51 protein-coding genes (2 of these 51 cut by a window edge) are annotated in these 57671 nt (G+C 57.6%); 40 read left to right on the top strand and 11 right to left on the bottom strand.

Annotated elements, in window-relative coordinates; genetic code table 11:
* The 3 genes in view from recO to acpS are tightly spaced (at most 33 nt apart) and all read left to right on the top strand, a layout consistent with a single transcriptional unit that may run on beyond the window.
* Positions 1–6, top strand: partial view of a DNA repair protein RecO gene (recO, locus tag AC0TN7_RS10945; protein ID WP_048991368.1) — the end only. It extends 702 nt beyond the left edge of the window; the window shows 6 of its 708 coding nt (coding positions 703–708); its start codon lies beyond the left edge, outside the window; it ends in the stop codon at positions 4–6.
* Between the two features lie 33 nt (positions 7–39).
* The gene (gene pdxJ, locus AC0TN7_RS10940) at positions 40–771 is read left to right on the top strand and encodes a pyridoxine 5'-phosphate synthase (RefSeq protein ID WP_148769302.1); all 732 of its coding nucleotides are present in this window, start codon (positions 40–42) and stop codon (positions 769–771) included.
* Positions 771–1151, top strand: coding sequence for a holo-ACP synthase (gene acpS / locus AC0TN7_RS10935; RefSeq protein ID WP_023294331.1), 381 nt, complete (start codon positions 771–773; stop codon positions 1149–1151). The genes pdxJ and acpS overlap by 1 nt, the downstream gene beginning before the upstream one ends.
* On the opposite strand, the gene AC0TN7_RS10930 is transcribed toward acpS, so the two are convergent.
* Both AC0TN7_RS10930 and AC0TN7_RS10925 read right to left on the bottom strand, forming a co-directional pair.
* The gene (locus AC0TN7_RS10930; RefSeq protein ID WP_008502177.1) at positions 1148–1408 is read right to left on the bottom strand and encodes a YfhL family 4Fe-4S dicluster ferredoxin; all 261 of its coding nucleotides are present in this window, start codon (positions 1406–1408) and stop codon (positions 1148–1150) included. The genes acpS and AC0TN7_RS10930 overlap by 4 nt on opposite strands.
* 46 nt (positions 1409–1454) lie before the next feature.
* On the bottom strand, positions 1455–2303 hold the full coding sequence (locus AC0TN7_RS10925; protein WP_023333056.1) for a MurR/RpiR family transcriptional regulator: 849 nt from the start codon (positions 2301–2303) through the stop codon (positions 1455–1457).
* A 117-nt stretch (positions 2304–2420) separates the two neighbouring features.
* On the opposite strand from AC0TN7_RS10925, the gene murQ reads away from it, so the two are divergent.
* Genes murQ through tadA form a run of 4 tightly spaced genes read left to right on the top strand, consistent with a single transcriptional unit; the run spans position 2421 to position 5890 of the window.
* Entirely contained in the window at positions 2421–3314 is an 894-nt protein-coding gene (murQ, locus tag AC0TN7_RS10920; protein WP_157189601.1) for an N-acetylmuramic acid 6-phosphate etherase, read from the top strand.
* Positions 3315–3325: 11 nt separating this feature from the next.
* Positions 3326–4687 (top strand): PTS transporter subunit EIIC, encoded by a 1362-nt coding sequence (locus AC0TN7_RS10915; protein WP_473702153.1) that lies wholly within the window; start codon positions 3326–3328, stop codon positions 4685–4687.
* A 3-nt stretch (positions 4688–4690) separates the two neighbouring features.
* Positions 4691–5326: a phosphatidylglycerophosphatase C gene (gene yfhb, locus AC0TN7_RS10910; protein ID WP_024908626.1), complete on the top strand. Its 636-nt coding sequence runs from the start codon at positions 4691–4693 to the stop codon at positions 5324–5326.
* A 24-nt stretch (positions 5327–5350) separates the two neighbouring features.
* Positions 5351–5890, top strand: coding sequence for a tRNA adenosine(34) deaminase TadA (gene tadA, locus AC0TN7_RS10905; RefSeq protein ID WP_032645359.1), 540 nt, complete (start codon positions 5351–5353; stop codon positions 5888–5890).
* On the opposite strand, the gene mltF is transcribed toward tadA, so the two are convergent.
* Positions 5778–7328, bottom strand: coding sequence for a membrane-bound lytic murein transglycosylase MltF (gene mltF, locus AC0TN7_RS10900; protein WP_473702152.1), 1551 nt, complete (start codon positions 7326–7328; stop codon positions 5778–5780). The genes tadA and mltF overlap by 113 nt on opposite strands.
* A gap of 267 nt (positions 7329–7595) precedes the next feature.
* On the opposite strand from mltF, the gene purL reads away from it, so the two are divergent.
* The 5 genes from purL to glnB all read left to right on the top strand — a co-directional run bounded on the left by purL (position 7596) and on the right by glnB (position 15909).
* Positions 7596–11483, top strand: coding sequence for a phosphoribosylformylglycinamidine synthase (purL, locus tag AC0TN7_RS10895; protein WP_024908629.1), 3888 nt, complete (start codon positions 7596–7598; stop codon positions 11481–11483).
* 531 nt (positions 11484–12014) lie between these two features.
* Entirely contained in the window at positions 12015–13442 is a 1428-nt protein-coding gene (gene qseE, locus AC0TN7_RS10890) for a two component system sensor histidine kinase QseE/GlrK (RefSeq protein ID WP_024908630.1), read from the top strand.
* A 1-nt stretch (position 13443) separates the two neighbouring features.
* Positions 13444–14181 (top strand): two-component system QseEF-associated lipoprotein QseG, encoded by a 738-nt coding sequence (gene qseG / locus AC0TN7_RS10885; protein ID WP_024908631.1) that lies wholly within the window; start codon positions 13444–13446, stop codon positions 14179–14181.
* Positions 14168–15505 (top strand): two-component system response regulator GlrR, encoded by a 1338-nt coding sequence (gene glrR, locus AC0TN7_RS10880; protein WP_024908632.1) that lies wholly within the window; start codon positions 14168–14170, stop codon positions 15503–15505. The genes qseG and glrR overlap by 14 nt, the downstream gene beginning before the upstream one ends.
* A 65-nt stretch (positions 15506–15570) precedes the next feature.
* A complete protein-coding gene (gene glnB / locus AC0TN7_RS10875; protein WP_003860685.1) occupies positions 15571–15909 on the top strand; it encodes a nitrogen regulatory protein P-II in 339 nt (112 codons plus the stop codon).
* 81 nt (positions 15910–15990) lie between these two features.
* On the opposite strand, the gene hmpA is transcribed toward glnB, so the two are convergent.
* Entirely contained in the window at positions 15991–17181 is a 1191-nt protein-coding gene (gene hmpA, locus AC0TN7_RS10870; RefSeq protein ID WP_473702151.1) for an NO-inducible flavohemoprotein, read from the bottom strand.
* Between the two features lie 304 nt (positions 17182–17485).
* On the opposite strand from hmpA, the gene glyA reads away from it, so the two are divergent.
* Positions 17486–18739, top strand: a complete 1254-nt coding sequence (glyA, locus tag AC0TN7_RS10865) for a serine hydroxymethyltransferase (RefSeq protein ID WP_008502165.1) — start codon at positions 17486–17488, stop codon at positions 18737–18739.
* A gap of 54 nt (positions 18740–18793) precedes the next feature.
* Here the strand turns inward: glyA and AC0TN7_RS10860 are convergent, their stop codons facing one another.
* Positions 18794–19216 (bottom strand): DoxX family protein, encoded by a 423-nt coding sequence (locus tag AC0TN7_RS10860; RefSeq protein WP_008502164.1) that lies wholly within the window; start codon positions 19214–19216, stop codon positions 18794–18796.
* Between the two features lie 172 nt (positions 19217–19388).
* Here AC0TN7_RS10860 and AC0TN7_RS10855 point away from each other — a divergent pair, with 172 nt between their 5' ends.
* Positions 19389–20534 (top strand): 3-phenylpropionate MFS transporter, encoded by a 1146-nt coding sequence (locus AC0TN7_RS10855; RefSeq protein ID WP_008502163.1) that lies wholly within the window; start codon positions 19389–19391, stop codon positions 20532–20534.
* On the opposite strand, the gene csiE is transcribed toward AC0TN7_RS10855, so the two are convergent.
* Positions 20529–21806 (bottom strand): stationary phase inducible protein CsiE, encoded by a 1278-nt coding sequence (gene csiE / locus AC0TN7_RS10850; RefSeq protein WP_024908636.1) that lies wholly within the window; start codon positions 21804–21806, stop codon positions 20529–20531. The two genes, AC0TN7_RS10855 and csiE, sit on opposite strands and share 6 nt — an antisense overlap.
* Positions 21807–21931: 125 nt before the next feature.
* Between csiE and AC0TN7_RS10845 the strand changes: the two genes are divergently transcribed.
* Together AC0TN7_RS10845 and AC0TN7_RS10840 are read left to right on the top strand one after the other, a co-directional pair.
* Entirely contained in the window at positions 21932–22570 is a 639-nt protein-coding gene (locus tag AC0TN7_RS10845) for a DUF1007 family protein (protein WP_024908637.1), read from the top strand.
* Positions 22561–23541 carry a nickel/cobalt transporter gene (locus tag AC0TN7_RS10840; RefSeq protein WP_061714627.1) on the top strand — a complete coding sequence of 327 codons (981 nt, stop codon included), beginning with the start codon at positions 22561–22563 and terminating at the stop codon, positions 23539–23541. The genes AC0TN7_RS10845 and AC0TN7_RS10840 overlap by 10 nt, the downstream gene beginning before the upstream one ends.
* 40 nt (positions 23542–23581) lie before the next feature.
* On the opposite strand, the gene suhB is transcribed toward AC0TN7_RS10840, so the two are convergent.
* Positions 23582–24385: an inositol-1-monophosphatase gene (gene suhB / locus AC0TN7_RS10835; protein ID WP_024908639.1), complete on the bottom strand. Its 804-nt coding sequence runs from the start codon at positions 24383–24385 to the stop codon at positions 23582–23584.
* Positions 24386–24516: 131 nt separating this feature from the next.
* Between suhB and trmJ the strand changes: the two genes are divergently transcribed.
* The 11 genes from trmJ to sseB all read left to right on the top strand — a co-directional run bounded on the left by trmJ (position 24517) and on the right by sseB (position 33298).
* A complete protein-coding gene (gene trmJ / locus AC0TN7_RS10830; RefSeq protein ID WP_024908640.1) occupies positions 24517–25242 on the top strand; it encodes a tRNA (cytosine(32)/uridine(32)-2'-O)-methyltransferase TrmJ in 726 nt (241 codons plus the stop codon).
* Between the two features lie 218 nt (positions 25243–25460).
* On the top strand, positions 25461–25952 hold the full coding sequence (iscR, locus tag AC0TN7_RS10825) for a Fe-S cluster assembly transcriptional regulator IscR (protein WP_024908641.1): 492 nt from the start codon (positions 25461–25463) through the stop codon (positions 25950–25952).
* Between the two features lie 119 nt (positions 25953–26071).
* Positions 26072–27286 (top strand): cysteine desulfurase, encoded by a 1215-nt coding sequence (gene iscS / locus AC0TN7_RS10820; RefSeq protein WP_473702150.1) that lies wholly within the window; start codon positions 26072–26074, stop codon positions 27284–27286.
* Positions 27287–27310: 24 nt separating this feature from the next.
* Entirely contained in the window at positions 27311–27697 is a 387-nt protein-coding gene (iscU, locus tag AC0TN7_RS10815) for a Fe-S cluster assembly scaffold IscU (RefSeq protein ID WP_003860661.1), read from the top strand.
* A gap of 13 nt (positions 27698–27710) precedes the next feature.
* Positions 27711–28034 carry an iron-sulfur cluster assembly protein IscA gene (gene iscA / locus AC0TN7_RS10810; RefSeq protein ID WP_003860659.1) on the top strand — a complete coding sequence of 108 codons (324 nt, stop codon included), beginning with the start codon at positions 27711–27713 and terminating at the stop codon, positions 28032–28034.
* A gap of 79 nt (positions 28035–28113) precedes the next feature.
* The gene (gene hscB, locus AC0TN7_RS10805) at positions 28114–28629 is read left to right on the top strand and encodes a co-chaperone HscB (RefSeq protein WP_223561220.1); all 516 of its coding nucleotides are present in this window, start codon (positions 28114–28116) and stop codon (positions 28627–28629) included.
* A 14-nt stretch (positions 28630–28643) separates the two neighbouring features.
* Positions 28644–30494 carry a Fe-S protein assembly chaperone HscA gene (gene hscA / locus AC0TN7_RS10800; protein WP_473702149.1) on the top strand — a complete coding sequence of 617 codons (1851 nt, stop codon included), beginning with the start codon at positions 28644–28646 and terminating at the stop codon, positions 30492–30494.
* 1 nt (position 30495) lies between these two features.
* Complete coding sequence (gene fdx, locus AC0TN7_RS10795) at positions 30496–30831, top strand: ISC system 2Fe-2S type ferredoxin (protein WP_003860652.1); 336 nt, start codon at positions 30496–30498, stop codon at positions 30829–30831.
* 1 nt (position 30832) lies between these two features.
* Positions 30833–31033, top strand: coding sequence for a Fe-S cluster assembly protein IscX (gene iscX, locus AC0TN7_RS10790; protein ID WP_003860650.1), 201 nt, complete (start codon positions 30833–30835; stop codon positions 31031–31033).
* A gap of 60 nt (positions 31034–31093) precedes the next feature.
* The gene (gene pepB, locus AC0TN7_RS10785) at positions 31094–32380 is read left to right on the top strand and encodes an aminopeptidase PepB (RefSeq protein ID WP_157189590.1); all 1287 of its coding nucleotides are present in this window, start codon (positions 31094–31096) and stop codon (positions 32378–32380) included.
* 141 nt (positions 32381–32521) lie between these two features.
* Positions 32522–33298, top strand: a complete 777-nt coding sequence (gene sseB / locus AC0TN7_RS10780) for an enhanced serine sensitivity protein SseB (protein ID WP_032648693.1) — start codon at positions 32522–32524, stop codon at positions 33296–33298.
* A 17-nt stretch (positions 33299–33315) separates the two neighbouring features.
* On the opposite strand, the gene AC0TN7_RS10775 is transcribed toward sseB, so the two are convergent.
* From AC0TN7_RS10775 to AC0TN7_RS10760, 4 genes are all read right to left on the bottom strand, one after another.
* Positions 33316–34086 carry a MurR/RpiR family transcriptional regulator gene (locus AC0TN7_RS10775; RefSeq protein WP_473702148.1) on the bottom strand — a complete coding sequence of 257 codons (771 nt, stop codon included), beginning with the start codon at positions 34084–34086 and terminating at the stop codon, positions 33316–33318.
* Positions 34086–34931 (bottom strand): 3-mercaptopyruvate sulfurtransferase, encoded by an 846-nt coding sequence (gene sseA / locus AC0TN7_RS10770; protein ID WP_473702147.1) that lies wholly within the window; start codon positions 34929–34931, stop codon positions 34086–34088. Before sseA ends, AC0TN7_RS10775 begins: the two co-directional genes overlap by 1 nt.
* Before the next feature lie 90 nt (positions 34932–35021).
* Positions 35022–36389 (bottom strand): 6-phospho-alpha-glucosidase, encoded by a 1368-nt coding sequence (locus tag AC0TN7_RS10765; protein ID WP_167211940.1) that lies wholly within the window; start codon positions 36387–36389, stop codon positions 35022–35024.
* Between the two features lie 12 nt (positions 36390–36401).
* The gene (locus tag AC0TN7_RS10760) at positions 36402–37946 is read right to left on the bottom strand and encodes a PTS transporter subunit EIIC (RefSeq protein ID WP_473702146.1); all 1545 of its coding nucleotides are present in this window, start codon (positions 37944–37946) and stop codon (positions 36402–36404) included.
* A 286-nt stretch (positions 37947–38232) separates the two neighbouring features.
* Here AC0TN7_RS10760 and AC0TN7_RS10755 point away from each other — a divergent pair, with 286 nt between their 5' ends.
* The 13 genes from AC0TN7_RS10755 to AC0TN7_RS10695 form a co-directional block, all read left to right on the top strand.
* Complete coding sequence (locus AC0TN7_RS10755) at positions 38233–43185, top strand: alpha-2-macroglobulin family protein (protein ID WP_473702145.1); 4953 nt, start codon at positions 38233–38235, stop codon at positions 43183–43185.
* 1 nt (position 43186) lies between these two features.
* Positions 43187–45511, top strand: a complete 2325-nt coding sequence (gene pbpC / locus AC0TN7_RS10750; protein ID WP_473702144.1) for a peptidoglycan glycosyltransferase PbpC — start codon at positions 43187–43189, stop codon at positions 45509–45511.
* A gap of 156 nt (positions 45512–45667) precedes the next feature.
* Positions 45668–46099, top strand: a complete 432-nt coding sequence (gene ndk / locus AC0TN7_RS10745; protein ID WP_003860625.1) for a nucleoside-diphosphate kinase — start codon at positions 45668–45670, stop codon at positions 46097–46099.
* Positions 46100–46268: 169 nt separating this feature from the next.
* Positions 46269–47435 (top strand): dual-specificity RNA methyltransferase RlmN, encoded by a 1167-nt coding sequence (gene rlmN / locus AC0TN7_RS10740; protein ID WP_014171168.1) that lies wholly within the window; start codon positions 46269–46271, stop codon positions 47433–47435.
* Positions 47436–47728: 293 nt separating this feature from the next.
* Positions 47729–48742, top strand: coding sequence for a cytoskeleton protein RodZ (gene rodZ, locus AC0TN7_RS10735; RefSeq protein WP_048991328.1), 1014 nt, complete (start codon positions 47729–47731; stop codon positions 48740–48742).
* 26 nt (positions 48743–48768) lie between these two features.
* Positions 48769–49887, top strand: a complete 1119-nt coding sequence (gene ispG / locus AC0TN7_RS10730) for a flavodoxin-dependent (E)-4-hydroxy-3-methylbut-2-enyl-diphosphate synthase (RefSeq protein ID WP_023308814.1) — start codon at positions 48769–48771, stop codon at positions 49885–49887.
* A gap of 80 nt (positions 49888–49967) precedes the next feature.
* Complete coding sequence (gene hisS, locus AC0TN7_RS10725; protein WP_023333028.1) at positions 49968–51242, top strand: histidine--tRNA ligase; 1275 nt, start codon at positions 49968–49970, stop codon at positions 51240–51242.
* Positions 51243–51255: 13 nt separating this feature from the next.
* Positions 51256–51876 carry a YfgM family protein gene (locus tag AC0TN7_RS10720; protein WP_024908653.1) on the top strand — a complete coding sequence of 207 codons (621 nt, stop codon included), beginning with the start codon at positions 51256–51258 and terminating at the stop codon, positions 51874–51876.
* Between the two features lie 10 nt (positions 51877–51886).
* Positions 51887–53065 (top strand): outer membrane protein assembly factor BamB, encoded by a 1179-nt coding sequence (bamB, locus tag AC0TN7_RS10715; protein WP_024908654.1) that lies wholly within the window; start codon positions 51887–51889, stop codon positions 53063–53065.
* Between the two features lie 112 nt (positions 53066–53177).
* Positions 53178–54653 carry a ribosome biogenesis GTPase Der gene (gene der, locus AC0TN7_RS10710; protein WP_024908655.1) on the top strand — a complete coding sequence of 492 codons (1476 nt, stop codon included), beginning with the start codon at positions 53178–53180 and terminating at the stop codon, positions 54651–54653.
* A gap of 300 nt (positions 54654–54953) precedes the next feature.
* A complete protein-coding gene (locus AC0TN7_RS10705) occupies positions 54954–56498 on the top strand; it encodes a peptide MFS transporter (RefSeq protein WP_024908656.1) in 1545 nt (514 codons plus the stop codon).
* Between the two features lie 58 nt (positions 56499–56556).
* On the top strand, positions 56557–57591 hold the full coding sequence (locus AC0TN7_RS10700) for a Gfo/Idh/MocA family oxidoreductase (RefSeq protein ID WP_148768816.1): 1035 nt from the start codon (positions 56557–56559) through the stop codon (positions 57589–57591).
* A 50-nt stretch (positions 57592–57641) separates the two neighbouring features.
* Positions 57642–57671, top strand: partial view of a zinc ribbon domain-containing protein gene (locus AC0TN7_RS10695; RefSeq protein ID WP_148768817.1) — the 5' end (the start) only. 192 nt of this gene lie beyond the right edge of the window; 30 of the gene's 222 nt are visible here — the first part of the coding sequence; it begins with the start codon at positions 57642–57644; the stop codon falls past the right edge of the window.

The raw sequence follows: 57671 nt of genomic DNA, 5'->3' as shown, positions 1-57671 counted from the left end.
CGTTAGACCACAGAATCGAAAAGAAAACCGAGGATTGTCATGGCTGAATTACTGTTAGGCGTCAATATCGATCACATCGCCACGCTGCGTAATGCGCGCGGCACGGCGTATCCCGATCCGGTTCAGGCGGCGTTCATCGCTGAACAGGCTGGCGCCGACGGCATTACCGTTCACCTGCGTGAAGACCGTCGCCACATTACTGACCGCGACGTGCGCATTCTGCGTCAGACGCTGGACACCCGTATGAATCTGGAGATGGCGGTCACCGAAGAGATGCTAAACATCGCCTGCGAGACCCAACCGCATTTCTGCTGCCTGGTGCCGGAAAAACGCCAGGAAGTCACCACCGAAGGCGGGCTGGATGTGGCCGGTCAGCTCGACAAAATGCGCGATGCCTGCAAGCGCCTGGCGGATGCCGGTATCCTGGTTTCTCTGTTTATTGACGCCGATTTCACCCAGATTAAAGCGGCAGCCGACGTGGGCGCGCCGTATATCGAAATCCACACCGGCTGCTATGCCGATGCCAAAAATGATGCCGAGCAGGCCAAAGAGCTGGAGCGTATTGCTAAAGCGGCCACCTACGCGGCGAGCCTGGGGCTGAAGGTTAACGCCGGTCACGGCCTGACCTACCACAACGTGAAGGCCATTGCCGCCTTGCCTGAAATGCACGAGCTGAACATCGGCCACGCCATCATTGGCCGCGCGGTGATGAGCGGCCTGAAAGAGGCGGTTTCAGAAATGAAACGCCTGATGCAGGAAGCGCGTCAGTAATGGCCATTCTGGGCTTAGGCACCGATATCGTTGAAATAGCCCGCATAGAAGCGGTGATCGCCCGCAGCGGCGATCGCCTGGCGAGACGCGTGCTGAGCGATAACGAATGGGCCATCTGGGAAGCGCATCAGCAGCCGGTGCGCTTTCTGGCAAAGCGCTTTGCGGTAAAAGAGGCGGCCGCTAAAGCCTTCGGAACCGGCATTCGTAACGGTCTGGCGTTCAACCAGTTTGAAGTGTTTAACGATGAGCTGGGTAAGCCAAGCCTGCGCTTATGGGGTGAGGCGCAAAAGCTGGCAGAAAAGCTGGGGGTGAATCACATGCACGTGACGATCGCCGATGAACGCCACTATGCCAGCGCGACGGTGATCATCGAAAGTTAAAGCTTGTCCGCGTGGTGCATCAGGACAAACTTATCCCACAGCTGTTCTTCGCTCTCGACGTGTGCCGGATCCTTCAGGATGGTATTCGGGATCGGGCACACTTTTTGACAGGTCGGCGTTTCATAGTGGCCGATGCACTCCGTGCAGCGGTCGCTGTTAATCTCATAAATGCTGTCGCCCATCGAAATCGCCTGGTTTGGGCATTCGGGCTCGCACATATCGCAATTAATGCATTTTTTGGTAATTAACAGCGCCATCAGGAAATTCTCAGAAACAACACAAACTGGGCGGGCATTATACGCGTCAAACCAGTTTCTTTACCAGTTCTTCGCTGTGACGAATGCGTTCGGGCGCACGCTCCAGATCCTGCTGCACCAGCGCCATAAACAGCAGGTCCGTCAGCATCATTTGTGCGCTGGTGGACGAGATAGCCGCGCTGCGCGTGGCCTGCTCCTCGGCAATGGTATATAAACAGCGCGTGGCCCGCTGCTGCAGGGCATTCGGCGTAAAACCGGTGATCGCCAGAATTTTACCGCCGACGCGCAGCGCTTCATCGGTGGCCATGTTGATCTCGCGGCGCTCGCCGGAATAGGAGATCGCCAGCAGCAGATCGTCAGGATCCATCGCCTGTACGGTCGCCAGCAGGGCGTGCATATCCTGCTCGACGATGGCGTTAAGCCCAATTTTTGTCAGCTTCCAGCCAAAGTTACGCGCCACAAGCCCGGACGCGCCGATGCCGGTCAGAATGATCCGCCGCGCGCCACGTAGCATCGCCACGCTCTCCAGCAGCTTCTCTTCCGTATTCACATCCAGCGTCGCATGCATGGCAGCCACGTTTTCTTTGATCAGCTTTTCGCCGACCAGCCGCATCGGGTCATCGCCGCGAATCTGATTATGCACCGGCATGGACTGCGGGTTAGGGTTACTGACCAGCGCTTCACTGATTGCCAGCTTGAGGGCAGGGAATCCCTTAAAGCCAATCTTCTGCGCAAATTTCACTACGCTGGACTGGCTCACGCCGGCCTCACTCGCCAGCTGCTGCGAGCTGAGATGGCGTGCGCGATCGGGTTGAGAAAGCAGAAAATCCGCCAGCTTCTTGTCGCTTTGGGCAAAGCCTGCGTAGCGCTGGCGAATGCGAATTAAACAGTTCATACGGTCTCCTGGCGAAAATGTGATTATCTGCGCAAATACGGATTTTGCTCGCCTGAATGAATTTTATATTCCATTATAGTGTGATTATTATGAATTAAAAATTCTTGAGGTACAAAAATGAATCTTGGCTCACTTGTTTCTGAAACGCGTAACCCGCAAACCATGGATCTGGATGCGCTCTCCACCCTGGAGCTGGTTCACCGCTTTAATCAACAGGATACGCTGGTCGCGCAGGCTGTGAAAGAGACATTACCCGAGGTGGCGAAAGCGGTCGATGCGGCGGCGAAATCCCTCAAGGCCGGTGGACGCATTATTTACATGGGCGCGGGCACCAGCGGGCGTCTTGGGGTCCTGGATGCGTCAGAATGCCCGCCAACCTTTGGGGTGCCGCATGGTCTGGTGGTTGGGCTGATTGCCGGTGGACCCGGTGCGCTGCTGAAAGCCGTTGAAGGGGCGGAAGATAACAAACAGCTCGGTGAAGATGATCTCAAAGCGCTGAACCTGACCGCGCAGGATCTGGTGGTTGGGCTGGCAGCATCCGGGCGCACGCCGTACGTCATTGGCGGGCTGGAATACGCTAACCAGACCGGTTGCACGACGGTCGCCATCTCCTGTAACCCAGGATCACCGATTGCACAGGTGGCCGCTATCGCTATCTCTCCGGTGGTTGGGCCGGAAGCGCTCACCGGCTCCACGCGCCTGAAATCCGGGACCGCGCAAAAGCTGGTGCTCAATATGATCTCCACCGGCGCGATGGTGAAGTTTGGGAAGGTGTATCAGAACCTGATGGTGGATATGCAGGCCACCAACGTCAAGCTGGTGGACAGAGCCTGCCGCATGGTGATGGAGGCGACGGGCGCAGGACGTGAAGAGGCAGAAGCGGTACTCAAGCAGACCGATCACGATGTTAAACCGGCCATTCTGATGATCTTAAGCGGGCTGGATGCGGCAAGCGCCAGAGCCAAACTCGATGCGCATAACGGCTTCTTACGGGCGGCATTAGAAAACTAACAGAGGCGTGTATGGACAAAACAGCAGCGCTCGCCAGCGATATACTGCAGGGGATCGGTGGGGAACAAAATATTCAGCGTCTCGAAAACTGCATGACGCGCGTGCGCGTCGAGGTGCATAACGACGACCAGCTTGACGTGCCGCGCCTGAAGCAACTGTCCGGCGTCAGCGGCTACGTGAAGCAGGGGCAGCAGCATCAGCTGATCGTCGGGCCGGGGAAAGCGGCGCAGGTTGTCGATGCCATGCGGGCGCTGATGGGCGTTAGCGCGAGCGTGTCGATTGACGATGCGGAGCGCACCAAAGCGCAGGCGAAAGCCAAATACAAAGCCCCGATGAGCGATGCGCTGCGTCAGCTGGCAAACGTCTTCATTCCGCTGATCCCGGCGTTTATTGCCTCAGGCCTAATCACCGGGATCATCAATATTCTCAAGCGGCCGGATATTGTGGGGGATTTCGCCACGCAGTATCCGAACCTGCTGGGGATTCTGGGGATCTTCGGCAGCGCTGTTTTCGCCATCATGAACATTCTGGTTGGGGTCAATACCGCGAAGGTGTTTGGCGGATCGCTGGCCATGGGCGGCGTGATGGCGGGCATCTTGTCCAGCCCGCAGCTGGCGCAGATCACGCTGTTTGGTGAGGCGCTCCAGCCGGGCCGCGGTGGGGTGATCGCCGTGCTGCTGGTGGTCATCCTGATGTGCTGGATCGAGAAAAGGCTGCGCGCGGTTCTGCCCGGCTCTATTGAGCTTATCCTCAACCCGCTGCTGACTACGCTGATTACCGGTAGCGTAGCGATTGTCGCCCTCCAGCCGTTAGGCGGGTGGATCTCTGAAGCCATCGCCCACGGTGCGTCGCTGGCGATTGATCGCGGCGGCCTGTTAGTGGGCGCGGTGCTGTCGGGTACCTTCCTGCCCCTGGTGCTGACGGGCCTGCACCAGGGGCTGGTGCCGATCCACGTTGAGCTGGTGCAGTCGCACGGCTATAACGCGCTGCTGCCTATCCTGTCGATGGCGGGCGTGGGGCAGGTCGGCGCGGCGATTGCCGTACTGATGAAAACCCGCAACGCGCGACTGAAGAAAGTGATTAAAGGCGCACTCCCGGTTGGACTGCTCGGCATTGGCGAGCCGCTGATTTTCGGCGTTACGCTGCCGCTGGGTAAACCGTTCCTCGCGGCGTGTCTGGGCGGTGCGGTAGGTGGGGCATTGATCAGCTACTGGAAGGTCGCCACCGTTATCACCTTTGGGCTTTCCGGTTTACCGCTGGCATTAACCATCGTGACCGGAAAAGTGATGTTCTATCTGTTAGGCTATTTAGTAGCGGTGATCGCCGGGTTCCTGTTTACCTGGCTGTTAGGTTTCAACGATCCAGAGGAGTAAGGTTTGGCAAATCACGCGCGTCGCGTTGTCTTTTTCGACCTGGATGGAACGCTGCATCAGCAGGATATGTTTGGTACGTTTATGCGTTACCTGCTGCGGCGTCAGCCCCTGAATGCGTTGCTCGTGCTACCGCTCTTACCGGTTATCGGTATCGCGCTGCTGGTGAAAGGTCGTGCGGCGCGATGGCCGATGAGTCTGCTGCTGTGGGGATGTACCTTTGGGCACAGCGAAGCGCGCCTCAAACAGCTCGAAAAGGATTTTGCGCACTGGTTCCGCGGCCACGTCGCCGCCTTTCCGGTGGTGCAGGCGCGCCTGACTGGCTACCTCGACGCGAACGATGCCGACATCTGGCTGATTACCGGCTCCCCGCAGACGCTGGTGGAGCAGGTCTATTTTGATACCCCCTGGCTTCCGCGCGTGAATCTTATTGCCACGCAAGTTGCCCGCGGTTACGGCGGTTGGGTGCTGACCCTGCGCTGCCTGGGGCATGAAAAAGTGGTCCAGCTGGAGAAACGCATCGGTACGCCGCTGCGCCTGTACAGCGGCTACAGCGACAGTAAACAGGACAACCCGCTGCTCTATTTTTGCCAGCATCGCTGGCGCGTCACGCCATCAGGTGAACTCCAGCAACTCGAATAGTCTTATCCATAATGGGCGTGTATAATGCCGCCCGCTTTTCGACTGGAGTATCAACCGTTGTCCAACCCTGAACTCGACCATGAATACTGGATGCGCCATGCGCTGACGCTGGCTCAGCGTGCCTGGGACGAGGGCGAAGTGCCCGTAGGCGCCGTGCTGGTCCACAATAACCAGGTGATTGGTGAAGGGTGGAACCGTCCGATTGGCCGCCACGATCCTACTGCACATGCCGAAATCATGGCGCTTCGCCAGGGCGGTCTGGTGCTGCAAAATTATCGCCTGCTTGATACTACGTTGTATGTGACGCTGGAGCCGTGCGTGATGTGCTCCGGCGCGATGGTGCACAGCCGGATCGGGACTCTGGTCTTCGGTGCGCGGGATGAAAAAACCGGTGCGGCCGGTTCGCTGATGGACGTGCTGGGTCACCCGGGGATGAACCACCAGGTGAAGACTATCGGCGGGGTGCTTGCACCAGAGTGTTCGGGGCTATTAAGCGATTTCTTTCGAATGCGCCGTCAGCAGAAAAAGCAGCAAAAGGCAGAATTGAAGCTGTCGGACGATTAAGCTCGTCCGGCGCCACGACTGGGTAACTTTGAGCCAGCTGTTTGGCCTCTGTTGCCTCTTTCTCTTTCTCCAGCAGATACCCGACCAGGCTAATTTGATATTTACGGATATTTTCCACGTAGGCGTAGGCTTCATGTCCGCGCGCGTAGCCGTAAGTCAGCTTGTTATACCATGGCTTCTGGCTCAGCAGCGGCAGGCGCTGCTTAACGTCTGACCAGCTGTCCGGGTTACCTTTCGTTTTGGCCGTCAACGCCCGCGCATCCAGCATATGTGCGTAGCCCATATTGTAGGCCGCCAGCGCGAACCAGATCCGCTCCTCTTCCGGCACCGTTGCCGGGACTTTGGCCATCATATCCTGCAGGTAGCGCGCGCCGCCGCTGATGCTCTGTTCCGCATCGGTACGGTCATTGACGCCCAGGCTCAGCGCGGTATTTTTGGTTAACATCATCAAACCACGTACGCCCGTGGGAGACGTGGCCTGGGTATCCCAGTGGGATTCCTGATACGAAATAGCCGCCAGCAATTTCCAGTCAATCTCCTGGGCGTATTTTTCGAACAGCGGCTGCAGATCTGGCAGGACGCTGTCTACCGCGCGCAGGAAGCTGCGGGTGTCAACGTAGTCAAAGTCGTCACCGTGACCGAGGTACTTCTCCTCCAGGCGCGCCAGGGTACCGTCTTCATTGATGGTGTTGAAGAAATCAAGCATCGCGGCAGAGAAGGTCTGATCGTCATCAAGCTGGCTAAACCAGGTCACAGGCTGCTCGTCGGTGACGTCCAGCGCCACGGCGATTTCAGGATGCACCCGCTGGAACAGGCTGATCGCGACCGAATCGGCGATGGTGTAGGGCACTTTCTGGTCTTTTACCTGCTCCAGCAGCTCCGTCGTGCCGAGTTTCGGATCCACAGTCCAGCTCAGGTCGGGATATTTCTTCTCCTTGAGCTCACGCAGATCGTCAATCACCACGTGGCCAGGCGCAATCGTCAGTTGCCGATCGTCAATCGAGGCCAGCGAACGCGGGCGCAGGCCCCCGACGCGGTAAACCAGCTGCTGCGAAACGGAGTAGTAGGTCGGGCCTGGCTGGTAGTTTTTGCTGCGCTCGCTGTTATACACCAGCCCGGCGGCAAGCATATCGGCATCGTCGTTATCGAGGTCGTCAAACAGCTGGTTGATATTCTGGCGGACGGTGATTTTAAGCTTCACGCCAAGATAATCGGCGAACTGTTGTGCCAGCTCGTAATCCAGACCAATGATTTTACCGTTGATGTCGCTGTAAATCAGCGGAGAGTTGAGGGTACTGACGCGCAATTCCCCCCGCTCCTGAATGGCGGCGATACGGTTTTCGGCTTTGCCGAACCAGGGGATGGAAGGCCAGAGGGCCACTGCCAGCAGCAACGTTACAATGCCGATGAGCAGATAATTAATCTTTAATTTTTTCAATTAGTTAATTCTCTGCGACGCCGGTTGCCTCAGTCTGCTGTAGCCATGTTAATCATAAGGTTTGCCATTGAATGAGCGGCATTTTGCGTAAACTTGCGCCACTTGGCAACCAATTAGAGAGACTGGTCACATCTATTGTTAAATCTCTGTGCAAATTTTATTTCGACGCAAACGGTTTCGTCGGCGCTCAGGATTCTCTATAATGACGCCCGTTTTCCCCCCTTGCGCACACTGTAAGCGCCCCGGCGCTTCGAAGACGAGAGACTTATGATGGAAATTCTGCGTGGTTCGCCTGCACTGTCTGCCTTCCGTATCACTAAACTGCTGGCACGTTTTCAGGCGGCCGACCTTCCGGTAAGCAATATTTACGCTGAGTATGTCCATTTTGCTGACCTGAATGCCCCCCTGAATGCAGAGGAGCGCGTACAGCTGGAACGCCTGCTCAAGTATGGCCCAAGTCTGAGCAGCCATACGCCAACCGGCAAACTGATCCTTGCGACGCCTCGTCCGGGCACCATCTCCCCCTGGTCTTCCAAAGCCACCGACATCGCCCACAACTGTGGCCTGAGCCAGATTAACCGTCTGGAACGCGGCGTGGCGTACTACGTGGAAGCCTCTACCCTTAGCGAAGCACAGTGGCAGGCGGTTGCGGCTGAACTGCACGATCGCATGATGGAGAGCGTATTTGCCTCTCTCGATGACGCGCAGAAGCTTTTCTCTCACCATCAGCCTGCGCCGGTACAGAGCGTAGACCTGCTGGGGCAGGGCCGTCAGGCGCTGATTGACGCCAACCTGCGTCTCGGCCTGGCGCTGGCAGAAGACGAAATCGACTACCTGCAGGATGCGTTTGTTAAGCTCAACCGTAACCCGAACGACATCGAACTCTATATGTTCGCGCAGGCAAACTCTGAGCACTGCCGCCACAAGATTTTCAACGCCGACTGGATTATTGACGGCGAACAGCAGCCAAAGTCGCTGTTCAAAATGATCAAAAACACCATGGAGCAAACCCCTGACCACGTGCTGTCTGCCTATAAAGACAACGCCGCGGTGATGGAAGGTTCCGAGGTGGGCCGCTTCTTCGCCGATCGCGAAGCAGGGCGCTATGACTTCCATCAGGAGCCCGCGCATATCCTGATGAAGGTTGAAACCCACAACCACCCGACCGCGATCTCCCCGTGGCCGGGTGCGGCGACCGGCTCCGGCGGTGAAATCCGCGACGAAGGGGCGACCGGTCGTGGTGCAAAACCAAAAGCGGGTCTGGTCGGTTTCTCCGTCTCCAACCTGCGTATCCCGGGCTTTGAACAGCCGTGGGAAGAAGATTTCGGCAAGCCAGAGCGCATTGTGACCGCGCTGGATATCATGACCGAAGGCCCGCTGGGCGGCGCGGCGTTTAACAACGAATTTGGTCGTCCGGCGCTGAACGGTTACTTCCGTACCTATGAAGAGAAAGTGGACAGCCACAACGGCGAAGAGCTGCGCGGCTACCACAAACCGATCATGCTGGCGGGCGGGATCGGCAACATCCGTGCCGATCACGTGCAGAAAGGCGAGATCGTCGTCGGCGCGAAGCTGATCGTGCTCGGCGGCCCGGCGATGAATATCGGTCTGGGCGGCGGAGCGGCCTCTTCTATGGCCTCCGGCCAGTCTGACGCGGATCTCGATTTCGCCTCCGTGCAGCGTGACAACCCTGAGATGGAGCGTCGCTGCCAGGAAGTGATCGACCGCTGCTGGCAGTTGGGCGACGCTAACCCGATCCTCTTCATCCACGACGTGGGCGCGGGCGGTCTGTCTAACGCCATGCCGGAGCTGGTGAGCGACGGCGGCCGCGGTGGTCGTTTCAACCTGCGCGATATCCTGAGCGATGAGCCGGGCATGAGCCCGCTGGAAATCTGGTGTAACGAATCCCAGGAGCGCTACGTGCTGGCGGTTGCCGCGGACCAGCTTCCGCTGTTTGACGAGCTGTGCCGCCGCGAGCGCGCGCCGTATGCCGTCATCGGTGAAGCGACCGAAGAGCAGCACCTGACTCTGAGCGACACCCATTTCGACAACCAGCCTATCGATCTGCCGCTCGACGTTCTGCTCGGTAAAACGCCGAAGATGACCCGCGACGTAACAACCCGTAAAGCGGCGGGCAAAGCGCTGGATCGCCAGGGCATTACCGTAGCTGAAGCCGTTAATCGCGTGCTGCACCTGCCGGCAGTCGCTGAGAAAACCTTCCTGGTGACCATCGGCGACCGTACCGTGACCGGTATGGTATCGCGCGATCAGATGGTTGGCCCATGGCAGATCCCGGTGGCGAACTGCGCCGTGACCACCGCGAGCCTCGACAGCTACTACGGCGAAGCGATGGCGCTGGGCGAACGCACCCCGGTGGCGCTGCTGGACTTCGCGGCCTCTGCCCGTCTGGCGGTCGGTGAAGCGCTGACCAACATCGCCGCAACGCAGATTGGCGACATCAAACGTATCAAGCTTTCCGCAAACTGGATGGCCGCTGCCGGTCACCCTGGCGAAGATGCAGGCCTGTATGAAGCCGTGAAGGCGGTGGGCGAGGAGCTGTGTCCTGCTCTCGGCCTGACCATTCCGGTGGGTAAAGACTCCATGTCGATGAAAACCCGCTGGCAGGAAGGCAGCGAGCAGCGCGAGATGACCTCTCCGCTGTCGCTGGTGATTACCGCGTTTGCCCGCGTGGAAGACGTGCGTCATACCGTTACGCCGCAGCTTTCCACCGAAGACAACGCCCTGCTGCTGATTGACCTGGGTAAAGGCAACAACGCGCTGGGTGCCACCGCTCTGGCGCAGGTTTACCGTCAGCTCGGCGACAAGCCAGCCGACGTGCGCGATGTGGCGCAGCTGAAAGGCTTCTACGACGCCATCCAGGCGCTGGTAGCGCAGCGTAAGCTGCTGGCCTACCATGACCGTTCCGACGGCGGCCTGCTGGTGACGCTGGCAGAGATGGCCTTCACCGGCCACTGTGGGGTTGAAGCCAACATTGCAACGCTGGGCGAAGACCGTCTGGCGACGCTGTTTAACGAAGAGCTGGGCGCCGTGATTCAGGTGCGCGCGGCAGATCGCGACGCGGTTGAAGCCATTCTGGCGAAGCACGGTCTGGCAGACTGCGTGCACTATCTGGGTAAAGCCGTTCAGGGCGACCGCTTCGTCATTGAAGCAGACGGTCACGCCGTGTTCAGCGAAAGCCGCACCACGCTGCGTATGTGGTGGGCGGAAACCACCTGGCAGATGCAGCGCCTGCGTGATAACCCGGAATGTGCCGATCAGGAGCACAACGCGAAGGCCAATGACCAGGATCCAGGCCTGAACGTGAAGCTCTCCTTCGACATCAACGAAGACATTGCCGCGCCGTACATTGCGACCGGCGCGCGTCCGAAAGTGGCCGTGCTGCGCGAGCAGGGCGTTAACTCCCACGTTGAGATGGCGGCTGCCTTCCACCGCGCGGGCTTTGACGCTATCGACGTTCACATGAGCGACCTGCTGGCCGGACGTACCGGTCTGGAAGATTTCCAGGCGCTGGTGGCGTGCGGCGGCTTCTCCTACGGCGACGTGCTGGGCGCGGGCGAGGGCTGGGCGAAGTCCATCCTGTTCAACAGCCGCGTGCGTGACGAGTTCGAAACCTTCTTCCACCGTCCGCAGACCCTGGCGCTGGGCGTGTGTAACGGTTGTCAGATGATGTCCAACCTGCGCGAGCTGATCCCGGGCAGCGAAGCCTGGCCGCGCTTTGTGCGTAACCAGTCTGACCGCTTCGAAGCGCGCTTCAGCCTGGTGGAAGTGACCCAAAGCCCGTCTCTGCTGCTGCAGGGAATGGTCGGTTCACAGATGCCAATCGCGGTCTCCCACGGCGAAGGTCAGGTAGAAGTGCGTGATGCCGCGCATCTGGCTCAGCTGGAGAGCAAAGGTCTGGTGGCGCTGCGCTTTGTCGATAACTTCGGCAAGGTCACGGAAACCTACCCGGCCAACCCGAACGGCTCCGCCAACGGTATTACCGCGGTGACCAGCGAAAGCGGTCGTGCAACCATCATGATGCCGCACCCGGAACGTGTGTTCCGCACCGTGAGCAACTCCTGGCACCCTGAAAACTGGGGCGAGGACAGCCCGTGGATGCGTATCTTCCGCAACGCGCGTAAACAGCTGGGTTAAGTTTCAGGCAACACCTGCAGGCCCGGTAAGCGCGAGCGCTACCGGGCTTTTTTGTCTTTGTCGCAAAATCGCGACAACCCTCTGGTTTGAGTGTCTCCAAAAGGAGACATTTAACTTATTGATTTATATATGGCAGTAAAGGTTCCCATTAAGGTGTTGCTTAATAGCGACACTTAGCCTGGAAATCATTCAACCGATAATTAACAGGTTTAACAAGTAAAAATCATATATTTCAATGTGTTAATATTTTGTTTTGCGTTCTGGCACGGGTGTTGCATAATATTAACCAGTGGCTCATTCACCTTCTTATGTCAGCCCCTTCGGGACGCGCTACATAAACTTCGAATGACGCACAAAAAGGTGCCTGCCGTCCAACTACTGATCATAGCGATGCTTTATCAGGCCAGGGCGAAACGTCGAGTTAGGCACCGCCTCATTCCATGACAAAGCCGGGTTTTTACCCGGCTTTGTTGTATCTGAAGGGCAGACTCAGTTACGCTCTGCGTAAACCCCCATTAAGAGAGTAATGCGTTGAAACGCTGGCCCGTTTTTCCCCGCTCCCTGCGACAGCTTGTCATGATGGCCTTCCTGCTGATCCTGCTGCCGCTGCTGATCCTTGCCTGGCAGGCGTGGCAAAGTCTGAACGCGCTGAGCGCGCAGGCGGCTTTGACCAACCGCACGACGCTCATCGACGCCAGACGCAGTGAAGCGATGACCAACGCCGCGCTGGAGATGGAACGTAGCTATCGTCAGTATTGCGTGCTTGACGATCGGACGCTGGAAAAGGTGTATCAGAGTCAGCGCAAGCGCTATAGCGAAATGCTGGACGCCCACGCCGGCGTATTGCCTGACGACAAGCTCTATCAGGCGTTACGTCAGGATTTAAACGATCTTGCGCAGCTACAGTGCAGTAACAGCGGCCCGGATGCCGCCGCCGCCGCGCGTCTTGAAGCTTTTGCCAGCGCCAACACCGAGATGGTGCAGTCAACGCGCACGGTGATTTTCTCTCGCGGCCAGCAGCTCCAGCAGGAGATTGCCGAGCGCGGCCAGTTCTTCGGCTGGCAGGCGCTGGTGCTGTTCCTCGTGAGCCTCGGGCTGGTTCTGCTCTTTACCCGCATGATCATCGGCCCGGTGAAGGGCATTCAGCGGATGATCAACCGCCTGGGTGAAGGGAAATCGCTCGGAGATACGGTCGCCTTTAAAGGTCCGCGCGAGCTGCGATCCGTAGGCCAGCGCATTATCTGGCTGTCCGAGCGCCTGGCGTGGCTTGAATCACAGCGTCATCAGTTCCTGCGCCATATCTCCCATGAGCTTAAAACGCCGCTGGCCAGCATGCGCGAAGGGACGGAGCTGCTGGCGGACGAAGTGGCAGGACCCCTTACGCCAGAACAGAAAGAAATTGTCGAGATCCTGGATAACAGCAGCCGCAATCTGCAAAAGCTGATTGAGCAACTGCTGGATTACAACCGCAAGCTGGCTGACGGGGCGGTCGTTCTGGAAAACGTTGAGATTGAGCCGCTGGTGGATATGGTGATATCCGCCCATAGCTTGCCAGCAAGAGCTAAAATGATGCATACCGGTGTAGAACTGAATGCGCCGACCTGTCTCGCTGAACCCATGCTCTTAATGAGCGTGCTGGATAATCTTTATTCCAATGCGGTGCACTATGGTACTGAATCCGGTAACATTTATATCCGAAGTTATACGAAGGGTTCCCGGGTGTTTATAGACGTCGCTAACACCGGCACCCCGATCCCCGATGACGAAAAAACCATGATCTTCGAGCCCTTTTTCCAGGGGAGTCATCAGCGGAAAGGTGCGGTGAAAGGCAGTGGTCTGGGCTTGAGCATCGCCCGGGACTGCATACGACGCATGCAGGGTGAGCTAAACATTGCCACGGACGAACGTTCGGATGTTTGCTTCCGTATTGAACTGCCCCTGAGCCGGAAAAATCAATAAAATGAATCTATGTCTGGTGAGTATGTCACACGTCTTTTCCCGCGCCGTACGCGCGGTGTTTTCCCGCAACACGCTTCGCCTGAGCCTGCCCTGTTTATTTCTGGCAGGGTGTGTTTCCCATGCGCCACAAAGTGCAATTAGCGATAAACAAGAAGATAAATGGCCCGATAACCAGCTGGCCGATTTCCTCTCAACCCGCTGTGACGATATCTGGAACCTGTCAGGTCATGACGTTGAAAGCAACCCGCTGTTCTGGCTGCGTGGAATAGATTGCGCCCAGCGTCTGGCCCCGGTAGACGCTCGCTCGAAGGCGGCGATGCTGGATGACGACACCTGGCAGGACGCTTTCAAGCGCGGCATTTTGCTGGCTGATGCGAAAATCACCCCCGTCGAACGGCGCGCCAACGTGACCCGACTGGACACGTTCGTGGTCAATCTTCCCGTGCAGGTACGCCCGGTATACCAGCTCTGGCGCGATGGGCAGACATTACAGCTTCAGCTGTCTGAAGAGCGCTCCCGCTACAGCAAGCTGCAACAGTCAACCGACAGCGAGCTTGATACGCTGCGTCAGCAGCAGCAACATTTACGTACGCAGCTCGATACCACAACGCGTAAGCTGGAAAACCTGACCGATATCGAAAGGCAGCTCTCGTCGCGCAAATATCAGCCGGGGAGTTCATCTGCGGCACCGGACAGCGATACGCCGAAACAAGAGGATGTGAAGCATGACGAGCCGTAAACCAGCCCATCTGTTACTGGTGGATGACGATCCCGGGCTGTTAAAGCTGCTGGGCATGCGTCTGGTGAGTGAAGGTTACAGCGTCGTGACCGCGGAAAGCGGGCTCGAGGGGCTTAAGATCCTCAGCCGCGAGAAAATCGATCTGGTGATAAGCGACCTGCGGATGGACGAAATGGACGGCCTGCAGCTGTTCGCGGAGATCCAGAAGCAGCAGCCGGGTATGCCCGTGATTATCCTGACGGCGCACGGGTCGATCCCGGATGCGGTTGCCGCGACGCAGCAGGGAGTATTCAGCTTCCTGACCAAGCCGGTGGATAAAGACGCGCTGTATAAGGCAATCGACAGCGCGCTGGAACACGCCGTCCCGGCGGGGGATGAAGCGTGGCGGGAGCCTATCGTCACCCGCAGCCCCGTGATGCTGCGTCTGCTTGAACAGGCCCGGATGGTGGCGCAGTCCGACGTCAGCGTGCTCATCAACGGCCAGAGCGGCACCGGGAAAGAGATCCTGGCCCAGGCGATCCATAACGCCAGCCCTCGAAGTAAAAACGCCTTTATCGCCATTAACTGCGGCGCGCTCCCGGAGCAGCTGCTTGAATCTGAACTGTTTGGTCACGCCCGCGGCGCATTCACCGGGGCGGTAAGCAGCCGGGAAGGGCTGTTCCAGGCCGCGGAAGGCGGCACGCTGTTCCTGGACGAGATTGGCGATATGCCCGCGCCGCTGCAGGTCAAGCTGCTGCGCGTGTTGCAGGAGCGCAAAGTCCGTCCGCTGGGCAGCAACCGCGACATTGATATTAACGTGCGAATTATTTCCGCCACCCACCGCGATCTGCCGAAAGTGATGGCCCGCAACGAGTTTCGCGAAGATCTCTACTACCGCCTGAACGTGGTGAACCTGAAGATCCCGGCGCTGGCGGAACGGGCGGAAGACATTCCGCTGCTGGCGAACCATCTTTTGCGCCAGGCGGCCGATCGCCATAAACCGTTCGTGCGCGCGTTTTCCACCGATGCAATGAAGCGGCTGATGGCCGCAAGCTGGCCGGGCAACGTGCGTCAGCTGGTCAACGTGATTGAGCAGTGCGTGGCGTTGACCTCTTCACCGGTCATCAGCGATGCGCTGGTGGAGCAGGCGCTGGAAGGGGAAAACACGGCGCTGCCGACGTTTGCCGAAGCGCGGAATCAGTTTGAGCTCAACTATCTGCGCAAGCTATTGCAGATCACCAAAGGCAATGTGACCCACGCCGCGCGCATGGCCGGACGCAACCGCACCGAGTTCTACAAGCTGCTGTCGCGCCACGAGCTGGAAGCAAACGATTTTAAAGAGTAATGCCGTATGGTACTGTGAGCAATCGATTACGAGGCAGCTTACAGGCAAGAGTTTAAGGACCCACCATGAAAAAGATTGATGCGATTATTAAACCTTTCAAACTGGATGATGTGCGTGAAGCGCTGGCGGAAGTCGGCATCACCGGGATGACCGTGACGGAAGTGAAAGGTTTTGGTCGTCAGAAGGGCCACACCGAGCTTTACCGTGGCGCAGAGTACATGGTCGACTTTCTGCCGAAAGTAAAAATTGAAATCGTGGTCAGCGACGATATCGTCGATACCTGCGTGGACACCATTATCCGCACCGCGCAGACGGGCAAAATTGGCGACGGTAAAATCTTCGTCTTTGACGTGGCGCGCGTGATCCGTATCCGTACCGGCGAAGAAGACGACGCGGCGATTTAACATTGCCAACGGTTTTGTAGGCCGGGTAAGGCGCAGCCGCCACCCGGCGAAAAAAAGCCCCTCGAACGAGGGGCTTTTTCATTACAGCACCTTATGCGGGCCGAAGCACTCGTAATGAATGCTGTCTTTGTTCACGCCCAGCCCCACCAGCTGCTGCGCGGCATACTGCATAAACGCCACCGGCCCGCAGACGTAGAACTGCATGTCCGGCGCGCTAAACGCCCCTTCCATCTGGCTTAAATTCATCAGACCTTCGCTGTCAAAGCGTGCAGCTGCGCGGTCTGCCTCCGTCGGCAGGCGATACCAGGTGTGCGCGGTGAAGCGCGGCAGGGACGCCCCGAGCGTTTTCACCTCCTCCGCAAAGGCGTGTACGTCGCCGTTCTCGGCGGCATGGAACCAGTTAACCTGCGCGCCGTGGCGAGATTTTGCCAGCGTATCGAGCATCGCCAGCATTGGCGTTTGGCCGACGCCCGCAGAGATCAGCGTGACCGGTGTATTAGTGTCAACGTCCATAAAGAAGTCGCCCGCCGGCGCGGCCAGATGGACCACGTCGCCCACGTTCGCTTCGTTGTGCAGCCAGCTGGAAACCTGACCGCCGTCCTCACGCTTCACCGCAATGCGGTAGCCTTTGCCGTTTGGCTTGCGGGTAAGAGAATACTGACGGATCTCCTGATGCGGGAAGCCTTCAGGCTTCAGCCACACGCCCAGATACTGGCCAGGCTGGTAATCGACCACCGGCTGTCCGTCCACCGGCTCAAACTCAAAGCTGGTAATCAATGCGCTGCGCGGGGTTTTCTCGACGATGCGGAACGCCCGCGTGCCTTCCCAGCCGCCGTTCTTGCTGGCGTTTTCGCTGTAGATCTGTGCTTCACGGTTGATAAACACGTTTGCCAGCACGCCGTAAGCTTTACCCCACGCGTCCAGCACCTCCTGGCCCGGGCTGAACATCTCGTCCAGCGTCGCCAGCAGGTGGCCACCCACAATGTTGTACTGCTCGGGTTGGATCTGGAAGCTGGTATGTTTCTGCGCAATCTTTTCTACCGCAGGCAGCAGTGCAGCCAGGTTTTCAATATTGCTGGCATAGGCCGCGATGGCGTTGAACAGCGCTTCACGCTGATCGCCGTTACGCTGGTTGCTCATGTTGAATATCTCTTTGAGCTCCGGGTTGTGCGTGAACATGCGATCATAGAAATGGGCGGTGAGTTTAGGGCCGGTTTCCACCAGCAGAGGAATGGTGGCTTTTACGGTAGCGATGGTTTGAGCGTCGAGCATGAGCGCGTCCTTCTGATGTCACTTTAATGATGTATTTTAAATACATCTTATAAAAAATACCCCTGCGTTGTAAATGGTTCTTTGCAAGATGAAAAATATGCATCACAAACCTGAAAAGAAATCCGCTGGAAAGGGCGAGAGCTTTATTCCTCAAACCCTTGCGTGGCGGGTAGGAAAACGTTTGCGTAAAATCGTTTGTCAAGACCTGTTATCACAGAACTAATCAGTTATACTGTTGCCCGTCGTCCAACAGGACTGCCTTTTCAGGCCAAAATTTACTTGTTAGCTGAGTCAGGAGATGCGGATGTTAAAGCGTGAAATGAACATTGCCGATTATGATGCCGAACTGTGGCAGGCTATGGAGCAGGAAAAAGTACGTCAGGAAGAGCACATCGAACTGATCGCCTCCGAAAACTACACCAGCCCGCGCGTCATGCAGGCGCAGGGTTCTCAGCTGACCAACAAATATGCTGAAGGTTACCCGGGCAAACGCTATTACGGCGGTTGCGAGTACGTTGATATCGTTGAGCAGTTGGCTATCGATCGTGCGAAAGAACTTTTTGGCGCTGACTATGCAAACGTCCAGCCGCACTCTGGCTCTCAGGCTAACTTCGCGGTCTACACCGCGCTGCTGCAGCCGGGCGATACCGTTCTGGGTATGAACCTGGCGCAGGGCGGCCACCTGACTCACGGCTCCCCGGTTAACTTCTCCGGCAAACTGTACAACATCATCCCTTACGGTATCGATGAGTCCGGTAAAATTGACTACGAAGACATGGCGAAGCAGGCTAAAGAGCACAAACCGAAGATGATCATCGGTGGCTTCTCTGCTTACTCCGGTATCGTTGACTGGGCAAAAATGCGTGAAATTGCAGACAGCATCGGTGCTTACCTGTTCGTTGATATGGCGCACGTTGCGGGTCTGATCGCCGCAGGCGTTTACCCGAACCCGGTTCCACACGCTCACGTTGTGACCACCACCACCCACAAAACCCTGGCGGGTCCACGCGGTGGCCTGATCCTGGCGAAAGGCGGTGACGAAGAGCTGTACAAAAAACTGAACTCCGCGGTGTTCCCAAGCGCGCAGGGCGGCCCACTGATGCACGTTATCGCGGCAAAAGCGGTCGCGCTGAAAGAAGCGATGGAGCCTGAGTTCAAGGTTTATCAGCAGCAGGTTGCTAAGAACGCCAAAGCGATGGTGGAAGTGTTCCTGAACCGTGGCTACAAAGTGGTATCCGGCGGTACTGAAAACCACCTGTTCCTGCTGGATCTGGTTGATAAGAACCTGACCGGTAAAGAAGCTGATGCTGCCCTGGGCCGCGCCAACATCACCGTGAACAAAAACAGCGTGCCAAACGATCCGAAGAGCCCGTTCGTGACCTCCGGTATCCGTATCGGTTCTCCGGCCGTGACTCGCCGCGGCTTCAAAGAAGCAGAAGTGAAAGAGCTGGCTGGCTGGATGTGTGACGTTCTGGACAACATCAATGACGAAGCGGTTATCGAGCGCGTCAAAGGTAAAGTTCTGGATATCTGCGCACGCTTCCCGGTTTACGCATAATTCCTCTGCTTTGCAGAAATAAAAAAGGCCGCGCATGCGGCCTTTTTTTATGGCTTAACGCCGGTCCAGGGAGATGGCGCCAGGTCCGACAATCGCCAGCAAAATAAAGGCGCCAGCAATACTGACGTTCTTGTAGAAATTAATCATATTCGGTACGACCGCATCGCCGGTCATATCCCAGTAGTGATGCCCAATCACCGCCGTTCCGAGGGTATAGAACACAAACAGTACCGCGAGAGGACGGGTAAAAAAGCCCAGTACGATCAGAATGGCGGCAGGCACTTCCATCACCACCGCAATAATGGCCGCCAGCATGGGCATCGGCGTTCCCAGCGAGGTCATGTATTGTACGGTGCCGCTAAACCCCGTCAGTTTTGGATAACCAAAGATAATAAACAGCACGACAAGTGCGATGCGGCCGATCAACAGCAGCAGGTGACGCGACTGACCGAAATCGAGATAACGTAGTGAGTTCATGGCAGAAAACCTCTGCAAGTGGAGTAATTTAAACGTAATACATATTTCCATTCCCTGCCATAAGCCAGGCGACTGCACAAGATGTTAATTTTTCGTTAATTTATAGCAGGCTATCTACTTGCTTAATTTTTATATTCTCGCCAGACTATGGCCTCGATTTCGGGAGGGATTCATGGTCTTGCATTCCACGCGCTGGCTGGCGCTCAGTTATTTCACCTATTTCTTTAGCTACGGTATTTTTCTGCCCTTCTGGAGTGTCTGGCTCAAGGGTATCGGCCTGACGCCCGAGACCATCGGCGTCCTGCTGGGGGCCGGGCTGGTGGCGCGTTTCCTCGGCAGCCTGCTGATTGCCCCGCGCGTCAGCGATCCCTCCTTACTGATCAAGGCCGTGCGCATTCTTGCTCTGCTGACCCTGGTCTTTGTGGCCTGCTTCTGGGTCAGCCACCAGTTTGCCTGGCTGATGGTGGTGATGGTCGGCTTTAACCTGTTCTTCTCACCGCTGGTGCCGCTGACGGATGCCCTGGCGAACACCTGGCAAAAGCAGATCACCATGGATTACGGTCGCGTGCGCCTGTGGGGCTCTATCGCCTTTGTGATTGGCTCGGCGCTGGTGGGCAAACTGGTCAGCCTGTACGATTACCGCGCCATTCTTGCCCTGCTGAGCATCGGCATTGCCTCGATGCTGCTGGGCATGCTGCTGCGACCGTCGGTGATGCCGCAAGGTGAAAGCCGCCATCAGGAGAGCGCTGGCTGGCCCGCCTGGCGGAGCCTGGTCGCACAAAGCTGGCGTTTTCTGGCGTGTGTGTGTCTCCTTCAGGGGGCGCATGCGGCGTATTATGGCTTCAGCGCCATCTACTGGCAGGGGGCAGGGTATTCCGCTTCCGCCGTGGGCTATCTATGGTCGCTGGGCGTGGTGGCCGAAGTCATTATCTTTGCCCTGAGCAAAAAACTGTTCCGTCGCTTTGGCGCGCGTGACCTGCTGCTGCTTTCCGCCGTGTGTGGGGTGGCGCGCTGGGGGATTATGGGCTGGACGACCGATCTGCCGTGGCTGATTGTGGCGCAAATACTTCACTGCGGCACCTTTACCGTGTGCCATCTGGCAGCCATGCGCTATATCGCTGCGCGCGAGGGCGGGGACGTGATTCGCCTGCAGGCCGTCTATTCGGCAGTGGCAATGGGGGGCAGTATCGCGATCATGACGGTGTTTGCGGGATTCCTCTATCAGCATCTGGGGCACGGCGTCTTCTGGGTGATGGCGCTGGTCGCCTTGCCCGCCATCGTTGTTCGCCCTAAAGTGGCCGCCCGCGCGTCGCTATGATTCCAGCATGGCGCGAATATGTTCTTGCTGCTGCGCGTTCAGTGTCTCAACGGCATGAATCAACGGCGGCGAGAACAGCGGCAGGGCCGTAGGGTAGGGGGTGATAACCAGCGCGGCTTCGCGCGGCGCCCCCTCTTTCTGAAAGGCCTGCAGCGTCAGGTAGCGAATGTTGAGCGGCAGCAGCGTCAGCTCGCGAAGCTGCTGTTCAATCCGCTCCTCGCTGGCTTTATCGTCTCCCGTCAGCAGGATCACCTGTTTTTCATGCAGGTCAGTCTCCTGCATCAGCCAGGCACCAAAAATCACCGCCACGAGGCTCATCTCTTCATCGGAAAAACGTAGCCCAAATTCCGCTTCCAGCTCAAACAGCGCCTCTTTCGTGGTGCGTAACAGTCGGGGATAAAGGCGGTGGATCTCCTCCGGCAGGTTATTGTCGATGCCGATCTCAAACAGCGAACGGTCCAGCGCCTGAGCCAGATGGATATACAGCTGATCGGTCAGCCCTTGTTCATCGCTGAAGTTCATCCCGGTCTGGGAACGAAAGCGGGCCACCATGCGCACGATGGCCCGACGTAGACGCTGATCCTGCTGGTGCTTATCAAGCACCGGATCGGGCGTGCGGAGCATCATAAACAGCAGCGCCAGAAACAGCTGTTCATCCCCGTGGGCACCCTGCGGGACGCGCCGTCTCCAGTGGCGCACGATCTCCTGGGCCGTAAAATACTCCCCTCTCGACTGGGTCCAGCTGCGCTGAACGTGGGAAAACTGCGGCGTATTCCCGAGCTGGTGCTGAATAAGGCAGTATTGTAGATAGAGTTGTAAAAACTGGACGTCGCGGCATTCAAACTGGCGCTGGAGCTTGCGTGAGCAGAAGCCGATCAGCGCCCTCAGGTTCGCATCGTCGTAAAGCGGACGCGCAATGCCGTGTTGTTTAAGCGCGGTTTTTAATGCGGGGGTAAACTGGTGCGAGACGAACTGCGGGCAAAGCCGCAGCGCCCGGCGCAGCCAGTGCAGCAGGCATAAACGCTGATTCAGGGCTGTGCCTTCAATCCGGTAGCAGCCGTCGTGGTGCGTGACGATATCCAGCCGGTGATAGCGCTGGATTTCATCGCGCGTCTCGGCTATATCTTGCCGTGCCATCGCGTCATCCACGCCGTTGGCAGCGATTATGCTCTGTGCGGTGACGGCAGCATCGGGCAGGTAAAGCATCAAAAGCACCTGGCAGCGGCGCTGCGAACTGGAAAGCACAGATGGAATTTCAAGCGTCGTCATCATCTGTCGGGTATCCAGTGTGAATGTTTGATAAGAATAGCTAAAGGATGAGCGCTGAAAAGCGCGCCGGCAGGCCTTTCACTCAGGATTGCTGGGGAACATCACAGAATTTTTGACGTGAGGAATTGATGCAAACAGTTAAACAATGTGCGATGGCGTTATTTTTGGCGGTTATCAGCTTAACCGCCAGCGCACACCCTCACAGCTTTATCGACCTCAAAACCGAGCTGGTCACCGACGGCACGCAATTGAGCGGCCTGAAAATGCGCTGGACGATGGATGAAATCACCTCGGCCGATCTGCTCTACGATGCGGGAAATGCGAAGCCCGGCGATGAAATCTGGAAAAAGCTGGCGGCGGAAGTAATGGCCAACGTGCTCGGCCAGCACTACTTCACTGAATTCTGGCACAACGGGCAAAAGGTCAAATTTCTGAACCGACCCACGGAATACGGGATGACGCGTGAAGGGCACCAGGCGGTGCTGACGTTCGTGCTTCCGCTGGCGCATCCGCAGCCGCTGGCGGGGCAAACGTACCGCTTTTCCACCTTTGACCCTACCTACTATGTTGACATGCGCTATGACAAAGACAGCGACGTACGGCTGCCGGACGCGCTGCAAAAAAGCTGCAAAATTGGCGTGCACACCCCGAAACCCAGCGAAGAGACGCTGAACTTTGCGGTCTCGCTTGATAAAGAAGATGCACCGCCCGAGGATATGGAATTGGGTAAACAGTTTGCGCAGGAGGTGACGTTACAATGTCAGTGATCTCCTCTCCGGTTCGGAAACCGCGCCGCTGGCTGCACCTCTGGCCGCTGGCGCTCTTTTTACTGTTAGCAGCTGGCGGTGCGCTGTGGCTGTGGCAGGCCTGGCCGCAGGTCATGATGAAAAGCATTATCTGGCAGCGTGAGGTCAACCAGCAGATGAGCGGTCTGCTGAAGGCGGTGGCGGAGAACCCGACAAAAGCGGGTGGTTCCCTGCTGGCGTTCAGTTTTGTCTATGGCGTTCTGCACGCCCTGGGGCCGGGGCACGGCAAAATCGTCATCACGACCTGGCTCGCCACCCATCCGTCAAAGTTGAAATCGAGTATCGGCCTGACGCTGGCCTCCTCGCTGCTTCAGGGCGGCGTGGCGATTGCGCTCGTGGTGGTCGTGCTTTCGCTGTTACAGCTTCCCGCGCGCCAGCTGCACTTGAGCAGCTTCTGGCTTGAAAAAGGGAGCTACGCGCTGGTGGGTTTGCTGGGGCTGATCCTCTGCTGGCGGGCGCTGAAAAAGCTGCGCGTGCTGCTGCAAAAGCCGAAATTCAAAACCTTTACGCCGCACCACGTTCATGATGAAAACTGCGGCTGCGGGCATCAGCATTTGCCAACACAGGAACAATTACAGAACGGCGACGACTGGCGCGCGCGGCTGGTGATTGTTCTCTCTATGGGCATGCGCCCGTGTTCGGGTGCCATCATGGTGCTGCTGTTCAGTAAGGTGATAGGCGTGTTCGGCTGGGGCATGCTGTCCGCGCTGGCGATGGCGTCAGGAACCTCTCTCACCATTTCGTCTTTAGCGCTGCTGGTACACAGCTTCCGTCAGCTGGCGGTCAAACTCAGCGGCAATAAAACGCCGGTGCTGTGGCGACAGGTAGGATGGACAACGCTTGCGCTGGCGGGCGGGGTGATTCTGCTGGTAGCGGCGGTAACGATGTGGATGAGTGCGGTGCCGGTGGGAAGGGGATTGCGGCCTTTTTAGTTTCAATTCCCTCTCCCACAGGGAGAGGGAATTACCGGGATTAACGCTTCAGCGCATCGCTCAGTTCATCACGCATGTTTGCCAGCATGGCTTTAACAACGCGTGGGTTACCTGCAACGATGTTGCCGGTAGACAGATAGTTATGGCCGCCGGTGAAGTCGCAAACAATGGCGCCTGCTTCACGTGCGATCAGCTCGCCCGCTGCAAAATCCCATGGCTTCAGTGAGAGTTCGAAGTAACCGTCAACGCGGCCGGTGGCAACATAGGCCAGATCCAGCGCAGCAGAACCGGTGCGACGGAAGTCCGCGCATTCGGTGAACAGTTTGCCCAGGATATTCATATAGGTGGTCGCGTGCTGTTTTGCCTTGAACGGGAAACCGGTCGCCAGGATGGTGCCGTCCAGATCGCGTGCGTTGCTGCAGCGCAGACGGTAGCCGTTCAGCTGTGCGCCCTGACCGCGGGTCGCGGTGAACAGTTCGTTACGCATTGGATCGTACACAACGGCGACTTCAGTACGGCCTTTAATGCGTACTGCGATAGACACAGAGAAGTGTGGCAGGCGTTTGACGAAGTTGGTGGTGCCATCCAGTGGATCGATAACCCATTGAACATCCTGATCGGTACCTTCATGTTCACCGCTTTCTTCGGTGATGATGGTGTGCTGTGGGTAAGATTTGCGGATCGTTTCGATAATAATCGCTTCTGCGGCTTTATCGACGTTCGTCACGAAATCATTGCTGCCTTTCTGGCTGGTTTCTACGGAGTCTGGCGTTTCGTAGTGTTTGGCAATTACATTACCCGCCTTGCGCGCTGCGCGCACGGCGATGGTCAGCATCGGATGCATCGGTCTCTCTCACTGGATGTTAAAGAACAGGAAAATCGGCGCAGAGTATAGCAGCGGGATCGGATTATGTCTCCCGTTTATGATAATATGCCCGAATATTCTTCAGACGCTGAATTCAGACATTAAAAATTATGCTGCAAAACATTCGAATCGTGCTGGTCGAAACATCGCACACCGGCAACATGGGCTCCGTTGCCCGCGCTATGAAAACCATGGGCTTAACGAACCTGTGGCTGGTTAACCCGCTGGTGAAACCCGACTCACAGGCTATCGCGCTGGCGGCCGGGGCCAGCGACGTGATCGGCAATGCCCAGATCGTCGACACCCTTGACGAAGCGCTGGCCGGCTGCAGCCTCGTTGTGGGTACCAGCGCGCGTTCGCGCACGCTGCCGTGGCCAATGCTCGATCCGCGCGAATGCGGTCTGAAAAGTGTCTCGGAGGCTGAACAGGCGCCGGTTGCGCTGGTGTTTGGCCGCGAGCGCGTTGGCCTGACCAACGATGAGCTGCAGAAGTGTCATTATCACGTCGCGATTGCGGCAAACCCGGAGTACAGCTCGCTGAACCTGGCGATGGCGGTGCAGGTTATCGCTTACGAGGTCCGTATGGCGTGGCTGGCAACGCAGGAAAAAGAGGTCGAGCCGAAGGAAGAGACGGCTTACCCGCTGGTGGACGACCTTGAGCGTTTCTACGGTCACCTGGAGCAGACGCTGCTCTCAACCGGCTTTATCCGTGAGGGCCACCCGGGCCAGGTAATGAACAAGCTGCGCCGCATGTTTACCCGCGCGCGTCCGGAAAGCCAGGAGCTGAACATCCTGCGCGGGATTCTGGCGTCGATTGAGCAGAAGAATAAAGAGTAGTGCCGGTTTGTTTTCTCTCTCCCTGTGGGAGAGGGGCGGGGTGAGGGCATCAGGCCGCACCTGTATTATGAAGGCACAGAAGGTTAAATACCTGACTAAAACAGTCAAGTAAATAGTTGACCATTTTAGTCAGGAATGTCAGACTTGGCCCTGCTATGCAATACCCCATTTTACTATAAAAAACCCCGGGCAGGGGCGAGTTTGAGGTTAAGTAAGACATGAGACTGACATCTAAAGGGCGTTATGCCGTGACCGCGATGCTGGACGTTGCGCTCAACTCCGAAGCGGGCCCGGTTCCGTTGGCTGATATTTCTGAACGACAAGGGATCTCCCTCTCTTATCTGGAACAGCTGTTCTCCAGACTGCGTAAAAATGGACTGGTTTCCAGCGTTCGTGGCCCAGGCGGCGGTTATCTGCTGGGTAAAGACGCGGGCAGTATTGCAGTTGGTGAAGTGATTAGCGCAGTTGACGAATCCGTTGACGCGACCCGTTGCCAGGGTAAAGGCGGCTGCCAGGGCGGCGATAAGTGCCTGACCCACGCGCTGTGGCGCGATCTGAGCGACCGTCTCACCGGCTTCCTGAACAACATCACCCTGGGTGAACTGGTCAATAACCAGGAAGTTCTGGATGTCTCTGGTCGTCAGCACAGTCAGGATTCCCAACGCAGCACCCGCGCGCAGGACGCTATCGACGTCAAACTGCGCGCGTAATAAAACGATAAGTATTTCAGAATCAGGCCGGGGCGAAGACTCGCCCCGTGTACTCGGTCGTACATCCAGCCGGTTGCCTGATTCCTTGCATTGAAGCGATGTACGGAGTTTAAAGAGCAATGAAATTACCGATTTATCTCGATTACTCCGCAACCACGCCGGTGGACCCGCGTGTTGCCGAGAAAATGATGCAGTGTCTGACCCTGGACGGAAACTTTGGTAACCCAGCTTCCCGTTCACACCGTTTTGGCTGGCATGCTGAAGAGGCGGTTGATATCGCCCGTAATCAGATTGCTGACCTGGTTGGTGCCGACCCGCGTGAGATTGTTTTCACCTCTGGTGCGACCGAATCCGACAACCTGGCGATCAAAGGTGCAGCCAACTTTTATCAGAAAAAAGGCAAGCACATCATCACCAGCAAAACCGAACATAAAGCCGTGCTGGACACCTGCCGTCAGCTGGAGCGTGAAGGGTATGAAGTCACCTACCTGGCGCCACAGAGCAACGGCATCATCGACCTGAAAGAGCTCGACGCGGCCATGCGTGATGACACCATTCTGGTCTCCATCATGCACGTCAACAACGAAATCGGCGTGGTACAAGACATCGCGACCATCGGCGAAATGTGCCGCGCGCGCGGTATCATCTACCACGTGGACGCGACCCAGAGCGTGGGCAAACTGCCTATCGACCTGAGCCAGCTGAAAGTGGACCTGATGTCCTTCTCCGGCCACAAAATCTATGGCCCGAAAGGGATTGGCGCGCTGTACGTTCGTCGTAAGCCGCGTATCCGCATCGAAGCACAGATGCACGGTGGCGGTCACGAGCGCGGCATGCGTTCCGGTACGCTGCCTGTTCACCAGATCGTGGGCATGGGCGAAGCCTACCGCATTGCAAAAGAAGAGATGGAAACCGAGATGGCACGCCTGCGCACGCTGCGTAACCGTCTGTGGGACGGCGTGAAAGATATGGAAGAAGTGTATCTGAACGGCGATCTCGAGCAGGGCGCACCGAACATCCTCAACGTCAGCTTCAACTATGTTGAAGGCGAGTCGCTGATCATGGCGCTGAAAGACCTGGCGGTTTCTTCCGGTTCTGCCTGTACCTCTGCAAGCCTTGAGCCATCCTACGTGCTGCGCGCGCTGGGTATGACTGACGAGCTGGCACACAGCTCTATCCGTTTCTCTTTAGGTCGTTTCACTACCGAAGAAGAGATTGACTACACCATCAAGCTGGTTCGCAACTCCATTGGCCGTCTGCGCGACCTTTCTCCACTGTGGGAAATGTTCAAGCAGGGCGTGGATCTTAACAGCATTGAATGGTCACATCACTAATCGGTACATAAGGAGAATTCAATCATGGCATACAGCGAAAAAGTCATCGATCATTACGAAAATCCACGCAACGTTGGCTCTTTTGACAACAGTGACGAATCTGTCGGTAGCGGCATGGTCGGTGCGCCGGCGTGTGGCGACGTGATGAAGTTGCAGATTAAAGTCAACAATGAAGGTATCATTGAAGACGCGCGCTTCAAGACCTACGGCTGCGGTTCTGCTATCGCCTCCAGCTCCCTGGTCACCGAATGGGTGAAGGGCAAGTCTCTGGACGAAGCACAGGCAATCAAGAACACGGATATTGCTGAAGAACTCGAACTGCCACCGGTGAAAATTCACTGCTCAATTCTGGCAGAAGACGCGATCAAAGCCGCCATTGCGGATTACAAAAGCAAACGTGAAGCAAAATAATTGAGGTTTGAGTATGTCGATTACCCTTAGCGACAGCGCTGCCGCGCGAGTAAGCTCTTTTCTGGCGAACCGTGGTAAAGGCTTTGGCCTGCGACTGGGCGTACGTACCTCCGGCTGTTCTGGTATGGCTTACGTACTGGAGTTTGTTGACGAACCGGCGTCTGACGACACCGTGTTTGAAGACAAGGGCGTGAAGGTGGTGGTCGATGGCAAAAGCCTGCAATTCCTCAACGGCACTCAGCTGGACTTCGTTAAAGAAGGCCTGAACGAAGGGTTTAAATTCACGAACCCGAACGTCAAAGACGAGTGTGGTTGCGGCGAAAGCTTCCACGTTTAACCGCGCGTCATCCGAAACCCCACCGTGGCGTACCCGCTGCGCGTGGGGTTTGTTATAACAGGCTACCCCTGAGATTGTTATGGATTACTTCACTCTCTTCGGACTTCCCGCTCAATACCCGATTGATCTCCAGGTGCTGACGATCCGCTTTCAGGATCTTCAGCGTCAGTACCATCCGGACAAATTCGCGAGCGGTACTCAGGCAGAACAGCTGGCTGCGGTATCGCACTCTGCGACCATCAACCAGGCCTGGCAGACGCTGCGCCATCCGCTGGCGCGCGCTGAGTATCTGCTCTCGCTCCACGGTTTTGATCTGGCGAGCGAACAGCACACCGTGCGCGACACGGCATTTCTGATGGAGCAACTGGAGCTTCGTGAAGAGCTCGATGAGATTGAACAGGCCAAAGACGAAGCGCGTCTGGAAAGCTTTATTACGCGCGTGAAGGGCATGTTCGATACCCGCCATCAGCAGATGGTGGAGCAACTGAACAACGAGACCTGGGACGTGGCGGCAGATACTGTGCGCAAACTCCGTTTTCTCGATAAACTGCGAAGCAGTGCTGAACAACTCGAAGAAAAGCTGCTCGATTTTTAATTTCGGAAGCAATTATGGCCTTATTACAAATTAGTGAGCCTGGCTTAAGTGCCGCACCGCACCAGCGTCGTCTGGCGGTGGGTATTGACCTGGGCACCACCAATTCCCTCGTGGCGACCGTGCGCAGCGGCCAGGCGGAAACGCTGGCTGACGAGCAGGGCCGCCATCTGCTGCCTTCCGTGGTCCACTACCAGCAGCAGGGTCACGCGGTCGGCTATGACGCCCGCGCCAACGCCGCGCGCGATCCGGCCAACACCATCAGCTCCGTCAAGCGCATGATGGGCCGCTCGCTGGCCGATATTCAGACCCGCTACCCGCATCTGCCGTATCAGCTGCAGGCCAGTGAAAACGGCCTGCCGATGATCGCGACCGCGGCCGGTCTGCTGAACCCGATTCGTGTTTCTGCTGACATTCTCAAAGCGCTGGCGGAGCGCGCTACGGCAACGCTCGGCGGCGACCTGGACGGCGTGGTGATCACCGTTCCTGCGTACTTTGACGATGCACAGCGTCAGGGCACCAAAGACGCCGCGCGTCTGGCGGGCCTGCACGTGCTGCGTCTGCTGAACGAACCGACGGCGGCGGCGATTGCCTACGGCCTCGACTCCGGTCAGGAAGGGGTCATTGCGGTTTACGATCTCGGCGGCGGTACCTTTGATATCTCAATCCTGCGCCTGAGCCGTGGGGTATTTGAAGTGCTGGCAACCGGCGGGGATTCCGCGCTGGGTGGCGATGACTTCGACCATCTGCTGGCGGACTACATTCGCGAGCAGGCGGGCATCAGCGATCGCAGCGATGCCCGCGTACAGCGCGAGCTGCTGGATGCGGCTATTGACGCCAAAATCGCCCTGAGCGATGCGCAGACGGTTACCGTAAACGTTGCGGGCTGGCAGGGTGACATCACCCGCGACCAGTTCAGCGATCTGATTGCCCCGCTGGTGAAACGCACCCTGCTGGCCTGCCGTCGCGCATTGAAAGATGCGGGCGTTGAGGCGAACGAGGTGCTGGAAGTGGTCATGGTAGGCGGTTCGACCCGCGTGCCGCTGGTGCGCGAGCGCGTGGGCGAATTCTTTGGCCGCACGCCGCTGACTTCCATCGACCCGGACAAAGTGGTTGCCGTGGGCGCCGCAATCCAGGCCGATATTCTGGTCGGCAACAAGCCGGACAGCGAAATGCTGCTGCTGGACGTCATCCCGCTGTCGCTGGGGTTAGAAACCATGGGCGGCCTTGTGGAGAAAGTGATCCCGCGTAACACCACCATTCCGGTGGCGCGCGCGCAGGAGTTTACCACCTTCAAAGACGGCCAGACCGCGATGTCCATCCACGTAATGCAGGGCGAACGCGAGCTGGTGCAGGACTGCCGCTCTCTGGCGCGCTTTGCGCTGCGCGGTATCCCGGCGCTGCCTGCGGGCGGGGCGCATATTCGCGTCACCTTCCAGGTGGATGCCGACGGCCTGCTGAGCGTCACGGCGATGGAAAAATCCACCGGCGTGGAATCGTCCATCCAGGTGAAGCCGTCCTACGGCCTGACCGATGGCGAAATCGCCTCTATGATTCAGGACTCAATGAGCTACGCCGAGCAGGATGTGAAGGCGCGTATGCTGGCCGAACAGAAAGTTGAAGCCGCACGCGTGCTGGAGAGCCTGACCGGCGCGCTCGCTGCCGACGCCGCGCTGCTCAGCGCCGCTGAGCGTCAGGTGATTGACGAAGCCGCCGCGCGCTTAAGCGTGGTCGCTGAAGGCAATGACTCTGACGCAATAGAAGAAGCCATTAAAAACGTTGATAAACAAACCCAGGACTTTGCTGCTCGCCGCATGGACAAATCTGTCCGCGTCGCGCTGAAAGGCCAGTCCGTGGACGAGGTTTAATATGCCAAAGATTGTAATTTTGCCTCATGCGGACCTCTGTCCGGATGGCGCTGTTCTGGAAGCGAAGACCGGTGAAACCATTCTCGATGTTGCCCTGCGTGCAGGTATCGAAGTGGAACACGCCTGTGAAAAATCCTGTGCCTGCACCACCTGCCACTGCATCGTGCGTGAAGGTTTTGACTCTCTCGCCGAGAGCACCGAAGACGAAGACGACATGCTGGATAAAGCATGGGGTCTGGAGCCAGACAGCCGCTTAAGCTGCCAGGCTGCGGTGACTGATGAAGATCTGGTCGTGGAGTTCCCACGCTACACCATCAACCACGCACGCGAGCATTGATATGGGACTGAAGTGGACAGACAGCCGTGAAATCGGCGAAGCGCTCTACGACGCGAACCCGGATCTCGATCCGAAGACCGTACGATTCACCGACATGCACCAGTGGATCTGCGATTTAGAGGATTTCGACGACGATCCAAACGCATCCAATGAAAAAATTCTGGAGGCGATTCTGTTAGTCTGGTTAGATGAAGCAGAATAAATAACAAAACGGGCTGCCTTCAGGCGGCCCGTTTGCTAGTTGCTAATAAGGAAAAATAAAATGACCGAAGCGATGAAGATTACGCTCTCTACGCAGCCCGCCGACGCGCGCTGGGGCGAGAAAGCCAGCTACAGCATCAACAACGACGGTATTACCCTGCACCTGACGGGCAACGATGATTTGGGCCTGATCCAGCGCGCCGCGCGTAAAATTGATGGCCTGGGCATTAAGCATGTCTCCCTGGAAGGCGAAGGCTGGGACACCGACCGCAGCTGGGCATTCTGGGCAGGCTACAAAGGCCCGAAAGGCACCCGCAAAATTGAGTGGGCAAACCTTGATGCCGCTGGTCAGAAAGAGCTTGAAAGCCGCCTGCAAATTATCGACTGGGTGCGCGACACCATCAACGCCCCGGCGGAAGAGTTAGGCCCTGAGCAGCTGGCGCAGCGCGCGGTTGACCTGCTGTGCGGCGTGGCGGGCGACAAGATGTCCTACCGCATCACCAAGGGTGAAGACCTGCGCGAGCAGAACTACATGGGTATCCATACCGTGGGCCGTGGTTCTGAGCGTCCACCGGTGCTGCTGGCGCTGGACTACAACCCAACCGGCGATAAAGACGCTCCTGTCTTTGCCTGCCTGGTAGGTAAAGGCATCACTTTCGACACCGGCGGCTACAGCCTGAAGCAGAGCGCGTTCATGGACTCCATGAAGTCCGACATGGGCGGCGCGGCCACCATCACCGGCGCGCTGGCGTTTGCGATTACCCGCGGTCTGAACAAGCGCGTGAAGCTGTACCTGTGCTGCGCGGACAACATGGTGAGCGGTAACGCCTTCAAGCTGGGCGACATCATTCGCTATCGCAACGGCAAAAACGTCGAAGTGATGAACACCGACGCCGAAGGCCGTCTGGTGCTGGCCGATGGCCTGATCGACGCGTCTGCCCAGAAGCCAGAGCTGATTATCGATATGGCGACCCTGACCGGCGCGGCGAAAACCGCGCTGGGTAACGACTACCATGCGCTGTTCAGCTTCGACGACAAGCTGGCCGCTCGCCTGCTGGCCAGCGCCGCTGCTGAAAATGAACCGTTCTGGCGTCTGCCGCTGGCCGAGTTCCACCGCAGCCAGCTGCCGTCCAATTTTGCCGAGCTGAACAATACCGCCAGCGCGGCGTACCCGGCGGGAGCAAGCACCGCGGCAGGCTTCCTGTCTCACTTCGTTGAGAATTATCATGAAGGCTGGCTGCACATCGACTGCTCCGCAACGTATCGTAAAGCCGCGGTTGAGCAGTGGTCTGCGGGCGCAACCGGTCTGGGTGTGCGTACCGTGGCGAACCTGCTGACGGCTGAGTAATCTTTTTAGCCGGGTGGCGCTACGCTTACGCGCGCCTTCGGAGTCATCATATTGCCCGGCGGCGCTGCGCTTGCACGGGCCTACGGTTTTGTAGGCCGGGTAAGCGAAGCGCCACCCGGCGTTTTTTGAAGTAGCCAAACTATGTCAGATACCAAAAACGAATTAGAAACCCTGCTGGAGCAGGCTGCGACCGAGCCCGCCCACCGTCCGGCTTTTTTCCGCACGCTGCTGGAATCCACCGTCTGGGTGCCGGGCACCGCGGCGGAAGGTGAGCAGGTTGTCGAAGACAGCGCGCTGGATCTGCTGCACTGGGAGAAAGATGACGGCACGTCGGTGATCCCGTTCTTTACTTCGCTGGAAGCCCTGCAGGAAGCGGTAGAAGACGAACAGGCGTTCGTGGTAATGCCGGTGCGTACCCTGTTTGAAATGACGCTGGGCCAGACGCTGTTCCTCAACGCTAAATTGCCGACCGGGAAAGAGTTCACGCCGCGTGAAATCAGCCACCTGATAGGTGAAGAGGGCAACCCACTCAGCACCCAGGAAGTGCTTGAAGGGGGCGAAACGCTGCTGCTGTCTGAGGTGGCCGAGCCGCCCGCGCAGATGATTGATTCCCTGACGACGCTGTTCAAAACGCTCAAGCCCGTCAGGCGCGCGTTTCTCTGCTCTATCAAAGAGCGCGCGGACGAAAAGCCGGTGCTGTTGATCGGTATTGAAGCCGATGGCGATTTCGACGAGATCGTTCAGGCGGCGGGCAGCGTGGCGACCGACACGCTACCGGGCGATGAGCCGATTGATATCTGTCAGGTGAAAAACGGTGAGAAGGGCATCAGCCACTTTATTACCGAGCACATCACCCCATTCTACGAGCGTCGCTGGGGCGGCTTCCTGCGCGATCTCAAAACCAACCGCATCATCTGATTACGGCGGGGTGAATGTCACCCCGTTGCTTCCAGCAGCAGTAAATCCATCAGCAGCACCAGATTCGACTCAAACGACGTCACCCCTGCGGCTTCGGCGGCGTAGTGTACCGCTTCGTCATAGAGCGCAAAGTGAACGTCGGCCATCTCCGCCAGCGTGTTGGCCGAGGCGCGGGTAAACGCGACGATGGTCATGCCGACGTTTTTGGCAATCCGCGCTTTATCCAGCACCTGCTCCGTTTCGCCACTGCGCGAGACGGCAATAAACACCTGATAGCGCGCGGCGTTGCTGAGGAAAATATTCCGGCTGTCCCCCGGCCCGGAGATAAACGCCGTTTTGCCCAGCACCTGTAGCTTCTTGGTCAGGTACTCCGCAAAGAGATAGGAAAACCCAGCCCCGTAGAGAAAGAAGCTCTCTTTCTGGCGCAGCAGATCGGCAAACTGCTGTCGCTTCTCCTGCGTGACCCACTGAAAGGTGTGCTGATAGTTGGCGATAAACTGATTAAACAGCACCGGGAGTTCAGGACGCGATTGCCCCTGAACGGCAATATGCGGCGTGTCGGAGAGCAACTGCTTGCAGTGCCAGATAAACTCGCTAAAGCCGCTGAACCCCAGCTTCTGGCACAGCCGCATGATGGTGGCGGTAGAAACAAACGTCTCCTGAGCAAGCTCTCGCACTGTGATGTTGCCCACCAGCAGCGGATGCTCCGTGAGGTGGGCGAGGACGCGATACTCCGCGCGGGTCAGCGATGCCCCGCGCGTTAACAGCGTGGCCAGGCGGTTATCCATTATTTCGCGGGTTCGACAGGCAGATCGTCTCGCGCACCCCATTCGCTCCAGGCGCCGTCGTAGAGCGTGACGTCGTTTACGCCGAGCGTGGCGAGCGCCAGGATCGCCACGCAGGCTGTGACGCCGGAGCCGCAGCTGGCAATAATCGGACGATGTAAATCCACGCCAGCACGGTCAAAAATGGCGCGCAGCTCGTCGGTGGTTTTCAGCTCGCCCTCAAACACCAGGTCGCCCCACGGCACGTTCAGCGCGCCCGGAATATGTCCACGCTTCAGCCCCGGACGCGGTTCATCCGCTTGGGCATTGAAGCGTGGAGCAGGGCGGGCATCGACGATTTGCGCCGTTTTTTCATGGCTCACGACCAGCACGTCGGTCAGGCGTTTTACCACATGGGTGTCAAAGGTCGCGTCGAATTCACCTTCCGGCAGCGTTACGTCGCCCTGCTGAAGCGGCAGCTCGTCGCGCTTCCAGCCCGCCAGCCCGCCGGCAAGAATCGAGACTTTTTCCACGCCGAAGTTTTTCAGCATCCACCACGCGCGCGGCGCGGAGAAGAGGTTACCTTCATCATAGACAACGAGGTGTTTGTCTTTGCTGATCCCCAGCTCGCGCATCGCCACTGAAAACGCTTCCGGGCGCGGCAGCATGTGCGGCAGGGGAGAGGTGTGATCGGAGAGGGCTTCAATATCAAAAAATACCGCACCCGGCAGATGCCCGGCACGGTATTCACCGGGCACGTCACGATGCTCTTGTCCCGGAGGGGCCATACGCGCGTCGATAATCTGAACTTCCGGATCGTCGCCGTGCTCAATCAGCCAGTCGGCAGCGACAAAATATGAGGTGGACATGGGTTGCCTCCATTCTTTTCCGTAAAAAAGGATTGTCGGTGTTTTTTCTGACACCGACAAGCAAACCACGTTCAACTCGCGAGCAAGCCCCTATTTTTTCACCGGTTCGCCGTCCTGCCAGGCTTTTTGCAGCGCTGGCCAGTAGTCGCGGTTGGCCTCAATCATCTCATCCAGAATGGCTTTTGCATGTTCCATGGTCGGCACGGTGCGGTTGAGGGTGAATGCCTGCAGGGCTTTCTCATAGCTGCCTTCGATAGTCGCCTCCACCAGCAGCTGTTCAGAGGCGAGCTGCTGTTGCAAAAGGGTCTGATGGAATAGCGGCACCTGACCGATGCGGATCGGTTCCGGGCCCTCGGAGGTGATATAAGCGGGAACTTCCACCACCGCATCGTACGGCAGGTTGGTAATCGCCCCGCGGTTTTCCACCATCACCAGATGGCGGCTTCGCAGGTTAAAGGCCAGCGAGCAGGCCACATCGACGATAAACTCGCCGTGGACGCCCACATGGAAGGCATCCGGTAAAATTCCGGTGCGTTGATATTCTTCAGCGGCGGCGAACAGCTTTTTCTCGCGCCCGTCCATCACTTCATTAGCGCGGGTATAGTCCGGGTTCTGGTGCGCCACAATCTGGTTCGGCATCAGGTAATACTGCAGATACGGGTTCGGCAGATACTCGGGGAAATTGTCCATGATCGGCTTGATGTTGCGCCAGGTTTTCACCCAGGAGGGGTCAGAATGCTGCGGATCGGTTTTAGCCGCATCTTCCGTCAGCAGGCCAAACTTAGCGATATGCTTACGCAGCGCCGGGAGCTTGTCTTCGCCGTCCACCAGCACGCGGGTAAACCAGCCGAAGTGGTTCAGGCCGAAGTAGTCCACTTCCAGCCTGCGGCGATCGACACCCAGAATCGCCCCCATATTGCGCATGGCGGCCACCGGCATATCGCAGATGTTCAGCACCCGCGCATTTGGCCGCAGACGGCGCACGCCCTCCGCGACGATCGCCGCCGGGTTGGAGTAGTTCACGATCCAGGCTTTTTCATGCGCGTAGCGATCGACCAGATCGATAAGCTCCACCATCGGCAGGATCGTGCGCAGGCCGTAGGCCAGCCCGCCGGGGCCGCACGTTTCCTGGCCCACCACGCCGTGACGCAGCGGGATCTTCTCATCCTGCTCGCGCATCTTATACTGACCGACGCGCATCTGGGCAAAGACGAAATGGGCGCCGCTGAAGGCCACTTCCGGGTCGCTGGTGACGGTAAATTTGATGTGCTGACTGTGGTCGCGAATGACCTTCTCGACGACGGGCGCAATGGTGTTCTGACGCGCCTCGTCGATATCGTACAGGCGAATTTCGGCCAGCGGGAAATCCTGGAGGCGCACCATCAGGCTTTTCACAATGCCCGGCGTGTAGGTGCTGCCGCCGCCGGCAATCGACAGAATGAATGGGGGTGTAAACATCTTTAGCTCCTTTCAGAGAAACGTCTCAACGGCTTCTCGCATTTTTTTGACATGCAGCCCATAGACCACCTGAACGTTGTTACCTTGTTTGATAATCCCTTTCGCGCCGGTCGTCTTCAGACGCGGCTCGTCGATAATGGCGACGTCCTTTACCGTGACGCGTAAGCGGGTGTAGCAGTTGTCCACCACTTCAATATTTTCCCGGCCGCCCAGCCCCACCACGATGGACTCGCCCAGATCGTCGTTATTGCCCTTCGCCTGGTACTCCTGCTTGCTGTAGAGGCGCGTCTCCTGGTCCTCATCTTCACGGCCCGGCGTTTTCATGTTGAAGCGCAGGATCAGGAAGCGGAACACCACGAAGTAGAGGGCGAACATGATCAGCCCGACCAGGATGTACATCGGCCAGTTGGACTTCTCCGTGCCGAGCGGCAGGTTGTAGAGGATGAAGTCGATAATCCCGTTGGCGCCGATGGCGTGAACGCCCAGCAGGGAGAACAGCATCATGCCGATGCCGGTCAGCACCGCGTGCACCACGAACAGCAGCGGGGCGACGAACAGGAAGGAGAATTCAATCGGCTCGGTGACGCCGACCAGCAGCGAGGTCAGCGCCGCCGGGATCAGAATCGCTTTGGCCGCCGCTTTACGCTCTGGCCTGGCAGTCATATACATCGCCAGCGCGGCGGCAGGCAGGCCGAACATCTTGCTGATGCCGCGCGCATCCCACACCACGGTGCTGCTGAGCTGCTTCACGTCCGGGCAGGCCATCTCGGCGAAGTAGATATTGCGCGCGCCCTGATAGGTCGCGCCGCACACCTCCTGCGTGCCGCCCAGCTCGGTATAGAGGAACGGCGTATAAACCAGATGGTGCAGTCCGGTGGGGACCAGAATGCGTTCCAGGAAACCGTAGATTGCCACGCCAAACGGCCCGGAGCCTTTGATGGCCAGCGCCAGGGTGCTAATGCCGTGCTGGGCAAACGGCCACAGTTCGCTCATCACCACACCGAGCAGCATGGAGACGGGGAGCATGACGATAGCGACAAAACAGTGGCCGGAGTAAATCGCCATCGCGCCGTTAAACTGTACGCCGGAGTATTTGTTGTACAGATAGCCGGAGAGCGCACCGGTCAGGATCCCGGCAAAAACGCCCATCTCCAGCACCTGCACGCCCAGCACCATGGTTTGTCCGGCCGCTTTCATCTGAGCAGCTGGCGCCAGCGCGCCCTGCAGCTGCAGCGTGACGTTCATGGCGTTGATGAATACGACAAAGGTCACCAGACCAATCAGCGCGGCATAGCCTTTATCGCGCGTCGCCAGACCAATCGGGATCCCTACGGCAAACACCAGCGCCAGGTTCACCAGCACCGACACGGCAGATTTCGCGATAAGCTGACCAATATGCTGAATCAGGGGATGGCCAAGAAACGGCAGATACTCCGCGAGATTACCGTTACCCAGCACGTTACCAAAGGCGATAAACAGACCGACGATCGGTAAGATAAGTACCGGTCCGTACAATGATTTTCCGAAATTTTGTAGGGCGTTCACGGCTCGTTTCATGGCTTTCTCTCTTATTGAACCGCGCACTCGGGGTGCGTCATGGTCATAAAACTAGCAGTCTTCAGGCGCGCTTATCCAGCTATCTTCTTGTTTTAAAAACAAATGACGTAAAAGGTTACATGTGACGTTATGTGCTGTGATCGCGGTTCCATCACGGCGTAGCGGTGTGTTGCCATTCTGCGAGGCGCTTTCCAGATTCTAAAATTGGACTTTTTGAATTAATGAAACTTGCGGATAATACTTATCCGGACGACGACCAACAGGCTCCATGGGCCAGGGACAAAGGATGAAACCGTTTCGCTTAGCCGCGCTCTCTCTTGCGCTGCTTACCACGTTTACGCTTGTCGGCTGTGATAACAGCGACGATAAATCTCATGCTGCGGCTCCCGCGGCATCCACCGCATCCACACCGAAAGCCGCGGAAAAGCCAAATGCTGAAACGCTGGCTAAGCTCGCCGCCCAGAGCCAGGGAAAAGCGCTGACCCTGCTGGATACCTCTGAAGTTCAGCTCGACGGTGCCGCCACGCTGGTGCTGACATTCTCGGTTCCGCTGAATCCCGATCAGGATTTCGCGAAAACCGTGCACGTCGTGGATAAAAAAAGCGGCAAGGTTGACGGGGCGTGGGAACTTGCGCCTAACCTGAAAGAGCTTCGCCTGCGCCATCTTGAGCCCAACCGCAACCTGGTCGTCACCGTTGAACGGGGCCTGCAGGCGCTGAACAAGGCGACGTTCGGCATTGATTATGAGAAAGCCCTGACCACCCGGGACGTTGAACCCACCGTTGGTTTTGCCAGCCGCGGCTCGCTGCTGCCGGGTAAGGTGGTGGAAGGTCTGCCGGTGATGGCGCTCAACGTCAACAATGTTGACGTCAACTTCTACCGCGTGAAGCCGGAATCGCTGGCCTCTCTTGTCAGCCAGTGGGAGTACCGTAACTCGCTGACCAACTGGGAGTCCGATAACCTGCTGAAGATGGCGGAGCTGGTTTACACCGGTCGATTCGATCTTAATCCGGCGCGCAATACGCGGGAAAAATTGCTGCTGCCTCTGAAGGATATTAAACCTCTCCAGCAGTCTGGCGTTTATATTGCGGTCATGAACCAGGCCGGGCACTACAACTACAGCAACGCCGCGACGCTCTTTACCTTAAGCGATATTGGACTGTCCGCTCACCGTTATCACAACCGCCTGGACATCTTCACCCAGAGCCTGGAAAACGGTGCGGCGCAGTCCGGCGTCACCGTCACCCTGTTGAACGACAAAGGGCAGACGCTTGCCGAAGCGAAAAGCGACGGCGATGGCCACGCAAAGCTTGAGACCGACAAAGAGGCCGCGCTGATCCTGGCCAGTAAAGATGGCCAGACCACGCTGCTCGATCTCAAGCTGCCGGCTCTTGATCTGGCGGAGTTTGATATCGCGGGGAGCCCGGGCTACAGCAAGCAGTTCTTTATGTTTGGCCCACGCGATCTCTACCGCCCGGGTGAAACGGTGATCCTCAACGGTCTGCTGCGCGACAGTGACGGTAAGCCACTTCCGGATCAGCCTGTGAAGCTCGACGTGCTGCGTCCGGATGGACAGATCGCGCGTACGATTGTCGTCAAGCCAGAGAACGGTCTCTATCGCTTCAACTATCCGCTGGACAGCGGGGCGCAGACCGGTATGTGGCATATCCGCGCCAACACCGGCGATAACCTGCAGCGCCTGTGGGACTTCCACGTCGAAGACTTCATGCCAGAGCGCATGGCGCTCAACCTGAGCGGACAAAAAACGCCGGTTTCACCGCAGGATAACGTGGACTTTAACGTGGTGGGCTATTACCTGTATGGCGCTCCGGCCAACGGTAATTCTCTGCAGGGCCAGCTCTTCCTGCGTCCGCTGCGTGACGCGGTGGCAGCGCTGCCGGGCTTCCAGTTTGGCGATATCGCCGAGGAGAACCTGAGCCGCAGCCTGGATGAGGTGCAGCTTACGCTGGATGAGCAGGGGCGTGGACAGGTTTCTACCGAAAGCCAGTGGAAAGAAGTGCACTCTCCGCTGCAGCTGATCCTGCAGGCCAGCCTGCTGGAGTCCGGCGGCCGTCCGGTAACGCGTCGCGCTGAGCAGGCCATCTGGCCGGCGGCTGAGCTGCCGGGTATTCGCCCTCAGTTCGCCAGCAAGGCCGTTTACGACTACCGCACCGATACCACCGTCAACCAGCCGATTGTTGACGAGAACGGCAACGCCAGCTTCGATATCGTTTTTGCCGATGCCAGCGGCGCGAAAAAAGCGGTGTCCGGTTTACAGGTTCGCCTGATCCGCGAGCGCCGTGACTACTTCTGGAACTGGTCTGAGAGCGAAGGCTGGCAGTCTCAGTTCGATCAGAAAGACCTGGTTGAAGGCGAGCAGGAGCTGACGCTCAAGGCCGACGAAACGGGTAAAGTCACCTTCCCGGTGGAGTGGGGTTCATACCGTCTGGAGGTGAAAGCGCCTGATGAGATGGTCAGCAGCGTGCGCTTTTGGGCAGGGTATAGCTGGCAGGATAACAGCGACGGCACCGGGGCTGCGCGCCCTGACCGCGTGACGCTGAAGCTGGATAAGCCAGCCTATCAGCCGGGTGACACCATCAACCTGCACATTGCCGCGCCAGCCGCAGGCAAGGGCTATGCGATGATCGAGTCCAGCGAAGGGCCGCTGTGGTGGAAAGAGATCGACGTACCGGCAAACGGGCTTGATCTTGCTATCCCGGTCGACAAAGCCTGGAAACGTCACGATCTCTACCTGAGTACGCTGGTGGTACGGCCTGGGGATAAATCCAAATCCGCCACGCCGAAGCGCGCGGTTGGCCTGCTTCATCTGCCGATGGGCGACGAAAATCGCCGCCTGAATATTGCGCTTGATAACCCGCAGAAGATGCGTCCAAACCAGACGCTCTCGGTGAAGGTGAAAGCCAGCGTGAAAGAGGGGGCCGTGCCGCAGAAGGTGAACGTTCTGGTCTCGGCGGTGGACAGCGGCGTGCTGAACATTACCGATTACGTCACGCCGGATCCGTGGCAGGCTTTCTTTGGTCAGAAGCGCTACGGCGCGGATATTTATGATATCTACGGCCAGGTCATTGAAGGGCAGGGCCGTCTGGCCGCGCTGCGCTTTGGTGGCGATGGGGATGAACTGAAGCGTGGCGGCAAACCGCCGGTGAACCACGTCACCATCATTGCCCAGCAGGCGCAGCCGGTCACGCTGGATGCCAACGGGGAAGGCACGATTACACTGCCGATTGGTGATTTCAACGGCGAGCTGCGTCTGATGGCGCAGGCCTGGACGGAAGACGATTTCGGCAGCAGTGAAAGCAAGGTTATTGTGGCCGCGCCGGTCATTACCGAGCTGAATACCCCGCGCTTCCTGGCAAGCGGAGATACCTCGCGACTGACGCTGGATATCACCAACCTGACCGACAAGCCGCAAACGCTGAACGTTGCCCTGACCTCTACCGGCAAACTGGTGCTGGAAGGCGCACAGCCGCAGCCGGTTCAGTTGCCGCCAGGTGCGCGCAGCACGCTGTTTATTCCGGTGCGCGCACTGGACGGTTATGGTGACGGTGAAGTGACCGCGCAGGTGACCGGCCTGCAGCTTCCGGGCGAGACCTTCGCCCCGCAGCAGAAGAGCTGGAAAATCGGCGTGCGTCCGGCGTTCCCGGCGCAGACGGTCAATACCGGTGCCATGCTGAACCCTGGCGAATCCTGGACCGCACCGGTGCAACACAGCAAAGGTTTCTCTCCTGCCACCCTGCAGGGGCAACTGCTGCTGAGCGGTAAACCACCGCTCAACCTGGCGCGCTATATTCGCGAACTGCAGGCCTATCCGTACGGATGCCTGGAGCAAACCACCAGCGGACTGTTCCCGTCGCTCTACACCAACGCGGCGCAGCTTACTGCACTTGGCATCAAGGGCGACACCGATGACAAGCGCCGTGCAGCGATTGATATTGGCATCTCCCGTCTGCTGCAGATGCAGCGTGAAGACGGCGGGTTCGCGCTGTGGGATAAAAACGGTCCGGAAGAGTACTGGCTGACGGCCTACGTGACCGACTTCCTGGTGCGCGCGGGCGAGCAGGGTTACAGCGTGCCTGCCGATGCAGTGAATAACGCCAATAGCCGCCTGCTGCGCTATCTGCAGGATCCGGGCATGATGTCCATTCGCTACAGCGACGATACTCAAGCCAGCAAGTTCGCTGTGCAGGCCTATGCCGCACTGGTACTGGCACGTCAGCAAAAAGCGCCGCTGGGCGCGCTGCGTGAAATCTGGGATCGTCACGGACAGGCGGCTTCCGGTCTGCCGCTGATGCAGCTGGGCATGGCGCTCAAACTGATGGGCGATGCGCCGCGCAGCCAGCAGGCGCTGGACCTGGCACTTAAAACGCCGCGTAACGACAGCAAAAACTGGATGGCCGATTATGGCAGCCAGCTTCGCGATAACGCGCTGATGCTCTCTCTTCTCGAGGAGTACAAGCTACTGCCGGATGCGCAAAATACGCTGCTGAATGCCCTGTCTGAACAGGCCTTCAGCCAGCGCTGGCTGTCAACGCAGGAGAGCAACGCGCTGTTCCTGGCAGGACGTTCGTTGCAAACCTTGTCCGGTACATGGCAGGCGAAAACCTCTCTGTCTGAGACCGCATCAGGCGGCGATAAGTCACTGGTGCAAAACGTGAACGGCGACCAGCTTGGCGCGCTGCAGGTCACCAATACCGGAACGACACCGCTGTGGGTGCGTCTGGACAGCACCGGTTACCCTGACTATGCCCCTCAACCGAGCTCGAACGTGCTGCAGGTTGAACGTCATATCCTGGCAACCGATGGCAGCAGTAAATCGCTCTCTTCCCTGAAGAGCGGCGAACTGGTGCTGGTGTGGCTGGAAGTTAAAGCCAGCCAGAACGTGCCGGATGCGCTGGTGGTGGATCTCCTCCCTGCGGGTCTGGAGCTGGAAAACCAGAACCTGGCAAGCAGCAGCGCCAGCCTGCAGGACAGCGGTAGCGAAGTGCAGAACCTGCTCAGCCAGATGCAGCAGGCGGATATTCAGCATATGGAATTCCGCGATGACCGCTTTGTGGCTGCCGTGCCGGTAAACGAAGGTCAGCCGGTCACGCTGGTCTATCTGGCCCGTGCCGTGACGCCAGGAACCTACCAGGTGCCGGTTCCGATGGTCGAGTCTATGTATGTGCCGCAGTGGCGGGCAACGGGGGCGGCCAGTGGCCCGCTGATTGTTGTTCCGTAATATGCGAATGGCACGTTTGACACGCTCCCGCTGGCTGTGGCTGGCGGGAGCGCTTCTCGTTTTATGGGGGCTGATTGTCATCGCCGACCGCCTGTGGCCGCTGCCTCTGAAAGAGGTTAACCCCGCCCGGGTGGTGGTGGATGAGAAGGGCACGCCGCTCTGGCGCTTTGCGGACAGCGACGGGATCTGGCGCTATCCGGTGACGATCGAAGAGGTCTCTCCCCGTTATCTTGAGACGCTGATCCAGTACGAAGATCGCTGGTTCTGGGATCACCCCGGCGTAAACCCGCTCTCTGTCCTGCGCGCCGCCTGGCAGGATCTCAGTTCTGGCAAAGTCGTTTCTGGCGGCAGTACGCTGACCATGCAGGTGGCACGCCTGCTGGACCCGCATCCGCGCACCTTTGGCGGCAAAATTCGTCAGCTCTGGCGGGCGATGCAGCTGGAGTGGCACCTCTCTAAACGCGACATCCTGACGCTCTATCTCAACCGCGCGCCGTTTGGCGGTACGCTGCAGGGCGTCGGGGCGGCAAGCTGGACGTATCTGGGCAAGCCGCCGTCGCAGCTCAGCTATTCCGACGCGGCGCTGCTGGCGGTGCTGCCGCAGGCACCGAGTCGTTTACGCCCGGATCGCTGGCCTGAACGGGCCGAAGCGGCGCGCAATAAAGTGCTCGACCGCATGGCGACGCAGGGCGTCTGGTCCGCAAAGCAGGTCAAAGAGTCCCGTGAAGAATCAGTATGGCTGGCGCCCCGGCAGATGCCGCAGCTGGCGCCGCTCTTTGCGCGCATGATGCTCGGTAAAAGTCGCGACACGAAAATTGTCACCACGCTGGATGCCGGGCTACAGCGGCAGCTGGAAGAGCTGGCGATGAACTGGAAATCCCGCCTGCCGGCACGCAGCTCGCTGGCGATGATCGTGGTCGATCATACCGATATGAAAGTGCGCGGCTGGGTCGGATCGGTGGATATTAACGATGACAGTCGTTTTAGCCACGTGGATATGGTCAATGCGATCCGATCCCCGGGATCGGTGTTGAAGCCCTTTATCTACGGTATGGCGCTGGACGATGGCCTGATCCATCCCGCCTCGCTGCTCCAGGACGTTCCCAGAAAAACCGGTGATTATCGCCCCGGGAATTTTGACAGCGGGTTCCACGGACCGGTCAGTATGAGTGAAGCGCTGGTGCGTTCCCTCAACCTGCCCGCGGTACAGGTACTGGAAGCCTACGGGCCTAAACGTTTTGCCGGGATGCTGAGCAACGCGGGCTTGCCGCTGATCCTGCCCGCGGGGGCCCAGCCGAATCTCTCCCTGATCCTCGGCGGGGCAGGCGCGCGGCTGGCAGATATCGCCGCGGCCTACAGCGCTTTTGCCCGACACGGTAAGGCGGGAAGGCTGCGCCTGCAGCCGGACGATCCGCTGATTGAACGTCCGCTGGTATCACCAGGCTCGGCGTGGATTATTCGCCGTATTCTGGCCAATGAAGCGCAGCCGCTACCGGATAATGCGCTACCGCAGGTTGCGCCCCTGGCGTGGAAAACCGGCACCAGCTACGGCTACCGTGATGCCTGGGCCATCGGTCTGAATGCCCGCTACGTGATTGGCATCTGGACCGGACGACCGGACGGCACGCCGGTGGCGGGGCAGTTTGGTTTCGCCAGCGCGGTTCCGCTATTAAACCAGGTCAATAACCTGCTTCAGTCGCGCTCAACGGTAGACGAAGCCCGCCTGCCTCGCGATCCGCGTCCGGAGAGTGTCGGGCGGGGCGTGATCTGCTGGCCGGGTGGCCAACCGCTGCCGGAAGGCAGTGAAAACTGTCGACGTCGCCTGTCGACCTGGCTTCTGGAAGGCAGTGAACCGCCCACGCTGCTGTTGCCGGAGCAGGAAGGCATACGCGGCATTCGTTTCCCGGTCTGGCTGGATAACACGGGTAAACGTGTGGCGGCAGATTGCCCTGATGCAACTGAAAAAGTCCTGGATGTCTGGCCGCTACCGCTGGAACCGTGGCTGCCCGTAACCGAGCGTCGCGCGGTACGGATCCCGCCTTCATCAACAACCTGTCCTCCGCTGTCGCAGGACGCACCTGCGCCACTCATCCTGACAGGCGTACGCGAAGGGGCCGTTATCAAACGTCTGCCGGGTGAAGCCCGCGTTTCGCTGCCGCTTCAGGCGACCGGCAACAGCGGTGAGCGCTGGTGGTTTTTGAACGGTGAACCGCTGAGTGTGAAGGGAAGGGTTTACACATTACAGCTTGATAAGTCGGGCGATTATCAGTTACTCGTTATGGATGAGACCGGGCAGGTCGCGACGGTGAATTTTACGCTGCAGTGATCTGAAAACAGCTTTCAGATGTGAGCTGTTGCTAAAACTCGTCTTATTTTAAAAAAATGTTACCTGAATCCATAGGCAATGGTGCCATTGCTCATTATAATCCGCGCCACACCATACTCAGGTATGCAAAACAACAGAACATTGACAGAGGTTATCATGGCTATTGAACGTACTTTTTCCATCATCAAACCAAACGCGGTGGCAAAAAACGTTATTGGCAGCATCTTCGCTCGCTTTGAATCTGCAGGGTTCAAAATTGTTGGCACCAAAATGCTGCACCTGACCGTTGAGCAGGCTCGCGGCTTCTATGCAGAGCACGAAGGTCGTCCATTCTTTGACGGCCTGGTGGAGTTCATGACCTCCGGTCCAATCGTGGTATCCGTGCTGGAAGGCGAAAACGCAGTACAGCGTCACCGCGACCTGCTGGGCGCAACCAACCCGGACAACGCGCTGGCCGGTACTCTGCGCGCTGACTATGCGGACAGCTTCACCGAGAACGGCACCCACGGTTCTGACTCTGTTGAATCTGCTGCACGCGAAATCGCTTTCTTCTTCGCAGAAGGCGAAGTGTGTCCACGTACCCGTTAATTTAACGGTTTCGTTTACACATTATTTTCGTAAATGCCGCGTCCAGACGTGGCATCCCTGCGCCAGACTTTGTACAATGCAACGCCCCGGACGAGCAGACCGCTTTCCGGGGCGTTTCTATTCAACCCTCCATGGGCCATAACGTGTAACAACGAGGCCGGAAAATATTATGTCTGAACTAGTGAATACCTCCGAAGTCGCCATTCCTGCGGTTCCCAATAAAAATGGAAAAATCAACCTGCTGGATCTGAACCGTCAGCAGATGCGCGAGTTCTTTAAAGAGATGGGCGAAAAGCCGTTTCGTGCCGATCAGGTCATGAAGTGGATGTACCATTACTGCAGCGACAATTTTGATGACATGACTGACATCAACAAGGTCCTGCGCAACAAGCTCAAAGAAGTGGCTGAAATCCGCGCACCGGAAGTGGTGGAAGAGCAGCGCTCCGCAGATGGCACCATCAAATGGGCGATTGCGGTCGGCGATCAGCGCGTTGAAACTGTCTACATCCCGGAAGAAGACCGCGCCACGCTGTGCGTCTCCTCTCAGGTTGGCTGTGCGCTGGAGTGCAAATTCTGCTCAACCGCGCAGCAAGGCTTTAACCGTAACCTGCGCGTGTCAGAAATTATCGGTCAGGTCTGGCGTGCCGCGAAAATCGTGGGCGCGGCAAAAGTGACCGGCACGCGTCCTATCACCAACGTGGTGATGATGGGGATGGGTGAGCCGCTGCTGAACCTGACCAACGTCGTTCCGGCGATGGAAATCATGCTGGATGACTTTGGCTTTGGTCTGTCCAAGCGTCGCGTCACGCTGTCTACCTCAGGCGTTGTGCCTGCGCTGGACAAGCTTGGCGACATGATTGACGTTGCGCTGGCGATCTCCCTGCACGCGCCAAACGATGAAATTCGTGACGAAATTGTGCCGATCAACAAAAAGTACAATATCGAAACCTTCCTCGCTGCCGTACGTCGCTACCTGGAGAAATCCAACGCCAACCAGGGCCGCGTGACCATCGAGTACGTGATGCTGGATCACGTCAACGACGGCACCGAACATGCGCATCAGCTGGCTGAACTGCTGAAAGATACGCCGTGCAAAATCAACCTGATCCCATGGAACCCGTTCCCGGGCGCGCCGTATGGCCGTAGCTCGAACAGCCGTATCGACCGTTTCTCCAAGGTGCTGATGGAGTATGGTTTCACCACCATCGTGCGTAAAACCCGTGGTGACGACATTGATGCCGCATGCGGACAGCTGGCAGGTGATGTCATTGACCGTACTAAACGTACCCTGCGTAAACGCATGCAGGGCGAGACGATCGCGGTTAAAGCTGTTTGATTATTATGCACTCGCGGCGCATTATCTGCGCCGTGAAGCATAACCTTACTGAATAATCAGTCAGATTCGTGATGACTGATCAATAATTACGGTGCGTTTCATTCGACTTTCGGGCAGTATGTAACGACGTAACAACAGTTTAGCCGTACGGGCAGGGCTGTACTGTCATCTCCGGGCTGACAGTCTTATACTCTCTGTTCAAGGTTAACTGACCAGAAGTTTCGCGGTGCGGGTGGCATTGTGACTCACCGGCGCCTGAACCCTTATTTTTCACGTACCAGTAGTTGTAGCGAATGAATACTGAAGCCACTCACGACCAACATGAAGCACTCTCCACTGGCGTTCGTCTTCGCAACGCCCGTGAACAACTCGGACTCAGCCAGCAAGCCGTTGCGGAACGCTTGTGCCTGAAGGTTTCCACGGTTCGCGATATTGAAGAAGATAAGGCGCCTGCCGATCTGGCTTCAACGTTCTTGCGCGGTTATATCCGCTCTTACGCAAAACTGGTGCACATCCCCGAAAACGAATTACTGCCAATGATGGAGAAGCAGGCGCCGGTCCGTGCAGCAAAAGTTGCGCCGATGCAGACCTTCTCCCTGGGGAAACGTCGTAAAAAACGTGATGGCTGGCTGATGAGCTTTACCTGGCTGGTGCTGTTTGTGGTCATCGGTTTGACCGGTGCATGGTGGTGGCAAAACCACAAGGCGCAGCAGGAAGAGATCACCACCATGGCCGATCAATCCTCCGCCGAACTCAACCAGGCCGGAAGTGAGAACGGCCAGAGCGTGCCGCTGAATACCGACGGCGCAGCGTCCTCCAGCGAGCCACAGACCGCAGTGCCAGACGCGTCGGCGACCGGTGCAGCACAGACCCCGGCAGCAACGGCTAACACCGCTGCGCCGCAGGCTCAGGATCAAAACGCGGTTGTTGCCCCTTCTCAGGCTAATGTTGATACGGCGGCGAACGCGCCTGCGGCTACCCAGCCTGCAGACAATAGCGCAGCGACTCTGCCAACCAGCCCGGCGGGTACGGCGACAGCAGCCGATCCCAACGCGCTGGTGATGAACTTCAGCGCCGACTGCTGGCTGGAAGTAACTGACGCGACAGGTAAAAAACTGTTCAGCGGCCTGCAGCGCAAAGATGGCACGTTAAACCTAACCGGCCAGGCTCCTTATAAACTTAAAATCGGCGCTCCGGCAGCGGTACAGATCCAGTATCAAGGAAAACCTGTCGACCTGAGCCGCTTTATCAGAACTAACCAGGTTGCACGTCTTACCGTTAATGCCGAACAATCAGCAGCACAGTAACAGACGGGCAACGCGGGAGATTTTTCATGCATAACCAGGCTCCGATTCAACGTAGAAAATCGAAACGGATTTACGTTGGGAATGTGCCAATCGGCGATGGGGCACCTATCGCCGTTCAGTCGATGACCAACACGCGCACCACCGATGTGGAAGCGACGGTCAATCAAATCAAAGCATTAGAACGTGTAGGCGCGGACATTGTTCGCGTCTCCGTCCCAACCATGGATGCCGCTGAGGCGTTCAAACTGATCAAACAGCAGGTCAGCGTTCCGCTGGTGGCTGATATCCACTTCGACTACCGCATCGCACTGAAAGTGGCCGAATACGGCGTCGATTGCCTGCGTATTAACCCGGGCAACATCGGTAACGAAGAGCGTATCCGCATGGTCGTGGACTGCGCCCGGGATAAAAATATTCCTATCCGTATTGGCGTTAACGCCGGTTCACTGGAAAAAGATCTGCAGGAAAAATACGGTGAGCCTACGCCGCAGGCGCTGCTCGAATCCGCGATGCGCCACGTCGATCATCTCGATCGTCTCAACTTCGATCAGTTCAAAGTCAGCGTAAAAGCGTCCGACGTGTTCCTTGCCGTAGAATCTTACCGCCTGCTGGCAAAGCAGATCGATCAGCCTCTGCACCTCGGGATCACCGAAGCGGGCGGCCTGCGTAGCGGCTCGGTAAAATCCGCGATCGGTCTGGGGCTGCTGCTCTCTGAAGGGATCGGTGACACCCTGCGCGTCTCGCTGGCGGCCGATCCGGTCGAAGAGATCAAGGTCGGCTTCGATATCCTGAAATCACTGCGTATTCGCGCGCGTGGGATCAACTTCATTGCCTGCCCAACCTGTTCGCGTCAGGAGTTTGATGTGATCGGGACGGTAAATGCCCTGGAGCAACGTCTGGAAGACATTATCACCCCGATGGACGTCTCCATCATCGGCTGCGTGGTGAACGGTCCGGGTGAAGCACTGGTGTCAACCCTGGGCGTGACCGGCGGTAACAAGAAAAGTGGTCTCTATGAAGATGGCGTTCGTAAAGATCGTCTGGATAATAGCGACATGATCGACCAGCTTGAAGCCCGCATCCGTGCGAAAGCCGCCATGATGGACGAAACACAGCGTATCAGCGTTCAGCAGGTTGAAAAATAACGTGATGGGAAGCCGCGAGCTTCCCATGTATGATTGAACCCATTCTTTGGGTTTTTTTTGTATATAGAAAGAGAATAAACGTGGCAAAAAACATTCAAGCCATCCGCGGCATGAACGATTATCTGCCTGGCGAAACCGCCATCTGGCAGCGCATTGAAGGCACACTGAAGCAGGTGCTCGGCAGCTACGGTTACAGCGAAATCCGTTTGCCGATTGTAGAGCAGACCCCGTTATTCAAACGCGCGATTGGTGAAGTCACCGACGTGGTTGAAAAAGAGATGTACACCTTTGAGGACCGCAACGGCGACAGCCTGACCCTGCGTCCGGAAGGGACGGCGGGCTGCGTACGCGCCGGCATCGAACATGGTCTTCTGTACAATCAGGAGCAGCGCCTGTGGTATATCGGCCCGATGTTCCGCCACGAACGTCCTCAGAAAGGTCGTTATCGCCAGTTCAATCAGCTGGGTGTGGAAGTCTTTGGTCTGCAGGGCCCGGACATCGACGCCGAACTGATTATGCTGACCGCCCGCTGGTGGCGTGCGCTCGGTATCGCCGATCACGTTTCCCTTGAACTGAACTCTATCGGTTCTCTGGAAGCTCGCGCTAACTACCGAGATGCGCTGGTTGCGTTCCTGGAACAGCATAAAGAGAAGCTGGACGAAGACTGCAAGCGTCGCATGTACAGCAACCCGCTGCGTGTTCTGGATTCCAAAAACGCGGATGTTCAGGCACTGCTGAACGATGCGCCTGCGCTTGGCGACTACCTGGATGAAGAATCTCGCGAACACTTCGCGGGCCTGTGCAAGCTGCTTGAAGCGGCAGGCATCGCCTATACCGTGAACCAGCGCCTGGTGCGCGGTCTGGACTACTACAACCGTACCGTGTTTGAGTGGGTGACCAGCAGCCTCGGCTCTCAGGGCACCGTATGCGCGGGCGGCCGTTATGACGGTCTGGTTGAGCAACTTGGTGGTCGCGCAGCGCCTGCTGTGGGCTTTGCTATGGGCCTTGAGCGACTTGTTTTGCTGGTTCAGGCAGTTAATCCGGAATTTAAAGCAGAATCCGTTGTCGATATATACCTGGTGGCCTCAGGCGCGGAAACGCAGTCTGCGGCGATGCAGCTTGCCGAACGCGTGCGCGATGCGCTGCCGGGCGTTAAGCTGATGACCAACCATGGCGGCGGCAACTTCAAAAAACAGTTTGCTCGTGCCGATAAGTGGGGCGCAAGTATTGCACTGGTGCTGGGCGAGTCCGAAGTGGCTAACGGCGAAGTGGTGGTGAAGGACCTGCGCTCTGGTGAGCAGACAACGGTAACGCAGGACGGCGTTGCGGCGCACTTGCGCACTCTATTGGGCTAAGGAGAAGGACTGCGTGGAAATTTACGAGAACGAACACGATCAGGTCGACGCGATTAAACGCTTCTTTGTTGAAAACGGCAAAGCGCTGGTTGTTGGGGTTATTTTAGGTGTCGGTGCGCTGGTGGGCTGGCGTTACTGGAACAATCATCAGGCAGATTCCGCGCGCGGCGCGTCCCTGTCCTATGAAAATACCGTTAGCGCAATTCGTGCCGATCAGCCGCAAACGCTGACGGCGGCAGAAAAATTTGCGGCTGACAACAAAAACACCTACGGTGCACTGGCTGCGCTGGAAGTGGCTCAGCAGTACGTTGATAAGAACGAACTGGATAAAGCCGCTGCTCAGCTCTCTCAGAGCCTTGCTGCGGCCAGCGATGATAACCTGAAAGCGGTGATCAATCTGCGCCTGGCACGTATTCAGGTTCAGCAGAAGAAAGCTGACGATGCGCTGAAAACGCTCGATACCATCAAAGGCGAAGGCTTTGCTGCCATCGTTGCCGATCTGCGCGGTGAAGCACTGCTGAGCAAAGGTGACAAAGCGGGCGCGCGTAAAGCGTGGCAAGCTGGCGTAGAGAGCAATGCTTCACCTGCGCTGAGCGAAATGATGCAGATGAAAATAAATAATTTGTCCGTCTGAGAGGGACCCGATGCAATTGCGTAAATTACTTCTGCCAGGACTGCTTTCTGTTACGTTATTGAGTGGTTGTTCACTGTTCAGTGGCGAAGAAGACGTTGTGAAAATGTCCCCACTGCCGACGGTTGAAAACCAGTTTACCCCATCCACCGCGTGGGATGTCTCCGTGGGCAGTGGGATTGGTGATTTCTATTCCAACCTTCATCCGGCCTATGCAGACAGCGTTGTCTATGCCGCTGACCGCAAAGGTACCGTGAAAGCGGTGAACGCCGATGACGGGAAAGAAGTCTGGTCCGTTAACCTGGCGGAAAAAGACGGCTGGTTCTCGCGTAAACCTGCACTGCTGTCTGGCGGCCTGACCGTTGCCGGTGGCCACGTCTACGTGGGCAGCGAAAAAGCGCAGGTTTATGCGCTGAACAGCAGCGACGGCTCCATTGCCTGGCAAACAACCGTGGCGGGTGAATCCCTGTCGCGTCCGGTGGTGAGCGACGGCCTGGTGCTGATTCATACCAGCAACGGCCAGCTGCAGGCGCTGAACGAAGCGGACGGTCTGGTGAAATGGACCGTTAACCTGGATATGCCAGCGCTCTCTCTGCGCGGCGAATCCGCTCCGGCTACCGCATTTGGCGCTGCCATTGTGGGCGGTGACAACGGTCGCGTGAGCGCAGTGCTGATGCAGCAGGGCCAGATGATCTGGCAGCAGCGTATCTCTCAGGCCACCGGCTCAACGGAAATTGACCGTCTGAGCGACGTAGACACAACGCCGGTCATCGTTAACGGTGTGGTTTACGCGCTGGCCTATAACGGCAACCTGACCGCGCTGGATCTGCGCAGCGGCCAGATCATGTGGAAACGTGAGCTGGGCTCTGTGAACGATTTCATCGTTGAGGGTAACCGTATCTATATGGTTGACCAGAACGACCGTCTGCTGGCTCTGAGCACCGAAGGCGGCGTAACGCTGTGGACGCAAAGCGACCTGCTGCACCGTCTGCTGACCTCGCCAGCGCTGTACAACGGTAGCCTGGTTGTGGGCGACAGCGAAGGGTATATGCACTGGATCGATCCGGATAACGGCCGCTTTGTTGCACAGCAAAAAGTCGACAGCTCTGGTTTCCTGACCGATCCGGTTGTGGCCGATGGCAAGCTGCTGATTCAGGCAAAAGACGGCACGCTGTACGCGATCACGCGTTAATTACCCGGCGGTTGTAGTATACTAAACGGCTCCTGTTCACTCAGGAGCCGTTTTGACATTTTTAAAAACGCCGCGAAAGCGACGTTATTTTGAATTTTATGAGGCTTCAAACATGGTACCTGTGGTCGCGCTTGTCGGGCGCCCTAACGTTGGAAAATCCACTCTTTTTAACCGTTTAACACGCACCCGTGATGCGCTGGTTGCGGATTTCCCGGGGCTGACGCGTGACCGTAAGTACGGTCGTGCAGAGGTGGAAGGACGCGAGTTCATCTGTATTGATACCGGTGGTATTGACGGCACAGAAGACGGCGTTGAAACCCGCATGGCGGAACAGTCGCTGCTGGCGATTGAAGAAGCGGATGTAGTGCTGTTCATGGTGGACGCTCGCGCTGGCCTGATGCCGGCGGACTCCGCTATCGCTAAGCACCTGCGTTCACGCGAAAAACCGACCTTCCTGGTGGCGAACAAAACCGACGGCATCGATGCCGATCAGGCCATCGCGGATTTCTGGTCTCTGGGCCTGGGTGAAATCTACCCGATTGCGGCATCGCATGGTCGTGGCGTCACCAGCCTGCTGGAAACCGTTCTGCTGCCGTGGGTTGACGAAGTGAACCCGCCGGAAGAAGTAGACGAAGACGCTGAATACTGGGCGCAGTTCGAAGACGGAGAAGAGGGCGAAGAAGAAGAGCCTGAAGACGACTTCAACCCGCAGGATCTGCCGATCAAGCTGGCAATCGTGGGCCGTCCAAACGTAGGTAAGTCTACGCTTACTAACCGTATTCTGGGTGAAGAGCGCGTGGTCGTTTACGACATGCCGGGCACCACCCGCGACAGTATCTACATCCCTATGCAGCGCGATGAGCGTGAATATGTCCTCATCGACACCGCCGGGGTGCGTAAGCGCGGGAAAATCACCGATGTGGTGGAAAAATTCTCCGTTATCAAAACTCTGCAGGCGATCGAAGATGCCAACGTTGTGCTGCTCGTCATCGACGCACGCGAAGGGATCTCCGATCAGGACCTCTCTCTGCTCGGCTTTATCCTCAATAGTGGGCGCTCACTGGTTATCGTGGTCAACAAATGGGATGGCCTGAGCAACGAGGTTCGTGAGCAGGTGAAAGAGACCCTCGACTTCCGTCTGGGCTTTATCGACTTTGCCCGCGTGCACTTCATCTCTGCGCTGCACGGTAGCGGCGTCGGTAACCTGTTCGAATCCGTGCGTGAAGCGTATGACAGCTCCACCCGTCGTCAGAGCACCGCGATGCTGACGCGCATCATGAACATGGCTGCAGAAGACCATCAGCCGCCGCTGGTGCGCGGCCGTCGCGTGAAGCTGAAATATGCCCACGCCGGTGGTTATAACCCGCCAATCGTGGTGATCCATGGCAACCAGGTGAAAGACCTGCCGGATTCCTACAAGCGCTACCTGATGAACTACTTCCGTAAATCGCTGGACGTGATGGGCACGCCTATCCGTATCCAGTTCAAGGAAGGGGAAAACCCGTTCGCCAACAAGCGCAACACCCTGACGCCAAATCAGATGCGTAAGCGTAAACGCCTGATTAAGCACATTAAGAAAAGCAAATAAGCTTTGCCGCTCTCATGAAAGCCCGCGATTATCGCGGGCTTTTTTTTGCCGAATCATACCGCCGGTTTTCTCAGTGTGAAGTCAATCACTATTCACTTTTAACCATGTTTAAATCTAAGAAAGTAGACAATCGTCGAATTTTCATCTTAAAGTCCAGGGTCCGGTACTAGACAAAACTAGCGCCTGGTTATCAAATGGTTAACTAACTTTTCGCCGCACGTAAAAAATCGGCCAGATACGTAACTGGCCGGCGTACCTGCTGGTGTTTACAAGCACGACGACATACCTTTCGGGAGAATTATGCAATCCACTGTTAATCAAAAAGAGAGCCGAACGTTCTTCGGCCATCCGTATCCGCTCGGTTCCCTGTTCTTCACCGAGATGTGGGAGCGTTTCTCGTTTTACGGCATTCGTCCGCTACTGATCCTGTTTATGGCCGCCACCGTCTATGACGGCGGGATGGGCCTGGCGCGTGAAAACGCCTCGGCGATTGTCGGTATCTTTGCCGGTACCATGTACCTGGCCGCGCTGCCGGGCGGCTGGCTGGCCGATAACTGGCTCGGTCAGCAGAGAGCCGTCTGGTACGGTTCGATTCTGATTGCGCTCGGTCACCTGTCGATTGCGCTCTCGGCGGTGATGGGGAACAACCTGTTCTTTATCGGCCTGATGTTCATCGTGCTCGGCTCCGGGCTGTTCAAGACCTGTATTTCAGTGATGGTCGGTACCCTGTATAAAAAAGGCGACGCGCGTCGCGACGGCGGCTTCTCGCTGTTCTATATGGGTATCAACATGGGCTCGTTCATCGCGCCGCTGATTTCCGGCTGGCTGATTAAAACCCACGGCTGGCACTGGGGCTTTGGCATTGGCGGTATCGGGATGCTGGTGGCGCTGATTATCTTCCGCGTGTTTGCCGTTCCGGCCATGAAACGCTATGACGGCGAAGTTGGCCTCGACTCAACCTGGAACAGCCCGGTGGTGAAGCGTAACGGCGTGGGCGTTTGGCTGCTGGCGCTGGCGGCTGGCGTGGCAACGATCGTAACGCTGATTGCGCAGGGCGTGATTGTGATTAACCCGGTCGCGGTGGCCAGCGTGCTGGTCTACGTGATCGCGGCGTCCGTTGCCCTCTACTTCATTTATCTGTTTGTTTTTGCGGGTCTGAACCGTAAAGAGCGCGCCAGACTGCTGGTCTGCTTTATTCTGCTGATCTCCGCGGCGTTCTTCTGGTCCGCGTTTGAACAGAAGCCAACCTCATTCAACCTGTTTGCCAACGACTACACTAACCGCATGATCGGCGATTTTGAAATCCCGGCGGTGTGGTTCCAGTCAATCAACGCCCTGTTCATCATCCTGCTGGCACCGGTGTTCAGCTGGGCGTGGCCGAAGCTGGCGAGCATGAACATTCGCCCGAGCAGCATCACCAAGTTTGTTATCGGTATTTTGTGTGCCGCAGCAGGCTTTGGCCTGATGATGCTGGCGGCACAAAACGTGCTGAGCAACGGTGGGGCGGGCGTGTCGCCGTTCTGGCTGGTGGGCAGCATCCTGATGCTGACGCTCGGCGAACTGTGTCTGAGCCCGATTGGCCTGGCGACCATGACGCTGCTGGCGCCGGAGAGAATGCGCGGCCAAATGATGGGGCTGTGGTTCTGTGCGAGCGCGCTGGGTAACCTGGCGGCGGGCCTGATTGGCGGCCACGTGAAGGCCGACCAGCTGGATATGCTGCCGGATCTCTTTGCGCGCTGCTCCGTCGCGCTGCTGATTTGTGCCGCGGTACTGATCGTCCTCATTGTTCCGGTACGCCGCATGCTGGAAAATGCGCAGACTAAACCGGCAGCTAACGCCTCATAAACCTCGAGCTTGCCGGGGCGGCGTTATGCCCCGGCAATTTACTCAACGAGGTAAGAATATGCTGTTAGGGTTTGTGGGTCTTGGCGCAGTCGTTGAAACAGCTTACCTGCCCGCAATACGAAAATGCTTTGATAATCCCCCTCACTGTTTAGGCTTTGATATCCAGCCCGTAAAACAGCCGGAGGGGGTAACGCGCTGCGCCACACTGGCTGAACTCCTCTCCCAGCCGCTTGATACCCTGTTTATTACCACGGCGTCGCTGCACCATCTTGAGGTGCTTGAACACGCTCTCGCCTCATCGGTTTCCCGCATCGTAGTTGAAAAACCGATTGTCGCCACGCTGTCCCAAATCGAAAAGCTCAACGCGCTGCTGGCAAACCCCAACGTCGCATCCCGCGTGCTGGCGCTCGATCACTGGATGGCGCGCATCGAAACGGTGAAGCGGTCGCTGGTTGGCAATGTCTCTGACATCGTCAAAATCGACGGCTTTTTGCAGGAGCCGAGCGGAGTTAACGCCGCTGGGCAACCCATCGCGCTTAACTTTGCCACCGGCGAGCCGGACACCCGTACGCTTCGCCACCCGGACGGCGTGATTCTGGATATCGGTACGCACGTGCTGGCGATGCTGCGCGAAACGGTGCGTTATCTGGGAGGGAATGATGAGATGACGTTGCAGGTGGTGACGGCTAAAGACCGCCTGGGCCGCGATATCGCAAAAGGCGACCTGACCACGGCGGAGGGCGAGGCGCATCTGCAGGGCCGCATCAGCGGCGTGCCGGTGGATATCTGGCTTAATAAATATGCGGGACCCGCTGGCGGGCAAAAAGGCTTACGGCTCTGGTTGCGTGACGGGCGGACCATCAGTTACGACCGGCGCGGCGCTGAAGATGTACTGGAGATGATCGATGGCGACACGCGGCAATGCTGGACAATTCCCGGCACAATCTACGAGCACTGTCTTGCAGAGCAGATCCTGGGCGCCAACAGCCTGTTTGAACGGGATCCGCACGAGGTGAGCCGCACGACGCGCCGCCGAATCGAGGAAGTTGAGCTGCTGCTGACCTTGCAGCAACAGCTGCGTGGCCCGCACTGAACGCAACGTGGTAAAATTATCGCAGACCTCAACGCTTTGAAGGAGTCACCATGACGATTACCTGCCCGGATTGCCAGGCA

The sequence above is a fragment of the Enterobacter sp. PL_is511 genome, from assembly GCF_055816065.1.
This window is presented reverse-complemented; position numbering and strand designations above follow the sequence as displayed.

Excerpts from the sequence above, each read along its gene's own strand:
- bamB (WP_024908654.1), top strand. The coding sequence starts at position 51,887 with ATGCAATTGCGTAAATTACTTCTGCCAGGACTGCTTTCTGTTACGTTA.
- AC0TN7_RS10860 (WP_008502164.1), bottom strand. The coding sequence starts at position 19,216 with ATGAACTCACTACGTTATCTCGATTTCGGTCAGTCGCGTCACCTGCTG.
- glyA (WP_008502165.1), top strand. The coding sequence starts at position 17,486 with ATGTTAAAGCGTGAAATGAACATTGCCGATTATGATGCCGAACTGTGG.
- hscB (WP_223561220.1), top strand. The coding sequence starts at position 28,114 with ATGGATTACTTCACTCTCTTCGGACTTCCCGCTCAATACCCGATTGAT.
- fdx (WP_003860652.1), top strand. The coding sequence starts at position 30,496 with ATGCCAAAGATTGTAATTTTGCCTCATGCGGACCTCTGTCCGGATGGC.
- rlmN (WP_014171168.1), top strand. The coding sequence starts at position 46,269 with ATGTCTGAACTAGTGAATACCTCCGAAGTCGCCATTCCTGCGGTTCCC.
- AC0TN7_RS10845 (WP_024908637.1), top strand. The coding sequence starts at position 21,932 with ATGCAAACAGTTAAACAATGTGCGATGGCGTTATTTTTGGCGGTTATC.
- iscS (WP_473702150.1), top strand. The coding sequence starts at position 26,072 with ATGAAATTACCGATTTATCTCGATTACTCCGCAACCACGCCGGTGGAC.
- acpS (WP_023294331.1), top strand. The coding sequence starts at position 771 with ATGGCCATTCTGGGCTTAGGCACCGATATCGTTGAAATAGCCCGCATA.
- AC0TN7_RS10760 (WP_473702146.1), bottom strand. The coding sequence starts at position 37,946 with ATGAAACGAGCCGTGAACGCCCTACAAAATTTCGGAAAATCATTGTAC.
- qseG (WP_024908631.1), top strand. The coding sequence starts at position 13,444 with ATGAATCTATGTCTGGTGAGTATGTCACACGTCTTTTCCCGCGCCGTA.
- rodZ (WP_048991328.1), top strand. The coding sequence starts at position 47,729 with ATGAATACTGAAGCCACTCACGACCAACATGAAGCACTCTCCACTGGC.
- iscX (WP_003860650.1), top strand. The coding sequence starts at position 30,833 with ATGGGACTGAAGTGGACAGACAGCCGTGAAATCGGCGAAGCGCTCTAC.
- murQ (WP_157189601.1), top strand. The coding sequence starts at position 2,421 with ATGAATCTTGGCTCACTTGTTTCTGAAACGCGTAACCCGCAAACCATG.
- glnB (WP_003860685.1), top strand. The coding sequence starts at position 15,571 with ATGAAAAAGATTGATGCGATTATTAAACCTTTCAAACTGGATGATGTG.
- glrR (WP_024908632.1), top strand. The coding sequence starts at position 14,168 with ATGACGAGCCGTAAACCAGCCCATCTGTTACTGGTGGATGACGATCCC.
- hscA (WP_473702149.1), top strand. The coding sequence starts at position 28,644 with ATGGCCTTATTACAAATTAGTGAGCCTGGCTTAAGTGCCGCACCGCAC.
- suhB (WP_024908639.1), bottom strand. The coding sequence starts at position 24,385 with ATGCATCCGATGCTGACCATCGCCGTGCGCGCAGCGCGCAAGGCGGGT.
- AC0TN7_RS10700 (WP_148768816.1), top strand. The coding sequence starts at position 56,557 with ATGCTGTTAGGGTTTGTGGGTCTTGGCGCAGTCGTTGAAACAGCTTAC.
- iscA (WP_003860659.1), top strand. The coding sequence starts at position 27,711 with ATGTCGATTACCCTTAGCGACAGCGCTGCCGCGCGAGTAAGCTCTTTT.
- AC0TN7_RS10755 (WP_473702145.1), top strand. The coding sequence starts at position 38,233 with ATGAAACCGTTTCGCTTAGCCGCGCTCTCTCTTGCGCTGCTTACCACG.
- AC0TN7_RS10840 (WP_061714627.1), top strand. The coding sequence starts at position 22,561 with ATGTCAGTGATCTCCTCTCCGGTTCGGAAACCGCGCCGCTGGCTGCAC.
- der (WP_024908655.1), top strand. The coding sequence starts at position 53,178 with ATGGTACCTGTGGTCGCGCTTGTCGGGCGCCCTAACGTTGGAAAATCC.
- iscU (WP_003860661.1), top strand. The coding sequence starts at position 27,311 with ATGGCATACAGCGAAAAAGTCATCGATCATTACGAAAATCCACGCAAC.
- pdxJ (WP_148769302.1), top strand. The coding sequence starts at position 40 with ATGGCTGAATTACTGTTAGGCGTCAATATCGATCACATCGCCACGCTG.
- AC0TN7_RS10855 (WP_008502163.1), top strand. The coding sequence starts at position 19,389 with ATGGTCTTGCATTCCACGCGCTGGCTGGCGCTCAGTTATTTCACCTAT.
- AC0TN7_RS10775 (WP_473702148.1), bottom strand. The coding sequence starts at position 34,086 with ATGGATAACCGCCTGGCCACGCTGTTAACGCGCGGGGCATCGCTGACC.
- AC0TN7_RS10925 (WP_023333056.1), bottom strand. The coding sequence starts at position 2,303 with ATGAACTGTTTAATTCGCATTCGCCAGCGCTACGCAGGCTTTGCCCAA.
- AC0TN7_RS10705 (WP_024908656.1), top strand. The coding sequence starts at position 54,954 with ATGCAATCCACTGTTAATCAAAAAGAGAGCCGAACGTTCTTCGGCCAT.
- trmJ (WP_024908640.1), top strand. The coding sequence starts at position 24,517 with ATGCTGCAAAACATTCGAATCGTGCTGGTCGAAACATCGCACACCGGC.
- sseA (WP_473702147.1), bottom strand. The coding sequence starts at position 34,931 with ATGTCCACCTCATATTTTGTCGCTGCCGACTGGCTGATTGAGCACGGC.
- tadA (WP_032645359.1), top strand. The coding sequence starts at position 5,351 with ATGCCGCCCGCTTTTCGACTGGAGTATCAACCGTTGTCCAACCCTGAA.
- sseB (WP_032648693.1), top strand. The coding sequence starts at position 32,522 with ATGTCAGATACCAAAAACGAATTAGAAACCCTGCTGGAGCAGGCTGCG.
- AC0TN7_RS10765 (WP_167211940.1), bottom strand. The coding sequence starts at position 36,389 with ATGTTTACACCCCCATTCATTCTGTCGATTGCCGGCGGCGGCAGCACC.
- pbpC (WP_473702144.1), top strand. The coding sequence starts at position 43,187 with ATGCGAATGGCACGTTTGACACGCTCCCGCTGGCTGTGGCTGGCGGGA.
- hmpA (WP_473702151.1), bottom strand. The coding sequence starts at position 17,181 with ATGCTCGACGCTCAAACCATCGCTACCGTAAAAGCCACCATTCCTCTG.
- ndk (WP_003860625.1), top strand. The coding sequence starts at position 45,668 with ATGGCTATTGAACGTACTTTTTCCATCATCAAACCAAACGCGGTGGCA.
- AC0TN7_RS10915 (WP_473702153.1), top strand. The coding sequence starts at position 3,326 with ATGGACAAAACAGCAGCGCTCGCCAGCGATATACTGCAGGGGATCGGT.
- iscR (WP_024908641.1), top strand. The coding sequence starts at position 25,461 with ATGAGACTGACATCTAAAGGGCGTTATGCCGTGACCGCGATGCTGGAC.
- purL (WP_024908629.1), top strand. The coding sequence starts at position 7,596 with ATGATGGAAATTCTGCGTGGTTCGCCTGCACTGTCTGCCTTCCGTATC.
- ispG (WP_023308814.1), top strand. The coding sequence starts at position 48,769 with ATGCATAACCAGGCTCCGATTCAACGTAGAAAATCGAAACGGATTTAC.
- AC0TN7_RS10930 (WP_008502177.1), bottom strand. The coding sequence starts at position 1,408 with ATGGCGCTGTTAATTACCAAAAAATGCATTAATTGCGATATGTGCGAG.
- pepB (WP_157189590.1), top strand. The coding sequence starts at position 31,094 with ATGACCGAAGCGATGAAGATTACGCTCTCTACGCAGCCCGCCGACGCG.
- csiE (WP_024908636.1), bottom strand. The coding sequence starts at position 21,806 with ATGATGACGACGCTTGAAATTCCATCTGTGCTTTCCAGTTCGCAGCGC.